We start from the raw sequence: 56,941 nt of genomic DNA, 5'->3' as shown, positions 1-56,941 counted from the left end.
CTGCACCGGCGACGGCGTGATCAAGATCGAGATGCACTTCCTGCCCGACGTCTACGTCACCTGCGACGTGTGTAAGGGCAAGCGCTACGACCGCGAGACGCTGGAGGTGAAGTACCGCGAGAAGTCCATCGCCGACGTGCTCGACATGACGGTGGAAGAGGCCCGCGAGCTGTTCAAGGCGGTGCCGTCGATCCGCGAGAAGATGCAGACATTAGCCCGCGTCGGCCTCGACTACGTGCATGTGGGCCAGCAGGCCACCACGCTGTCGGGCGGCGAGGCGCAGCGCGTCAAGCTCTCCAAGGAACTCTCCAAGCGCGCCACCGGCCGCACGCTCTACATCCTCGACGAGCCCACCACGGGCCTGCACTTCCACGACGTGGCGAAGCTTTTGGAAGTTCTCCACGAACTCGTCGACCAGGGCAACAGCGTGGTCGTGATCGAGCACAACCTCGAGGTCATCAAGACCGCCGACTGGGTGATCGACATGGGCCCCGAAGGCGGTAGCGGCGGCGGGCGCGTCGTGGCGCAAGGCACGCCGGAGGACATCGCCGAGTCCAAGGACAGCCACACCGGGCGGTTCATGAAGGAAGTGCTGGCGCGCAGGCCCTTGAAGAAGGAGCCTGCGAAGAAGGAAGCCTCGAAGAAAGAGGCGCCGAAGAAGGACAAGAAGGTGGCAGCGCGGCGAGAGGCGGCGGAGTAAGTCCGCTCCGAGCCGCCTAACTCACCCAGAACGCAAGCCGAGCCTGTCCAGAACCTCCTGCGCCAGCGTCCTTGTCAGTTCTCCCGCTGGAAGCTCGCGGGCGAGGCGTGCTGCCTGGCCCGACCAGAGGGACATGAAGTCGGCCGAACCGAGAGGCTCCGTCTTCTGGCGCAAGGGCGCGAGCGCGCCTCCGGCGAGAGGGAACTGAGGCGCGGCCTGTGAGATCGAACCGACCTCGCGCATGATCCGGTTGACGATGCCGCGTGCAGGGCGTCCGGTGAAAACGTTAGTGAGCGCCGTCTGGTTGTCCTTCGCACTCTTGAGAGCCTGCCTGTGAAGCGGTGCGATCGTCGCTTCCGGTGTGAACAGATAGGCCGTTCCGATCTGCACCGCCGATGCACCCAGGGCAAGAGCGGCGACGATGCCGCGGGCATCGGCGATGCCGCCCGCCGCTATCACGGGCACCCTCACTGCATCGACAACCTGCGGCACCAAGGCCATGGTGCCCACCTGGGTCGAGATGTCGTCGGTGAGAAAGATGCCGCGGTGACCGCCGGCCTCGAAACCTTGCGCGATGATCGCGTCACATCCCCTATCCTCCAGCCAGCGCGCCTCATCGACCGTAGTCGCGGAGGATAAGACCTTAGCGCCCGTGTCCTTCACGCGTTTCAGCAGGCCTTGCGGGGGCAGCCCGAAATGAAAGCTCACGACCTCGGGCCTGAACTCCTCCACGAGGCTCAGGTAGCTCTCGTCGAAAGGCGCGCGCGTCGAGGGCGGCGTCGGCGCATCGGGGTCCAGGCCGAATTCCAGATAATAATCTTTCAGGCGCTCTTTCCATGCCACTTCATTCCCGGCATCGGCCTCCGGCGCCCGATGGCAGAAGAAATTGACATTGATGGGCTTCTTGGTGTGCTGCCGGATCCTGACCAGCTCCTCCCTCGCCTTGTCGTGGCTCAGCAGCGCACAGGGAAGAGATCCGAGTCCGCCGGCTTCCGAGACGGCAATCACCATATCGGAAAGATTGGCTCCGGCCATGGGAGCCTGAATGATGGGAAGCTCGATGCCCAGAAGATCCAGAATGCGTCGGTCGGCCCACATGACTGCCACCTTTCCTGCGCTGAGAGAATCCGGTGCTCCAGTGCTAGGCCCGATGGGAAGCCCGCACAAGTACGCAACCTTCGCAGGCTGATGGCTAGTCTGCCATATCAGCGAAGCTTTTCATGAGGGCCTTACGCAAAGGGCATCAGCTCCCCTAGGCGTGCTCAAGCCTATCGAGTGAACTTCGGGATCCTCGACAGCGGACCGGAAGAGGCAGTGGGGCTTGCATCACCTTATCCTCAATCGTCCGCCCGCATATCGAACAAATGCGGATACTGCCGCGGCTGCGAACGCAGGTACTGGCTCGGAGCCTTCACGGCGGCGCCGAAATGGGCGGCGGCGTGCCAGGGCCACCGGGGATCGTAAAGGATGGCGCGGGCGAGAGCGATGAGGTCAGCGTCGCCGGTGCCGAGGATGGCCTCCGCCTGCACGAAATCGGTGATGAGCCCGACGGCGATCACGGGCATGGACGTCGCCTGCTTGACCGCGCGGGCGAGCGGTACCTGATAGCTCGGACCGACCGGGATACGCTGGGCCGGCGTGAGCCCGCCGCTCGACACGTGGATGGCGCTGCACCCGCGCGCTTCGAGCGCCTTGGCGAATTCCACCGTCTCCTCGATGGTCCAGCCACCGTCTGCCCAATCCGTACCCGAGACGCGCACCGTCACGGGACGCTCCGCCGGAAACGCGGCGCGGACGGCGTCGAACACCTCGAGCGGAAAGCGCATGCGGTTCTCGAACGAGCCGCCATATTCGTCGTCGCGCCGGTTGGACAGGGGCGAGAGGAACTGATGCAGCAGGTAGCCGTGCGCCGCATGAACCTGCACCGCATGGAGGCCGAGCCTCGCCGCGCGCCTCGCCGCGTCCGCGAAGGCGTCCCGCACCAGCGTAAGCCCCTCTCTGTCCAGCGCCGTCGGCGGAACCTCGTCGTCGGAATGGGGGACGGCCGAAGGTGCCTCCGTCCGCCATCCATGAGGATGATCCGGCGGGATCTGAGCGCCGCCCTTCCAGGGCACATCGGTGGAAGCCTTGCGCCCCGCATGGGCGAGCTGGATGGCGATCGGCATGTCCGACCAGCGGCGGATGGCTTCCAGGACGCGGCGCATAGCGGCCTCGCATTCATCCGAGTAGAGGCCGACATCCGCATAGGAGATGCGGCCCTCGGGAGTCACGGCCGTCGCCTCGATGGTCAGGAGCGCAGCCCCGGACAACGCGAGCTGGCCCAGATGGATCATGTGCCAGTCGGTCATGCAGCCGTTCTCGGCGGAATACTGGCACATGGGCGCAATCACGATGCGGTTCGCGAGCTCGAAGTCTCCGATCCGGAACGGCGTGAAGAGTTTGGCCTGCGTCATCGATTGTCTCCCGGATCGGGGCCCTGCCGACATCGGCGAGCCGCCCTCCCTCAAACGCACAAAGGGCCTGAAAGGTCGGAGCCGATGAGGCGTGCTCGGGCCATGAGGGAGAGGAACGCACGAGGCCCAATCGAACCTTCTTCCCTGGGCGAGGCATTATAACCATGGGATGCTTGAGAAAGGCGCACAGATGGCCAGCGAAGACGTCACCTACCCTCCCCTCGACGTGCTCAAACCCGTCGCCGAAAACCTCTGGATCGTCGACAGCGGGCCGCAGGAGGCGATGGGGTTGAGCCTGCCGGTGCGGATGACGGTGATCCGCTTGAGCAATGGCGATGTCTGGCTCCATTCTCCCACCCGGTTCAACGGGGAGCTGCGGCGGGAGATCGAGACGCTCGGCTCCATCCGCCACCTCGTCGCTCCCAACATCGCGCACTGGACGCATCTGAAGGAGTGGCAGGCGGGCTGCCCGGCCGCCAAGACGTCCGCCGCTCCGCATCTCCGGCAGCGGCCGCCGGTGCGGAAAGCTGGCGTGCGGTTCGACCGCGACCTGACGGATGTCCCTCCGGCGGATTGGGGCGGCGAGATCGAGCAGGTCGTGGTGCCCGGCGGCGCGGGCTTTCGCGAGGTCGCCTTTTTCCACCGCCCCACGCGCACGCTCATCCTGACGGACCTGATCCAGAACCTGGAGCCGGAAAAGCTGTCCCTGGGAACGCGCCTCTTCGCCAGGCTCACCGGCGTCGCCGCGCCCGACGGCAGGGCTCCGGCCTATCTGCGCCTCGTCGTCCGTCTGCGCCGCAAGGAGGCGAAGGAAGCCGTCTCGCGGATCGTCGCCTGGAATCCGGAACGGGTCATCTTCAGCCATGGCCTTTGGTTCGAGCGGGACGGCGCGGCCAACCTGAAGCGAGCCTTCGCCTGGCTGCTGGGATGACGCTGCGGCCGGTCCATCTCCCGTCTCTCATCGGTGTGCCGGATCCGCCCGGCGCGGAGGCGATCAGCGTTCCCACCCTAAGGTCCGGACACCGCCGACAGCCGGTCTGATCCATGCGGCGACGGATCTGTTGTATCGTCAACACGGAAGGGCTGATCCATACGCGCGGTCTTGAAACCCGCATGCACCACTATATCTGCCAAGCCAAGATTTTCCGAGCGCGAGCCTGGAAGGTCCATGCCGCCAATCCTCGTCCAGTGATTGCTGAAGAACACGACAAGTCTCGATAGGCAATGCAGGGAAGGTCTCCGCTTGTGGGTCGCGTAACGCCGAAGAGCCGTACCGTCCTCTGGCCCTTACAGCTTTTGCTGGTCGCAAGCCTGCTCGGGCCCGCCCTGTTCTTTGCCTATACGGCCTGGGACGATTATCAGCGCATCGTCCAGCATTCGGACGAGAGGATCGTGCGAGCCCTGGACGTGGTTCAGGAGCATAGCCTCAAAGCTTTCCAGACCATCGAGCGTACCATCGCCGAGACCAACGAGGTCATGCGCGGGCTCTCGCCGGAGCAGATCCTGGCAGACGAGGCTCGTCTCCAACGCCGGCTTCGGCGTACCCAGGACACGCTCCCGCAGATCGAGGCGATCTGGGTTTTCGACAAGGCCGGTCACCCGCTCGTGTCGAGCACCATCCTTCCCGTGCCGCGCGACCTCGACAACTCGGACCGGGATTACTTCAAGGTCCAGGTCAACCAGGATGCCGGGACCTATATCGGCAGGCCGATTACCGCGAAGATCGGCAACATCAAGTTTTTCGTAGTCAGCCAACGCCGCCCCAGTTCGGACGAGAGCTTCGATGGGATCGTGGCGGTCTCCGTCCGCCCCGAGCACTTTCGGGACTACTACACGCGCATCTCGCGAGGGCTTGCCGATTCCCTCAGCCTGATCCGCGATGATGGAGTGTTCTTGGCCCGCTACCCCTCCAACGGGAACGAGGCTCCGCAGCTCACCTCGGGAAACAGCCTTCTGCCGGCAATCCAAAGCAACCAGGAGGCGGGCTTCATTACTGCTGTGTCCCAGATCGACGGCATCGAGCGGCGCGTGGGCTATCGCAGGGTGCCGGGCTATCCCATCTACGTCACCACCGGGATCGAAACCGCCAGCATGTGGCGGGAGTTGTGGTCCCGGATGAGCGAGCTTCTCGTCTTCGGCCTGCCGGCGACCCTGGGAATGTTCGCCATCAGCCTGCTTGCCCTCCGGCGCACCCGCAGCTTCCATGCGGAGGTCGAACGCCGGGAGGTCGCCGAGGCCGCCCTCAAGCAGGCGCAAAGGCTGGAGGCTGTGGGCCATCTCACCGGAGGCGTCGCTCACGACTTCAACAACCTGCTGATGGTGGTCAAGGGCAATGTGGACCGCCTGCGGCGCTACGCCATGGAGGAGCGGCAGAAGCGGTCTCTCGACGCCATCGAGACAGCGGCCGGTCGCGGCGCGAGCCTCGTGCGACAGCTCCTGTCCTTTTCCCGCCAACAGACGCACGAGCCCGAGGTGGTCAACCTCTCCAGGTACCTCCACGAGCTGCAGGACATGCTGCGCTCATCGCTCCGCGGCGATATCGCCGTCGAGATGCGTCTCAAGGACGAGGTGTGGAACACCAAGGTCGACCTCAACGAGCTTGAACTCGCCATTCTCAACATCGCCGTCAATGCCCGGGATGCCATGCCTCAGGGCGGACGTCTGCTGATCGAAGCGCGGAACATGACCTTGCGCGATCCGGCCGTCATCGGCCTGAAGGGCGACTTCGTGGTCTTGAGTCTTGCGGATACCGGATGCGGAATACCCAAGGACGTGCTGCCCCGCGTCTTCGAGCCGTTCTACACCACCAAGGATGTGGGCAAGGGCACAGGCCTTGGCCTCAGCCAGGTTTATGGCTTTGCGCAGCAATCCGGCGGAACCGCAACGGCCAGTGCCGAGCCCGGGCAAGGAACCGTCATCACGCTCTACCTGCCACGCACGCAGGAAGCCGCAGCCGATGAAAGTGTTCGAATGCCGGAACCATTGCGCAGGAGTGGGCAAGGCCATGTCCTCCTGGTCGAGGACAACGTGGACATCGCCGAGGTCACCCGCTCGATCCTGGAGGAAATGGGCCTTCAGGTCACGCATGTTGCGGATGCCCGTGCGGCCCTGGCCGCACTTCAGCCCGGCGCCGGCTTCGATCTCGTTTTCAGCGATATCGTGATGCCGGGCGATCTCAACGGCGTCGACCTGGCCCGCATCATCCGCAGGGAACACCCGTCCCTGCCCGTCCTGTTGGCAACCGGCTACAGCTCTGTCGCGCAGGCGGCCATGGACGAGGGCTACACCATCCTGCGCAAGCCCTATGACGCAGCGGAGTTGAGCACATGCCTCGACCGCATCCTCGCCGTCGTCCCTTTGAAGGCGAGCGCTTAGAGCCTCGGACCCAAAAGTGGATTTGCACTTTTGGGATCCATCCGATGCTCCCTTTTTGGATGAGCGCATCAACGATGCGCGTAGCGCCTGCAATGCAGATGCGGCGTAGCCTTCAGCCGGCCTGGATCGGTCAGTGCAGCGTTTCCGTCAACCGGGTGGTATAAAGAACGGTCCCTAACGGGCAGACGATGTCCAACCGCCAGCCGGACCAGTCCTGAACCTCTTCACCGAGTTCCTTGCGCAATTCATCGATAGCAAGGAGAGCCTGTGCTTTGGCATTCTCGAGGTTGTCGACCTCGATCCCTGTGTCATCGACAATCTCATCATGATTGCTCACAAGGTGGAAGAAGCAACGCATGTCAGAACCATCCACCCACTCGGACAGGATGGAAACTGCTAACGGCTTTTGCCGGCAAAGTGAAGAGAGCTTCAGGCATTTACGATCATTCGACTTTCGTAGCAGCCCCCTCGCCCAAAGGATGAAGGTTGTCCAACGACACCCAGCCGATCTCCGGGCGAGGAACAGGCACCAGATAGGCCCGGCCCGAATCGATGCGCTCGATCCGACAGGTGACCGCCCTCTGATCTCCGGGAGGACGGTACACCACGATGGTACCTACCTGGAGTTGATCAGGCTGGCCGGCCGCGACTTCTGCATGGGGATGCGGCGGCTCCGCGGGTGCATCCCGTCCGGTCCTGACCCGGTCTAGTGCGGCAATCGCCAGCTTCGCCCGATCCCGGTAGCGTTCACTCACGGGCCGCAGCAGCGCCCCCCGTGTACGGCCCGGATACCACGAGACTCCTCCCGCCTTGGCCAATTCCTCTGCAACCGCTTCAATTTCCTCGTCTGTCACGATGCCCCCCGCAGTGGTTGTCCCAGCAAACCCCTCGTAGTTTGCCAGAAGAGAGCTTAACGCAGGGTAATACGCAAGTTTCATTTATTCATCGAAAGTTTTCTTCAATCACATCTTCGTTCCGGACGTGGGGCAGCTTCCGAGCTCCTCGGCTCCATGGCAGCAATCCTCATGATCGGCAAAAATGCCTTTGGGGGATAGGTCGCAGCTAGCCCTGGCACAATCTCGTTCGCCCATGTGCCGACGAGCGCTCATTCAGGATGAGCCGAGGGTTCGTGCCGTAACGCGCTGCAACAGGCCTTGTATAGTCAATGTCTTAGACGCCATCCCAGCGTATTCGGGCAAAATCATGGTTTCTTTACTGTCCCGGATGAGTACCCCTAATGCTATAAGGCTCTCAGAAATATCCGATTCACAGTCCTGCAAAGGCGGTTAAGCATGCTGGCTTGTTTTCCTGATAAGGGAATCTCCGCATGGCTACCGTTTTCAATGCCGCGAGTTTCGGTGCCTTTGCCAACGATGGCATTGACGATACCGCCGCGATCAATGCAGCCGTGGCAGCGGCGCACGCGGAATATCTCAAGAACCCATCCGCAGGTCGGGTCACGGTCGCCCTGCCGACAGGCACCCTTCTCGTCAGAGGAAGTGGTGATAAAAGCGACGGCGCCATTTCCATGCTCAGCGGCACGGCGCTCCAGGGTGCCGGCATGGGCAAGACAGTCGTCAAGGTGGCTGACGGATGGGCAGGCGACCTGACCGGCGTGGTGCGCACACCGTTCGATCAGGTCACCTCCAATGTCGGGGTCTTCGATCTCACCATCGACGGCAACCGCGCTGCAACGACCGGCAAGATCGACGGCTTCTACACGGGTGTCAGGCCCGGAAGCCCACTGCAGGACAGCGACATCCATGTCTCGCGGGTGGAGGTGATGAACTGTTCGGGCTATGGCTTCGATCCGCATGAGCAGACCCTGCGCCTGACCATCGAGAACAGCGTGTCCCATGGCAACGGGCTCGACGGCTTCGTCGCCGACTACATCGTCAACGGTATCTACCGGAACAACATCGCCTACGGCAACGATCGCCACGGCTTCAACATCACCACCACGACCACCGGGCTGCTTCTTCAGAACAACATCGCCTACAGCAATGGATCGACAGGCCTGGTGGTGCAGCGGGGGTCAGAGGCGATCCCGTGGCCGAGCAACATCCAGGTCGTCGGCGGCCAGTACTACGGCAACATCAAGGAAGGCGTCCTGCTCAACATGGCGGACCACGTCACCATCAACGGCGCCACGATTTTCGGCAATTTGAGCAGCGGCGTGCGAATCGAGGGATCAACCAACACCGTCATTCAGAACAGCAGCATCTTCAACAATGCGCAGGCTGCCGACAACCAGTTCGACGAGATCAACATCCGCGCGCGCGTCGATGCGACCACGGGACAGACCTATTATTCCGTCAATACGCAGATCCTCAGCAACACCATCTATTCCGCTGGCGCCATCGACGCCCGCTACGGGATTCGTGAGGAGGCGACGAACACGGTCGCAGGGCCCACTCACATCGTCCTCTCCGGCAACGTCATCTCCGGAATGGACGCGGGAGCCATCTCCACCTCGGTCCAGAAATGGATCGGAACAGCCGGACCCAACGCCTTCCGCGGCACCGGATTTGACGAGGATCTGAGCGGGCGTTCCGGCAACGATACGATCAGGGCCCTGGGCGGCAACGATTATGTCTCTGGCGATGGAGGCCACGACCGACTCTACGGCGGCGACGGAAAAGACTGGCTCTTCGGCGGCGCCGGCAACGACCGGCTCTATGGGGGGCTCAAGAACGATACCTTGAGTGGCGATACGGGTCGCGACGTTTTCGTCTTCGACACGAGACTCGGATCAGCCACCACGGACCGGAAGGTCAATTTCGACACCGTCACCCAATATTCCGTGAGGGATGACTCGATTTGGCTCGACAATGCCATCTTCCGAAAACTCGGTCCCGGCAGCGCCAGCAGGCCCCACAAGCTGGATGCGGATTTCTTCAATGCCGGGAACAGACCGAAGGACTCGAACGACTACATCAACTACAACAAGAAAACGGGCATATTGTCGTACGATCCGGACGGCTCGGGAGCAGCCAGACCCGTGGAATTCGCCAAGTTCAAACCAGGCCTCGCGCTGACCCACAACGAACTCTTCGTGATCTGAGCGACAGGCGCGTCACAAGCAATCAACGGAGACGAGTTTCACGCCGCCACGACCAGGTTCCGACCGCTCTCCTTGGCGCGATAAAGGGCGTGGTCCGCCCGCCGGAGCAAATCCTCGGCCGTCGTCGTGGGAGCGGTCGCACAGCCGACGCTGACGGTCACCTCCTCGTCGGATCCGAGGGCGGCCATCCCAGCTGCGGCAAAGGCATGGCGGATCTTTTCCGCCACTTCAGCAGCATCCTGCACCCCAACGGGGAGGATCGCCGCGAACTCCTCTCCGCCTAGTCTGCCAAAGGCTCCCCTCGGCAGATTCTTGGTCAGAAGATCTCCGAAGACACAGAGGATGCGGTCACCGGCGGCATGGCCATAGCGGTCGTTGATCGCCTTGAAATTGTCGAGGTCGAACAGGAGACAACTGGCAGGTCGGCCGTTCAGACGGTCAAGCAGTTTGGATGCAGCCTGAAGAAAGGCCCGTCTGTTGGGTATGCCGGTCAAATCGTCGACGAGGGCCGCCTGCTTGTACTCGAATTTCAGACGCTCCTTCGCCATGGACAGGAACATGAAGGCGAGAGTCGGCCCGAAGACCACCAGGAACAGCGCCATCTCCGAGGACCAGCGGCGGGCAAAGGTGTCGATCCAGGGCACGGAGGTGAGGGAGATGCCGAGCAGCCCGCGGAGGAGGTTGAAGACCGCGAGACTGGCCAGGAGCATGACCGTCACGCGCTGAGAGGCGAGCGCCTGTATTGCGTGCCGCCTCAGCTCCCAGGCGGACAAGGCGGCGTAGACGCCCGTCAGCAGGGAAGCCAGGATGAGCCTGTATCCTTGCGACTGATGGATGAACGGGAAGGCACACACCCATACGATCAGCCCCAGCCCACCGGGCAGAAGGATCCCGCGGCGCTTGTTGAAGACCCGGCAACCCACGTAGAGCGCGCCGTACGACAGAATCCCCAAGCTGTTCGCCAGCAGAAGAACCGCATAGCTTGGCGGTCCCTTGCCGAGATTGGCCCACCCGATCCCGATTGCGATCAGCCAGAAGGCACTCCCCCACCAGGCCATGGCGTTCAGCCTGCGGTTCAGCGTCCATGAGAAGATCAGCAAGGTGCCGAGCACGGCCGACAGCAGGATGAAGGCGACAGTGAGGGTGGCGGGATCAAGGACCATCGGAGCGGCTGTCATGCGTTCGGTCAGACGACCGCAGAGATGGATCCCACAGGCCATTCCCCTGCGGAATGCGGGCCACGCTATCCCCCATCGTTGCCTGATTGTCCAGCACCATCTTCTGAGATGAGCGTCTTGCCGCCCCGGAACGAAAGCTTAGCCGGAGCATTTTTTCTGAAACCTGGTGCTAGAGGAGCCATGTCCATGGGTCGTTATCATCGTCATGGGGTGCAGAGCACGGCGGCCATTGCCGGGCACCCGCTTCATCACATGCTGATCGTCTTTCCCGTTGCTTTCCTGATCGGAGCCTTCGGAACCGATATCGCCTTTATCGTGACCCAGGACCCGTTCTGGGCCCAAGGCTCTTACTGGCTGCTGATCGCCGGCATCGTGACGGCTCTCGTCGCTGCTGTTCCCGGCATGATCGATTTCGTGACCATCGACCGGGTGCGGAATATCTGGGTCTCCTGGGCGCACATGGTGGCCAATCTCGTGGTCGTCGCACTGGCCCTGGTCAATGTCGGAGTGCGCCTCGACGATCCGGCCGCCGGGGTGCAGGGCTGGGGTATCTGGCTGTCCGGCTTTCAGACGGCCCTGCTGTTCTTCAGCGGCTGGCTCGGCGGCGAGTTGGCCTACCGCTATGGCATCGGCGCGATCCAGGATTACAGCCCCAAGGCCGAGCAGTTCCATGTGGAGGTCGACCGGCCGGACGTTGCCGCGCAATATGGCCGCCGGAGTGGATCGGACAGACTCTGACAGACTCTGCACTCTTTCCTTGCCTGCCAGGGAACGGGGCGGCTAAGCTCCGGTTCATCATGAAGCACTCTCCGGCAATCCTTGCATTGTTCGGCTTTGCCCTGGCAGGCCAGGCGCAGGCTGCTTCCTCCTGCCCTCCCGGCTTTGCCATGCTCCAGGCCTCGGACACCTGTGTGCGGATCAGCGGTCGCGTCCGCGCCGATGCGCTTGCCGGTACGACGCGGCTGCGGGCTGCGGACTCATTCCAAACCCGGGCAGGCGGGCGCGTGCAGCTCGATATCAGAAAGCAGACCGAATATGGCCCCTTTCGAGCCGTCATCGCCGTCGGAAATCTTGATCGGTAGAGCGTAGAAAAAGGGGCGCCATAAGGCGCCCCGGTTCGGCGAGCTTAGTAGCCGTCGTCGTAATACTCTTCGCGGTAATAGGTCCGCCTCGGAGCCTCATAGGTCCTATAGGCAGGCCTTTCATAGGTGCGGTAGGCCGGGCGGGCTTGCGCGGCAAGCGCACCACCGAGGATGGCGCCCGTCACACCCGCTGCGATGGCGGCATTGTTATTGTTGCGCCGCTGCACGACGTAACGCTGCGCATTCTGGTGCTTATAATGCCCATAGGCATGGCCCTTGCCCTTTCCAGGGCGCGCGTCGGCGGCACCGGCAAAGGACGTGGCTGCCAGAAGGGCGACGCTGATCGTCACAAGGATCTTCTTCATGGATCTTCTCCAGAACAGTTTCGTAGATAAAAATTATCCGCAAGAACGGTTCCAGCAAACGGCAGAATAATCTAATCCCATCGAAATCAGGATCGACTTGAATCGCGACTTGGGTCGACCTTCCTCTCACATCTACTTTCGAATTAGACGCTGCTTTCCTGAATAAATCTTCAGATTATCAAAGATCTTGGTCTTGAACGTCGGCCGTAACACAAAGAGGGGCCGGATACCGGCCCCTCTCCTCTGCCTTGATGACTCGGTTTACTGGCTGGTGCTCGTGCTGCCGCCAGACGAGGCGCCACCCTGCTGCGGGCGGATTGTCGTGGAGCTGGCGCCCGCGTTCGACGTGTTGCCGCTCGCGCTGCCGTTGACATCGGTCCGGCTGCGGGTCGAGACGGTGCCGGTCGTTTCGGGAGCGCTCGAACGCGTCCGGCTGGTCGAAACATTCACGTCGTTGGAGCGGCGCTGCTCAACCGAGATTCCGACGCTCGGCGAGGTGTCCTGCGTCCGGCGGATCGTCGTGCGGCGATTGACGGAAACGCTCGGCTCGTTGACCTCTTCATAACGACGCACGGTCCGACGGCGAACCTCCACCGGCTCGTCGACAACCTGGTAGCGGCGCTTCTTCATGACGACCTTGTTGCTCTTCTTCGTCTTCTTCACGGCCACCTTCTTGGTGGGCTTCTTTTTGATCACCGTACGGCGCACCTCCGTATCCGGCTCTTCATAGGTGGTCACGCTGCGGCGGCGGGTGACGGACACGCTGGGCTCGTCGATCTCACGCACCGTGCGCGAGCGAACGGACACGCCGGTCCGTTCACGGGTTTCGATGCCGACACCCACGCGGGTTCCGCCTTCCTGGCGGGTGCGGACGTTGGTCTGCGTTCCCGAAACCTCACTGCGGGTCGCACCTGTCGTCTCGGTCTGGGCTCGATTGCTGCTTCCGGACTGGTTGCGCAGCACATTGTTCGAGTCGGAAGACGACTGCGACTGGGATGTCGTGTTGGTATTCGTCTGGGTCGAGGTTTGGGCGTAGGCCGCGCTGCTCAGCAAGAGAAGGGCGGCTCCAAGAGCAATCTTCTTCACGCAAACATCTCCATTACTGTAAAGGTGCGATATGAACGTCGCCCCGCGAAGACTGTTCCGGCCAACCTAAAGTAAGGTCCAAATTATAGGCGGGCACGATGGAAGATGAACATTTGTTCAAGTTTCCGCCCCCCCGCGACACGCTCCCTCAAACCGATGACGGGTTATCCGAAAACGTAAACCTACGCTCCCTCATAAGCCGCGGCCCTTCTTCAACTGAGTTCAAGCCCTGATCTCACGAGAAGCGACTTCTTCGTGCTCTGAACCGGCGGCGCCGGATCGGAAGCGAGATTGGGAGCTGGGCCATTTGCAGGGGCTGCTCCGCGAGGCTCCTCAGGCCATGGCCGAGATCCTTCGGAAGCCATGTCTGCTAAGCACCAGTGTTAACCCAGCGTTAGCCCGTTATGCTACTAAAGCATAACAGCCCTACATTATTACCACTCCTCTTCGGCACTGCACACACTTATATCCGCACTGCAAACGCAAGAACAAAGGCCGCCGGTCACAGGGGCCGGCCACTGATCAGGAGTTCCCCATGTTCGTGTCTTACATTCTCTCTAAAGTCCGCACTTACCTGCGTTATCGCGAAACCGTCCGCGAGCTTTCGCTGCTGTCCGACCGCGAACTCGACGATCTCGGCATCTCCCGCTTCCAGATCGAGAACGTCGCTCGCCAGCACGCTATCGCGTAAGTTTCTGTTGCATTGCAACAAAAGCCCTAGCCCGCCCCTCCGGCGGGCTTTCGCTTGTCTGCAGGCCTTCAGCGCCCGCCCGAGACGGGAATATTGGCGCCGGTGATGTAGGAGGCCGCCTCCGACATCAGGAAGAGCACGGCCTCGGCGATTTCCTCCGGCTCGCCGATCCGGTTGAGCGGGATATGGGGCCGGAGCCTCTCGAGGCGTCCGGCATCCTGGGTGCTGCGCTCGTGGATGTCGGTCTTCGTCATGCCGGGCGAGACCGCATTGACCCGGATCCCCTCGGCCGCCAGTTCCTTCGCCATCCCGATCGTCAGGGAATCGATGGCGCCCTTTGAGGCGGCATACCAGACATATTCATGGGGGCTGCCCAGGGACGCCGCCACCGACGAGATGTTGACGATGGTCCTCGCGGTGTCGCTCGGGCTTTTCGGCAGTCGCCGGGCGGCCTCGCGCGCCACCCACAAGGCGCCGAGGACGTTGATGTCGATGCAGGCACGGATCGCCTCCGAGGAGGCCTGCGCCAGCCTGCTGGATTTGCCCGTGATCCCCGCGTTGTTGACCACATGCGACAGCGGACCCAGGGCGGCCTCGGCCTCGTCGAAGAGGCGAACCACGTCGGCCTCAACGGCGACATCGCCCTGGCAGGCCACAGCTTTCGCACCAGCCGCACGGCATACGGCCAGCACCTCTTCGGCGGCCTCGCGCTCGGACCTGTAGGTGACGGCGACGTCATAGCCACGGGCTGCCGCAAGCTGCGCCACCGCAGCCCCTATGCCGCGGCTTCCGCCTGTAATAAGGACGACGGGGCGCCTGGATTGCATGGCGTTCAAAGCCTTTCCATAAGCGCATCGTGCGAAAAAGTGGGTACCGGTTTTTCCACAAGAACGATGCGTCAGTTTAAATGAGCATCGGACCCAACAGTGGACACCACTTTTGGGTCCGATGCTAAACCGGCTCAGCTTGACCAGGGCTCCCGAGGGAGTCAACAAAGCCGCTCGGGAGAATGACCATGAGCACCATCGAACCCATTCACGTCATCGGCGGCGGCCTCGCCGGTTCGGAAGCGGCCTGGCAGATCGCCCAAGCCGGCGTTCCCGTCGTGCTTCATGAGATGCGCCCTGTGCGCGGCACCGACGCGCACAAAACGGAAGGGCTTGCCGAGCTCGTCTGCTCCAACTCCTTCCGTTCGGACGATCCCGAGACCAATGCGGTCGGTCTGCTGCATCAGGAGATGCGCTCCTTAGGTTCGCTCATCATGGCGAAGGGCGATGCCAATCAGGTGCCCGCCGGCGGCGCCTTGGCTGTCGACCGCGACGGCTTCTCCGACGCCGTGACGGCGGCTCTTGAAGCGCACCCGCTCGTCACCATCGAGCGCGGTGAGATTGCCGGCCTGCCGCCGGAGGATTGGTCCTCCGTCATCATCGCCACCGGCCCCCTCACCTCGCCGGCGCTCGCCGAGGCCATCCTCGCGCTCACGGGCGAGACGTCACTCGCCTTCTTCGACGCCATTGCGCCCATCGTCTATCGCGATTCCATCAACATGGACGTGGCCTGGTTCCAGTCGCGATACGACAAGGTCGGCCCGGGCGGCACGGGCAAGGATTACATCAACTGCCCCATGACGAAGGAGCAGTACGAAGCCTTCGTCGACGCGCTGATCGCCGGAGACAAGACCGAGTTCAAGGAATGGGAGGCCAACACCCCCTATTTCGACGGCTGCCTTCCCATCGAGGTGATGGCCGAGCGCGGCCGCGAGACCCTGCGTCACGGCCCCATGAAGCCGGTGGGCCTGACCGACCCGCGCAACCCTGACAAGAAGCCCTATGCCATCGTGCAGCTGCGCCAGGACAATGCGCTCGGCACCCTGTTCAACATGGTGGGCTTCCAGACCAAGCTGAAATACGGCGCCCAGAGCGCGATCCTGCGCATGATCCCCGGCCTGGAGAACGCCGAGTTCGCGCGCCTCGGCGGCATCCACCGCAACACCTATCTCAACTCGCCCAAGCTCCTCGACCCGACGCTTCGCCTCAAGGCCATGCCGCGCCTGCGCTTCGCCGGCCAGATCACCGGCTGCGAGGGCTATGTAGAGAGCGCGGCGGTCGGCCTCATGACCGGACGCTTCGCCGCCGCCGAGCGGCTGGGGCATCCCATCCAGCCATTGCCGCACACCACGGCGCTGGGTGCCCTGATCAACCACATCACCGGCGGGCACATCGAGACCATCGACGAGGGCCCGCGCTCCTTCCAGCCGATGAACGTCAATTTCGGCCTCTTTCCACCCTTGGCGCAGGCTCCGAAGGCTGAAGACGGCAAGCGCCTGCGCGGACCGGCCAAGGCCGCTGCCAGGAAGAAGGCGCTGACCGACCGGGCCCGGGCTGATCTGGCGGCGTGGATGTCGGGCGGCGCGCTGGCTCAGGCTGCGGAGTAAGCGCGCTGCCATCCCGGACGCCGTAAGGCGATCCAGGATCGCTTTGAGTATTTGGTTCTCGAACCTCAACATTGTCATCCCCGCGAAGGCGGGGATCCATAACCATGACGTCTCAAGAAGAGGCGATCAGCGTTGCGCCTTTTTCTGCAGCGCCAGCGGCTATAGATCCCGGGCTCCGCTGCGCGGCCCCGGGATGACAGTGCTTTAATGGTCTTGCGATTCCGGATCTCCGCTGCGCTCCGTCCGGGATGAGGCTGAAGAGTGCTCAGGCCTCTAAAACGGCCCACGCCACAGCGCCCAGATGCGGCGCCATTGCGGGATGTCCACCACCGTGTGGAACGGATCGTAGTCGCGCCGCTCCATCGCCTTGAGATAAGGCTCCACGAGCGCAACCGGCTGGAAGGCCGGCTTGGCGGCATCGGGAATGGTCGGGCGGAGCGCGCGCGCCTGCTGCAGATGCCTGCGGGCGATGGCGCGCAGATCGGCGAGCGCGCCTTGGAGCCCCGGCCCGCCGCGCCCGGTCACGATGTCATCGCGCACGACTCCGTGTTTGTTAAGAATATCCGCCGGCACATAGACCTGCCCCTGCCGGGCATGGATCGGGAAAGCGCGCAGAAGCCCGGTGATGGCATAGGCGACGCCTGCATGACCGGCCGCGTCGGCGGTGCCGGGGTTCGAGCCGTCCGACAGCACGAGGCTCGTGAGCTGGATCAGGCTGGACGAGGTCTCGCCGCAGTAACCTTCCAGGTCGTTCAGGCTCGGCATCGGGTCCTCGTAGAGGTCGAAGATCCGGGCATCGATCATGTCGACGAACGATTGCCGGGGAAGCCGGAACTGGACGATGGTGTCGTCGAGCGCCGCAGCCACGGGGTTCGCCCGCACGTCGCCCCGCGCCTCCCCCTGCAGGGCATCGCGCCACCATTGCAGGCGGATCTCGCCGACGAGCGCCTCGCGCACCGCCTCGCGAACGCGGGCGATCTCGAAATTGAAGGCATAGAGCGCGTAAAGATGCGGCCGTTTCTCGGCCTGAGCGAAGAGGCTCGCCCAGTAGCGGTCCGGGTCCGCCTCACGCACGAGCGCTTCGCAATGCGCGAAGTTGGAGATTGCTTCCGCCATCTTAAGGGACGGCGATCAGGGCGGCGCCGACCTTGCGGTTCTCCGCGAGCAGGATGTTGTAGGTCCGTGCGGCGGCTCCCGTCTGCATCACGTCGAGGCCGATTCCTGCCTCGCGGAAGCGCGTCCTGAAAGCCGCCGGAATGGCGGCGATGTCGACGCCTGTGCCGAGGAGAAGCAGTTCGAGCGCATCGCCCTCGGCAAAAATCGGATCGAGCACGTCGTCGGTCAGGTCGGCCACGGAGGTGACCGGCCAGGCTCTGACCCCTGACGGAAGAGCCAGCAGAGAGCCGCGATGGGACATGTCCGCGAAGCGAAACCCGCCATTGCCATAGGCATCGAACTGGTAGCGGCCCGGCAGGAACCCGTCGTAGAGGCGGCCAGAGCTCATGAGCTTACTCCGCTGCGGCGGCCCTGCCCTCCGGAACCTTCACACTCTCCGAACCGCGCAGACCGATATAGATCAGCATGGGAGACGAGATGCAGATGGCCGAATACGTGCAGATCACGACGCCGTAGAGCATGACCTGCGCGAAGCCCTGGATCGCCTGTCCGCCGAAGAGCACCAGCGCCAGAAGCGAAAGCGCCGTGGTGGTCGCCGTCATGATCGTGCGGGACATGGTGGTGTTGATCGACAGGTTCAACAGCTCTTCCGCCGGCATCGTCTTGTAGCGGCGCATCAGCTCGCGGGTTCGGTCGAACACCACCACGGTTTCGTTGAGCGAATAGCCTACGATCGTCAGGATCGCCGCGATCGAGGTCATGTTGAACTCGTGCCGCGTGATCACGAAGAAGCCGATGGTCAGCACGATGTCGTGCAGCGTGCCGATGATGGACGCCACCGCCAGCTCGCGCTCGAACCGGAACCAGAGATAGAAGAGAACCGCGATCACCGAGAGCACGATTCCGATGGTCCCGGATTGGACGAGTTCGCCCGACACGCGCGGACCGACCGTCTCGACCCGGCGGAAATCGTATTCATTGCTGAAGGTGTCGCGTGCCTTCTGCACCACGGCCGTCTGTGCCGCTTCGCCGCCGGACTGAATCGGGAAGCGCAGCGAAACCTCGCCGGCCGTGCCGAATTCCTGCACCTCCACATCGCCGAAGCCGAAGCTCTCGGCCGTCTGGCGGATCTGAGCGACATTGGCCTGGCCGGACTTGGCTTGGATCTCCATGAGCGTGCCGCCCTTGAAGTCGATGCCGAAGTTGAGTCCGATCGTCAGGAGCATCAACGCGGTCAGCACCGAGACCAGGGCCGACAGCGGGAACGAGAAGCGCCGAAAGCGCATGAAGTCGAAATGGGAGTTTTCGGGCCAAAGGCGTACGAGGCGCACGAGACTAACTCCTTAAAACGGAAGAACTTTGGGGCGCATCCACTGATACCAGAGCGCAATCATCATGCGCGTCAGGGTGACGGCGGTGATCACCGTCGTCAGGATGCCAAGAATGAAAACGACCGCGAAGCCGCGCACCGGACCGGAGCCGAGGAAGAACAGGATCACCGCCGCAATGGCCATGGTGCTGTTGGAGTCGACGATGGTCGCGAAAGCCCGGTCGAAGCCTGCCTGGATGCCCGAGACGATGGACCGCCCCGCATGCACCTCTTCTCGAATGCGCTCGTAGATGAGCACGTTCGAGTCCACCGCCGTGCCGATGGTCAGCACGATCCCCGCGATGCCTGGCAGGGTGAGCGTTGCCTCCAGCACCGACATGAGGCCGAAGATCAGGCCGACGTGAACGAGCAGCGCGATATTCGCGATGAGACCGAACACGCCATAGGTCGCGAACATGAACATCACGACGAAGATCCCGGCCACATAGGTGGCCATCTTGCCGGCCTCGATGGAGTCACGTCCGAGGCCGGGGCCGACGGTGCGCTCCTCGACGATCGTGAGCTTGGCGGGAAGCGCACCGGAGCGAAGCAGCACGGCGAGGTTGTTCACCTGCTCCACCGTGAAGCTGCCGGAGATCTGGCCCGAACCGCCGGTGATGGGCGACTGGATCGTCGGCGCCGAGATCACCTGGTTGTCGAGAACGATGGCGAGCTGACGGCCGAGGTTTTCCGTGGTCGCCTGACCGAAGCGCTGCGCGCCGCGGATGTTGAAGCGGAAATTGACGATGGGCTGGCTGGTCTGGCTGTCGAAAGCAGGCTGCGCATCGGTCAGGTCGCCGCCCTCGGCGATGATCCGGCGCTCGACGGGAACACGCTGGCCGCCCGCGTCCTGCATCGGCAGCATGTCCACATCGGTCGCGCCTGCCTGGGCGAGCAGGCGGAACTCGAGGTTTCCGGTCTCGCCGAGCAGCGCCTTCAGCTGCTGCGGGTCCTGGAGGCCAGGAACCTGGACGAGCACACGGTCGGCGCCCTGACGCTGGATGCTGGGCTCAGTCGTGCCGGTGGCGTCCACGCGGCGGCGGATGACCTCGATGGACTGGTCGACCGCACGGCGGACGCGCTCGTTGATGCCCGCCTCAGTGTAGGTCAGCGTAATCACGCCGTCCGGGGTCGTGTTGATCTCGATGGCGTTGTTGCCGGTCTGGCCCAGCACCGCATTGCCGACGGGCTGCGCCAGCTCCCGCAGGCGCGGCAGCAGCCGCTCGCGATCGCCCGCATCCGGAACACGGATCTGCACGCCGCGCTGAACGGTCTGGATGCCGTTCTGGGACGTGACACGGGTATCGCGCAGAATGCGGCGGACGTCGTCGCGCAGACTCGTGATCTGCGTGCGCATCAGATCCTGGGCATCCACCTCGAGCAGAACATGGGACCCGCCCTGCAGGTCGAGGCCCAGCACGATGGCGCGGGACGGCACGATCCAGGATGGCACCCAGCTCGGGATGGCATTCAGATAAGCCTGACGCTGCTCGCGGGTCATGGTGCTCGGAACCGCCAGGAGCAGGCCGATCACGATGATCCCCACCGTGGCGATGATCTTCGATCTTGAGAAGCGCAGCATCGTCAGCTCAACCTTTCTCACGCACTCTGCCGCATTCTGCTGCGGCGGACCGGCCCATCCGTTGAGGAAGGGCCGGCTTGTCTCAATCAGGCCTTGACCGGCTCGCTCTTGGAGCGGACCTCGGAGATCATGGCGCGAGCCACCTTCACCTTCACGCCATCGGCGATCTCGACCTCGACATCGGCGGAGTCCTCGACCACCTTGGTCACCTTGCCGATGATGCCGCCGGAGGTGACGACCGTATCGCCGCGGCGCACGTTCTTGATCATCTCCTGGTGCGCCTTCACCCGGCGCTGCTGGGGCCGGATTATCAGGAACCACATGATGACGAATATGAGGATGAACGGCACGAATTGAAGGATCATCTCCATTCCGCCCCCCGCGGGGGCCCCTTGTGCGTAGGCAGGTGAAATGAACAAGCGGCTCTCCATGGATAAAGGCGCGAGGCAGGCACTTTTCAGGCCTACCCGCGCCGGACGGGATTCAAAGCGTGGCGGACTATACTCATCGACTCCACGAAATCAATGAAGTTGCAGGCACATCGTGCGGAAAAGTGGCCCCGGTTTTCCGCTCCCGACGATGTGCCTTTCCAAGAAGGGAGCATCGGATCAAGCCCAAAAGTGGTCCCCACTTTTGGGTCCGATGCTCGGATTTCCAAAGGCCGCTCGGTGGACCCTTCAGCGCTTTCTGCGCTAAGCAGTGCCCTTCCGCCCTTTTTCGCCCGAGCCCGAGATGTCCGCAGACCTCAATTCTCCCCAAACCCTGGCGCTTTTGACGCGCATTGCCGATGCCCTGGAGCGGCTGGGCCCTGTCGGTGCGGCTCACGCCGATTTGACGGCTGCCGATGCTTTCGTGTGGCAGGCGGCAGGTCGAAAGCTCTCCCCGGTGCCCAAGGTGAACCGGGTCGAGATGAGCCTTCTGCGCGGCATCGACCGGGTGCGGGACCAGCTGGCGGAGAACACCCAACGCTTCGCCAGGGGGCTGCCGGCCAACAACGCCCTCCTCTGGGGCGCCCGGGGCATGGGCAAGTCGTCCCTGGTCAAGGCGGTCCATGCGGAGATCAACCACACGAGGCCTGCCGATTCCCGCCCCCTGAAGCTCATCGAGATCCACCGGGAGGACATCGAGACCCTTCCCGATCTCATGGGCCTGCTGCGGGCCGACCCGCACCGCTTCATCGTCTTCTGCGACGACCTTTCCTTCGACGCGGACGATACCTCCTACAAGTCTCTCAAAGCCGTTCTGGAGGGCGGGATCGAAGGGCGGCCCGACAATGTGATCTTCTACGCCACGTCCAACCGCCGGCACCTTCTGCCGCGCGACATGATGGAGAACGAGCGCTCGACCGCGATCAATCCGGGCGAGGCAGTGGAGGAGAAGGTGTCCTTGTCCGACCGCTTCGGCCTCTGGCTCGGCTTTCACAAATGCAGCCAGGACGAGTATCTCGACATGGTCTTCGGCTATGTCGACCATCTCGGCCTGCAGGCGGACCGCGACACCGTCCGCGCCGAGGCCCTCGAATGGGCCACCACCCGCGGCGCCCGCTCCGGCCGCACGGCCTGGCAGTTCATCCAGGATCTGGCCGGCCGGCTCGGCAAGGCGATCTGACAAGATCACCTGAAACGTCAAAGGGACGGTGGCTGAGCTCCACCGTCCCCTCATTCGATCGGCCTCGAAAGTCGAAAGCCGACCTAAACTGTTGGCCTGATCAGCCGCCGAGATACTTCATCGGGTCGACGGGCTGCGCGCCCTTGCGGATCTCGAAGTGCAGCTGAGGCGAGGTCACGTTGCCGGTCTGGCCGGAGGTCGCGATCACCTGACCGCGCTTCACCTGCTCGCCGCGCTTCACGTTGAGGGAACCGTTATGGGCGTAGGCCGAAACATAGCCGTTCTCGTGCTTGACCAGGATGAGGTTGCCATAGCCCTTCACCTCGCTGCCGGCGTAGGTCACTGTGCCGGCTTCGGCTGCCTTGACCGGGGTGCCTTCGGGAACCGCGATGTTGATGCCCTCGTTGCCGCCGTTGGCGCCGAACCCGGCGATGACGCGGCCGCGAGCGGGCCAGCGGAAGTCGCCCGACACGCTGGCAGTCGCCTCGGGCTCCGGCGCCGGGGCCTTGGCGACCTCTGGCTGCGGAGCCGGCGCAATCGGCTGAACCGTCATCGGCTTCACGGATTCAGGCTGGGTCAGGGCTGCGACCTTGGGCTGCTCTGCGACCGGCTTCGGAGCGGACACGAGCGGCTTCGGAGCAGAGACCAGCGGCTCGTTCGTGGCGGATGCAACCTGCATCGGCGCCGGTTTGGCGGGTGCGGGGGCAGCGGGAGCCGGAGCCTGCGCCGTCGTCATTCCAGGACGGACGCGCCGTGCCGGCTCTGCTGCAGCGACCGGGGTCGTAGCGGCCGGCACCTTTGATGTGTCGACCAGGCGGAACTTGGGTTGTGCGGCAGGCTGGGCTGATGCGGTCTGAACCGCAGGAACCGGACGCGGCTGGATCGGAGCTGGAGCCGAGGCGATGCGGGAAGGCTGCGACTGCACGGGAGGCAGGGCCTGCGCCTGGACCTGAGCGGTCGGCATCGGAGCCGCAGCGTAGGACGGAGAGGCCTGAGCCTGCGACGGGGAGGAGGCGCCGCCATCCACCCGCTCGCTGGCTGCGAAGGGGTTGGAGAAGGGGTTCCCCGATAACCGCGCGCTGTCGGTACTACAGGCAGCCGCGGCACTGCCGATCAAACCCACCAGAGCGATCCGAGACACCGCCGCCCAATGCCCAGAACTCACACGCAACCGCATCACTCAACCCCAACCGAACGCAACTCGATGAAGCCATTAAAAGCCTGTTCAGGTTAAGCAACGGTTGACGGCGCGTACTTTGTCGTAACCCTGTCCGAAAATTTTCGATTCGGGCGAGCATCGGACCTAAAAGTGGATTTGCACTTTTAGACCCGTCCGATGCTCCTTATTTTAGCTGGCGCATCCGTGCGGCCCTTCGGGTCCCCTCACGATGCGCTAGAGAGTTGCCGCAATTCCGGTGACCAGAGGGGAAATCCGCAGGGGCGCACCGAGATTCTGCGTCACCTCACCCTCGACGTCGCGCTCGATCCTCACAAGGCGCGGCATGCCTTCCATGGTCAGCGCACCGACCAGACGACCGCTGGGTCCGAGAAGGGAGGTCACGGTCTCCGGGATTTCAGGACGCGCCCCATTGAGCAGAATGCGGTCGAAGCGATCCCGTACCCGCACGGCAAGTCCGTCGCCCACCTCCAGGCGGACCCTGCCCGCCTCGACGATCTTGAGGTGCTGGGCGGCCGCAGCCGCCAGGGTGTTGAAGCGCTCGACGGAGGTCACCTCCGCCCCGAGCCTCGCCAGGAGCGCCGTCACGTAGCCGCTGCCCGTGCCGACCTCCAGAACCCGCTGGCCGGACTGAACGCCGAGCGCCAGGAGCATCGCGGCCACCGTAGCAGGTCCGGTCATGGTCTGGCCGCAGGGCAAAGGCAGGGCGACATCGGTCCGCGCGAGATCGGTGAAGCGGCGCGGGGCGAAGACCTCCCGCGGCACGAGCTCCATGGCCCGCAGGAGAGCCGTGTCCCGAATGCCCTTCGCCCTTAAGGAAAGGATGAACGACGCGGCCCCGATCGCCGCCTGCTCGCCGTGGGCATCGTCCGCCTCGGGCAGGTCGGGCAGATCCTGGTTCATCACGCCCATACCCTCATCAGCCGAAGGCCTGTGCGTAGCGGGTCAGGGTCGGCTCGTCGGTCATGTCGATGCGCAGCGGCGTGACCGCGATGCGCCGGTTGGCGATGGCCCAGAGATCGGTGCCGTTGCCCGGCGTGAAGGGGCGGCGCTCGAAGGCGATCCAGAAGTAGGGATTGCCGCGTCCGTCGCGGCGCTCGTCGAGGCGCAGGAGTTCCTGCGTGCGCTGGCCCTGGTTGACGAGCGCCGTTCCCTCGACCTCCTCCGGTTCGCAATCCGGGAAGTTCACGTTGACGAGAATGCTCTTGTCGATCCCGGCCTCGAGGATCTTGCGGACCACCTTGGGACCGTGATGCTCGGCGCAGTGCCAGCGCGGCGCATTGCGCGTGCCCGGACCATAGGCCTGGGAGAGCGCGATGGAAGGAACGCCGAGGATCGTGCCTTCAATGGCTCCCGCCACCGTGCCGGAGTAGGTCACGTCCTCCGCAACATTCTGCCCCCGGTTCACGCCGGAGAGCACGAGGTCGGGCTTGGCGTTCTGCATGAGGTGTCTCACGCCCATGATCACGCAGTCGGTGGGAGTGCCCTTCAAGGCGAAGTGCCGCTCGGAAATCTCGCGCAGCCGCAATGGGTCGTTCAACGAGAGCGAGTGAGCCACGCCGCTCTGATCCGTCTCGGGCGCGACCACCCACACATCGTCCGACAGGTTGCGGGCGATGGCCTCCAGGGTCTTGAGCCCTGGAGCATGAATGCCATCGTCGTTGGTGCAGAGAATGCGCATGCTTCAGGCCTGACGCTCGATGCGGGTGAGACCGCCCATGTAGGGCTGGAGTACTGAGGGGATCGAGACGCTGCCATCCTCGTTCTGGAAGTTCTCCAGCACGGCGACAAGCGTGCGGCCGACCGCGAGACCGGAGCCGTTGAGCGTGTGCACGAAGCGCGGCTGCTTTTCGCCCGCGGCGCGATAGCGGGCATTCATGCGGCGAGCCTGGAAGTCCGAGCAGACGGAGCAGCTCGAAATCTCGCGATACATCCCCTGCCCCGGCAGCCAGACCTCGATGTCGTAGGTCTTGGTCGAGGAGAAGCCCATATCGCCGGTGCACAGCGTCATGGTGCGGAACGGCAGTTCCAGCTTCTTCAGCACGTTCTCGGCGCTCACCAGCATGCGCTCATGCTCGTCGGCCGAAGTCTCGGGTGTCGTGATCGAGACGAGTTCGCATTTCACGAACTGGTGCTGGCGGATCATGCCGCGCGTGTCGCGGCCGGCAGAACCGGCTTCGGCGCGGAAGCTCGGGGTGAGCGCGGTGAACCGCAGCGGCAGTTCCTCTTCGGAGAGAATCTGTTCGCGCACGAGGTTGGTGAGGGTCACCTCCGCGGTCGGGATCATGCCGTAGCGCATATCCTTGATCATCTTGCCGATCGCGTCGCGCGGCTGACCTTCGAGCGCAGCCGCAACGACCTGCTCAAGCGAATTTCCGGGGAAGGCCCAGAACTGATCGTCCTCGAACTTGGGCAGTTGCGCCGTGCCGAACATGGCGTCGTCGCGCACCAGCAGCGGCGGGTTCACTTCCGTGTAGCCGTGCTCGGTGGTGTGCAGGTCGATCATGAACTGACCGAGCGCCCGCTCCAAACGAGCGAGCTGACCTTTGAGCACGACGAAACGCGAGCCCGAGAGCTTCGCCGCCGTCTCGAAATCCATCAGGCCGAGGGCCTCGCCGATCTCGAAATGCTGCTTGGCGCTATTCGACATGCGAGGCGTGCCGACGCGGTGCCGTTCCACATTGCCATGCTCGTCGGCGCCGACAGGCACCCCTTCCTTAGGAATGTTGGGGATTGCAGACAGGGCTTCGAACAGGGCTCTCTCAGCCACACGTTCGGCCTCCTCCAGCTCCGGCATCGTTTCCTTGATCCGGGCGACCTCGGCCATCAGCTCCTGCGCCCGCGCCTCGTCCTTCTTCGCCTTGGCCTGGCCGATCTCCTTGGACAGGGCATTGCGGCGCTCGGTGGCGGCCTGCAGGGCGGAGATGGCGTTCTTGCGCTGATCGTCGAGGGCGATCAGCTGCGCGGACAGGGGCTCCATGCCCCGGTTCCGGAGGCCTTGGTCGAAAGCCGCGGGATTCTCGCGGATGGAACGGATGTCGTGCATGGGGTGAGGACCTGCTTCAACAAGCGGCCCTGCCCCTTCGACAAGACCGCTCCTACAACGTGTGCCGAGGATGGCGGCCGGTGTGTAGAGCTGCTGGCCCTACTCCTCTGCCGCGCGCGCGGCCTCAGCTTCCGCACGCTTCTTCTCGACCATGATGACGGAGAAGATGGATGCCTCGTAAAGAAGCAGGGTGGGGATCGCAAGGGCGAACTGGCTGATCACGTCAGGCGGGGTCAGAACCGCGGCGATCACGAAGACGATGACGACGGCATAGCGCCGCTTGTCCTTGAGGAACTGCGAATCGATGATCCCGGCGCGGGCGAGCAGGGTCAGGATCACGGGAAGCTGGAAGCAGATGCCGAAGGCGAAGATCAGGGTCATGATTAGCGACAGGTACTCGCTGACCTTCGGCAGGAACTCGATGGAGGGGCTGGTGTCGGTCGCAAGCTGCTGCATGCCGACCGAGAAACGCATCAGGAGCGGCATGGCGATGAAATACACGCAGGCCGCCCCGATGACGAAGAGGACCGGCGTCGCCACCAGATAGGGCACGAAGGCCCGGCGCTCGTTCTTGTAGAGGCCCGGCGCCACGAACTTGTAGATCTGAACGGCGATCACCGGAAAGGCCAGGAAGCCTGCGCCGAAGGCCGCGACCTGGATCTGGGTGAACAGGTATTCCAGACCATGGGTGTAGACGAGGTGAGCCCTCTCGGGCGAGCCGACGGCGAGGACGTAAGGCCAGACCAGCGCGTTGTAGATGTACTTCGCGCCGGCAAAGCAGACGAAGAACAGCACGACGAACGCAACCAGCGCTTTGATCAGACGGGAGCGCAGCTCGGTCAGATGCTCGATCAGAGGCGCGCGCGAGGCCTCGACCTCATCCTGTTCTACGGCGGTTGTCATCCGACTTTCGCGTCCGGTTTTTCTGAGAGTTGTTCAGCGAGAGCGGCCTGCTGGGCCTCGTACTCCGCCTCGCGCCGCAGGGACTCGGCGATCTCCGTCGTGGGATCAACGGTTGGAGGGAGCGGCAGGTCTACCAGCGGATCGGGGGGTGCCGGTTCGCGTCCCTCCACCACGGCCTGCACCGTAGCATCGGAAGGCGCCAGAGGCGTCGCCTCGGCAGCCTCGGAGATGCTCTCCGGCTCGGGCGCGTTCTCCTGAGCCGTCACTGGCGCCTCGATGGAGGTCTTCAACTCGTCCCGAAGGGTCTGGATGGGGTTGAAATTCGTGTTGCCCACCGAGGAGACGGAGTCGTTGACGCTCTGGAGCTGCTTCTTGACCTCGTCGAGTTCGGCTTCCCGCATGGCCTCGTTGAACTGCCCCTGGAACTCCGCCGCCATGCGGCGGAGCTTGCCGGTCACCTGACCCACGGTCCGCAGGGCCCTCGGCAGATCCTTCGGGCCGATCACGATCAGCGCAACGGCGCCGATCACCATGATCTCACCCCAGCTCATGTCCAACATGACGCGGCCTCGAACCTGCCCTTTAGGTACTCACGCATACTGCCGAGCCACGAACGTGGCTGCTCCGCAATGCTCAACCGACTTTGTGATCCGTCGTCACGGTCGTGGTGGTCGTGCCGTTCTGATGGTCGATGGTGCGAACCGGCTCGGACGGCTGAACCGGCTTTGCCGGGGTATCGTCTTCCGACATGCCCTTCTTGAAGGCCTTGATGCCCTTCGCGACGTCGCCCATCATGTCGGAGATCTTGCCGCGTCCGAACAGCAGGACGACGATCAGACCGACAACGATCCAGTGCCAAATACTCGTGCCACCCATGGCAATTCCTCCTGCGCCCTGGTAGGCGCGGCTCTTCGATATGAACTTGCCGCCAACCTATGCGTCGGACGCGGCGAAAACAAGGACATCCTTCGTATCGACCTCGATGCCCACGTCCTGTCCCTCCTTCACGCCAACGGGATCGTGAAGACGGGCCTGGAGCGGACGATCGACGCCCTGCACGTCGATATGGACCAGATCGACCTCGCCGAGGAAGCGGCGCGAGACCACCCGGCCGGGCAGGCAGAAGCCCGCGGGCTTCAGCTTCAAGCCCTGCGGCCGCACGCAGACGATGGCAGGTCCGTCCTCGAGATGCGGCGCCGGAAAGACGCCGACCGGGCAGGTCACCTGTCCGTTGCGGACCACGCCCTCAAGCTCGTTGAAGTCGCAGAAGAACCGCGCTGCGAAGAGGTTGGCCGGCTGCCGGTAGATCTCCTCGGCTTCCCCCTGCTGGATGATCCGGCCGGCCCGCATCAGCACGATCCGGTCGGCGATCCGCATGGCCTCTTCGGGATCGTGGGTCACGACGATGGTGGTGGCCCCGGTCTCCCTCAGGATGGCGACGGTCTCGTCGCGGATCGCGTCACGCATGCGCCGGTCGAGGTTGGAGAAAGGCTCGTCCATGAGCAGCACGCCGGGACGGGGCGCGATGGAACGGGCCAGCGCCACCCTCTGCTGCTCGCCGCCCGACAACGTGTGCGGATATTCCCTTGCGTAGTGCTCGAGGCCCACGCGGGACAGGGCCCGGCGAGCGGCGACGCCGGCCTCCGACGCCGAAAGATCCTTCAGGCCGAACATGATGTTCTGCAGGATCGTCATGTGCGGGAACAGGGCATAATCCTGGAACATCAGGCCGATGCCCCGCCGCTCCGGCTCCACGAAGGCCCTCGGCCCGCTCGCCTCCAAGCCGTCCATGAGCACCCGGCCGGAGGTCGGAGCTTCGACTCCGGCGGCAATGCGCAAAAGGGTGGTCTTGCCGCAGCCGGAATGGCCGAGCAGGCAGACGATCTCTCCCGGCTCGATGGTGAGCGAGACGCCGTCCAGGGCTCGCTGGCTGCCATAGACCTGGACGATGTTCTCGAAGGTGAGCTGGGCAGGGATCGACGCGCCGGCGGTGCCGCGCTGGCCCCAGCGGGGCAGTCGAAACCGGTCGCGGGCCGGGCCTCCGGCAGGCCTGTCCGTCATTCCTCGCCGGCCTCGGTCTGGTGCATGTCCAGGGGCTGCAGGAGATCGTCGTCGAGGGGATCCTCGTCCTCGCGCAGGGCATCGGCATCGGAGGGGATCGGCACCGAGAAGTCGGAGGGAACGCGGCCTTCGATGAAGCCCGCACCCTTCAGCTCCTCGAGACCCGGCAGGTCTTCGATGGCGTCGAACCCGAAATGCTCGAGGAAGGCCGGCGTCGTGCCGTAGGTGACGGGGCGCCCCGGCGCCTTCCGGCGCCCCCTCAGGCGGATCCAGCCCGTCTCCAGGAGCAGGTCGATAGTGCCCTTCGAGGTGGCGACGCCGCGGATCTCCTCGATCTCGGCCCGCGTCACCGGCTGGTGATAGGCGATGATGGCGAGGGTCTCCATGGCCGCGCGGGACAGCCGGCGCTGCTCGACCACGTCGCGTGCGAGCACGAAGGACAGGTCGCTCGCCGTCCGGAAGGTCCATTTCCCCGCAACCTTGACCAGGTTGACGCCCCGGAGCGCATAAAGCTCGCTCAGGTCCTGAAGGATCCTCTCCACATCCGCGCCTTCCGGCAGGCGCCCGCTCAGCTCCTCGGCGCTCAAGGGCGCGGCGGATGCGAACAGGAGCGCCTCGGCAATGCGCATGGCCTCGCCGTGATCGGGCACGTGATCGGATCCTTGGCTGACCTCTGAGGCCTCGCCTTCCATCATCTCGGTGGCTTCTTCCTGCATCTCGGGCAGCATCCTAAACTCCTGCCTCGGCCGAGTCGGCGACGGGCTTGACCCAGACCGGAGCGAAGGCCTCGTCCTGTCGCATCGCGAGCTTGCCCTCGCGCACCATTTCCAGGGTGGCGGACAGGGCCGAGGCCAGAACCGTCGGGCGCATGGCGGGCTCGACCATGTATTCGACGAGATAGGTGTCGAGGGTCACCCAATCGCTCAGGTGGCCGACCAGGCGCTCCAGGGCCTCCCGTGCCTCGACCAGGGACCAGACATTCCGCTTGTGCAGGGAAACCCTGGAATTGAACTGGATCTGCCGCTGCTGGGCATAGGCCTTGAGCAGGTCGTAGAGGCTCGCCTCGTAGTGGGAATCCCGGTTGACGATCACCGGCTCCGGTGCGCCGCGGGCAAAGACGTCGCGGCCGAGCCAGGCCCGCTCGCCCATCCTCTTGGCGGCTTCGCGGATCGCCTCCAGGCGGCGCAGGCGCAGGGCCAGGGCGGAGGCCAGGTCCTCGGCGCTCGGCTCCTCGCCCTTCGGCGGCTCGGGCAGCAGGAGGCGCGACTTGAGATAGGCGAGCCACGCCGCCATCACGAGATAATCGGCCGCCAGCTCCAGGCGCATGCGCCGCGCCGCCTCGATGAAGGTGATGTACTGCTCGGCCAGCGCCAGGATCGAGATGCGGTGAAGGTCCACCTTCTGGCGGCGGGCGAGTTCGAGCAGGAGGTCGAGCGGCCCTTCGAAACCGTCCACGTCGACGAGCAGAGCGGGCTCGCTCTCGGCCCGCTCGTTCAGCTCGATATCTTCGAAGGGTAAGGGCTTTGCCATGGATGGTACTCAACTACTCCGCGCGAAGCTTCATGGGCTTTAGGCGATCATCGCAAGAGCAGAATCGAGCCGCGCCCGGGCATCCACAGGATCCAGAGGCTCCGGGTCGTGGGTGATGCGCGCCAACGCGGCGTTCGCGCGGCGCAGGGCATCGCCCTGAAGGACGGGCGCGGCCTCGGCCACCGCGCTCATCTCGTCCATGCTGCCGTTGCAGTGGAGAGCCATGTCGCAGCCGGCAGCAAAGGCGGCCTCGGTGCGCTCCCGGAAGGAGCCGGACAGGGCGTGCATGGACAGGTCGTCGGTCATCACCAGCCCGTCATAGCCGATATGGCCCCGTATGATCCCCTCCATGACGATACGGGAGGTCGTCGTGGGATGCTCCGGATCGAGGGCCGTGTAGACCACGTGGGCCGTCATCGCGAGGGGCATGTCGGTGAGCATGCGGAAAGGCGCGAAATCGTGCCGTTCCAGGTCCTCGCGGGAGGCCTCGACGATGGGGAGCGCCAGATGGCTGTCCGCGCCCGCCCGGCCATGGCCGGGCATGTGCTTGACCACCGGCAGCACGCCGCCGGCCAGGAGCCCCTCGGCCGCCGCCCGGCCCAGCACCGCAACCTCGCCGGGGGTCTTGCCGTAGGCCCGGTCGCCGATGATGTCGTGAGCCCCCGGAGACGGCACGTCGAGCACCGGCAGGCAATCCACCGTGATGCCGACCGACCGCAGGTCATGGGCAATCAGCCGCGCTCCGAGGCGCGCGATCTCCCGCTGAACCAGAGGATCGTTGGCGTGAAGGCGCCCATAGGTGCTGCCGGAGGGATATTTGGGCCAGTGCGGAGGTCCCATGCGCTGGACCCGGCCGCCCTCCTGATCGATGAGGATCGGGGCGTCGGTTCGTCCGACAACATCCCGCAGAGAGGCGCAGAGCGCCCTCACCTGCTCAGGGCTATCCACGTTGCGGCGGAACAGGATGAAGCCCCAGGGCTGCGCCTCCCTGAAGAAGGCGGCCTCGTCCGGGGTGAGCTCAAAGCCGGAGCATCCAGCAATAAAGGCGCGGGTGGTCATACCCGCGCCTTACGTCCCTTGCTCGGCAGGGTCAAGGAATCTCGACCGCCAAGCTTCCTCGGTTCTTCAAGCTTCCTCAGTTCTTGGCGACGAAGCACTGGCTGCCCTGGCCCTGCAGCTTGGAGCAGAGGGAGGAGGCCTCTTCCTTGGGCAGAGGTCCGACGCGGACACGGTAGATGGTGTTGCCGTTCACCTCGGCCTTGCGGATCATCGCCGGCACGCCCTGGAGGTCAGGATGCTTGCGCTGCAACGAGGCAAGGACCGACTGGGCCGCCGTCTCGGAGTTGCCGAAGCCGAGCTGGACGGCGAAGCCGCCCGTCGGCGTCGTCTCGGCAGCCACGGGAGCCGTGGGCTGGATCGAAGCCACCTGCTGCGGTGCGGGGGTGCTCGAGGGCGTCGCTGCGGCCGGAGCAGGCTTCGGCGTAGGAGCCGGAGTCGCAGGTGCCGCAACCGGAGTGCTGGCGGCGGGCCTGGGCTGCGCAGGGGTGGCTTGAGCGGGAGCCGGCTTCGGGGCCGCCGGGGTGGATTGTGCTTGAGCCGGCAGGGTCATGGCCGCGGGAGCCGCAGCCTGGTGAGCCGGAGCCTCACCGGACACGGAGCCGTCGGGACGGATCGTGACGGTGCGGACCTTCTTGGGCTCGCCGAGATTCAGGCTCGCCGTCTGCTGAGGCTTGGCCGATGCGCCGATGGTGCCGCCAGTCGCGTCGGCGACAGTGCTGCCGTTCATGCGGACGGCCTGCTGCACGTCGACCGGCTGCTCCTCGCGGTTGACGACCTTGGTCGCGCCGCTCTGGCTGGCGCGCTCGTAGATCTGCTTGTTCTGGTTCGGGATCTCGACCCCGCCCGGATTCTGCGGCTGCACCTTCGTCGGCTCGTTGTTCGCCGTGATCAGCACCGGCTCGCCGCCGGTGATCGAAGCGGAACCCGAGGCCAGATAGGCGCCGCCGCCGCCAAGCACGAGGGCGCCGACAACGGCTGCGATCGCAATCGGACCCTTGCGGGAACGGGTCTTCGCGACCGGCGGATAATGGTGTCGATCGTCTTGGTCATAGCCCTGATCGTACCCTTGATCGGCGTACTGGGCCGCCTGATCCGCGTAATAATCCTGAGCATAGGCCTCGTTGCCGTAAGCGTCCGGCTCCTGACGGGCAGGATGAGGAGCATAAGCCGGCTCGGGGGCGCGGGCATGGCTTTGGGGATAGGCGCCATGATCGTAGGCGGGGGCGGAATGTCCGGCCTGCGGCGCCCGGACCGGCACCACGCGCGCAGCGGGCGTCATAGTGTCGCGGACGGCAAAAAGATCGTCGACCGACGCGGTCTGCTGGCGCGGACGAGCCGAGCCGTCATTGGCCAGAATCGACTGAAAAGGGTCGTCCTGCCCTACGATCCGGGCCAATTCCGCCAGCGGATCACCCCGCGTGGCAGAGGCCTGCTGGACCTGTGGGGTGCCCGCCTGGACGAGTTGCCGCTCGATCTCGTTCAGATCGATGGCAAAACGGGGCTTCACTGATTCGCTCATGCGCCGGATCTCCAGTTACGCGACAGGAGCACCCGCTGCTCCGCCGGCACGACGTGACAGGACCCGCTGCGAGAACTCCTTAAGCGGTTGATCCGCTTGAGGAAACACTATCGCATTTCATCAGGTGCCGTAACGCCCAGGATTGCGAGACCAGATGCGAGCACGCCCTTCAGGGCATGCACGAGAGCGAGCCTCGCCTGTGTTGAATCTTTACTAGTTAGATTAACAAAGCGTAATTGCGGCAAGTCTTTGCCCTTATTCCATAAGCTGTGGAAGGCGCTCGCCAGGTCATAGAGGTAAAACGCGACCCGGTGAGGCTCGTGAGCTTCCGCCGCCGCCTCGATGACTCTGGGGAACTGAGCGATCCGGTGGATGAGGTCCATTTCCGATTCGTCACTCAGGATCGAAAGATCAGCCTTCTCGAGCTGACCTGCCGAAAAGTCGGCGGCCGGGAACGCCTCCGCGGCCTGCCGGAAAACCGAGGCGCAGCGGGCATGGGCGTACTGAACGTAGAAGACGGGGTTGTCCTTGGACTGCTCGACCACCTTGGCCAGGTCGAAATCCAGGGGCGCGTCGTTCTTGCGGAAGATCATCATGAAGCGGGCGGCATCCCGGCCTACCTCTTCGACCACCTCGCGCAGGGTCACGAAGTCGCCCGAGCGCTTGGACATCTTCACCGGCTCGCCGCCGCGCAGGAGCTTCACGAGCTGGCAGAGCTTGACGTCGAGATTGCCCCTGTTGTCGGAGACCGCCTTCACGGCAGCCTGCATGCGTTTCACGTAGCCGCCATGGTCCGCACCCCACACGTCGATCATGGAGGCGAAGCCGCGCTCGAACTTGGAGCGATGATAGGCGATGTCCGAGGCGAAGTAGGTATAGGAGCCGTCCGACTTCAGCAGCGGGCGATCCACCTCGTCGCCGAAGGCGGTGGCGCGGAAGAGCAGCTGCTCGCGATCCTCCCAGTCCTCGTCCTTCTGGCCCTTGGGCGGCGGCAGGCGGCCCATATAGACGAGGTCGCGGCTGCACAGATCGTCGATCAGCTTCTTCACCTGATCCTCGGCTCCCAGCTGCAGGGAGCGCTCGGAGAAGAACACGTCGTGGTGGATGTTGAGCACCGCCAGATCGCTGCGGATCATGTCCATCATGGCGGCGATGGCCGTCTCGCGCACGAGCGGGAGCCACTCGGCCTCCGGCTTGTCGAGCAGGCTCGGGCCATGCTCCTTGGCAAGCCGCTCGCCGACCGGCTTGAGGTAGTCGCCCGGGTAGAGACCCTCCGGGATCTCGCCGATTGCCTCACCCAGTGCCTCCCTGTAGCGGAGATAGGCCGAGCGGGCGAGGACGTCGACCTGCGCGCCGGCGTCGTTGATGTAGTACTCGCGGGTGACCCTGTAGCCGGCGAAATCGAGCAGTCCGGCGAGGGCATCGCCGAACACCGCGCCACGGCAATGGCCCACATGCATCGGGCCCGTGGGGTTCGCCGAAACATATTCCACGTTGACGGGAGCGCCCGCCCCCTGCCCGCTCCGGCCGAAGCCGTTCGCGTCGATCACGGCCGCGCGCAGCACCTCATGCAGGACCTGGGGAGCAAGGCGGATGTTGATGAAACCGGGTCCGGCGATCTCGACCCTGGTGACGCGCGGGTCGTCCTGGAGGTCTGCGACGAGAAGCTCGGCCAGGGCGCGCGGGTTCATGCGCGCTTCCTTAGCCAGCACCATGGCGGCATTCGTGGCGAGATCACCGTGAGAGGGGTCGCGCGGCGGCTCGACCACCACGCGGCGGACATCCAGCCCCGAAGGAATCTTGCCCGCCTCGGCCAACCGGCCGAGCGCATCCGCAACCCGCTTCTCAAACAGCCCGAAAATATTCATGGTACTTTGTCTCTGAAGGGCCCCTTGGCCCTAGAATTCCGTGGAGCCGCCTAACGCAGGTCCGGCGTCACGTCAAACAGGCGACGGTGCTCGAGGATCGCATAGCGGTCCGTCATGCCGGCGATGTAATCCGCCACCCGTCGCGCGAGGCGCGGCTCGTCGCCTCTCGGAAGGTCCGTCTGCCACTCGTCGGGCATGAGCTCCGGCTCGGCCTTGAAGCGCCCGAACAGGTCCCGCAGCACGTCGTCGGCCTGGGCCCGAACGCGCATCACGTCGGGATGGCGGTACATGCGGGCATAGAGGAACCGCTTGATCGAGGCATCGGCCTCCTTCATCGCCTGCGAGAAGCAGACCATTGTGTCGCCCGCCTGCCGGATGTCGTCGGCCGTCTCGGGCGACAGGGCCGCGATCCTGCGGTCGCCCTCGGCCACCACGTCCTCCACGAAGCGGGTGATCACCCGCCGCGTCAGCTCATGGATCCGGCGTGACAGGTCGAGGCTGGGGTAGCGGGCATCGATCTCCTGCAGAAGTTCTGCGAGGAACGGCACCTCGCGCAGATCCTCGATCCGGAACAGGCCAGCCCGCAGGCCGTCGTCGATGTCGTGGGCGTCATAGGCGATGTCGTCGGCGATGGCCGCACCTTGAGCCTCGCCGCCTGCATAGGTCGCGAGTTCGAGATCCTGCATGACGTTGTATTCGAGAATCGCCAGCGGCACGCCGCGCGCGGCATAGCGCAGGGTCGGCTTACCCTCGGCATCGAGGAGCGGGCCGTTGTGCTTGACCAGCCCCTCCAGGGTCTCCCAGGTCAGGTTCAGCCCGTCGTAATCCGCATAGCGCCGCTCCAGGCGGGTGACCACCCGCAGAGCCTGGGCATTGTGGTCGAACCCGCCGAACGTCGCCATGCATTCGTCCAGCGTATCCTCACCCGTATGGCCGAAGGGCGTATGGCCGAGGTCGTGGGAGAGCGCCAGCGCTTCGGCCAGGTCCTCGTCGAGCCCCAGGGACCGGGCGAGCGCCCGCGCGATCTGGCTCACCTCGATGGTGTGGGTGAGCCGGGTCCGGAAATGGTCGCCCTCGTGATAGACGAAGACCTGCGTCTTGTGCTTGAGGCGGCGGAAGGCGGAGGAGTGGATGATCCGGTCCCGGTCGCGCTGGAACTCGCTGCGGGTCGGGGAGACCGCCTCGGGAAACAGCCGACCGCGGCTCCCCCAGGGGTCGCACGCGTAAGGAGCTCGCCATCTCTCGCCAAAGGGCCGCACAAACATCCCCGGGTTGAAGCCTTGTCAGAGCGCACTTACCTTGCTCTTAACACCTAGTGCAAGAATGTCGTCCTTCGATGGACTGGAAGTGCCCATGACCGGTATCACCCTGACAGACCGCGCCGCCCGCCGCATCAACGAGATCATGGCCTCGGAGCCCTCCGGCTCCCACCTGAGGATCAGCGTCAACGGAGGCGGCTGCTCGGGATTCCAGTATGCCTTCGACGTGGACCGCACCCGGCAGGACGACGACCTCGTGATCGAGAAGGACGGGGCGACCGTGGTGGTGGACGAGGTGTCCATCCAGTACATGGAGGGCTCGGTGATCGACTTCGTGGACGACCTGATTGGCCAGTCCTTCAAGATCGAGAACCCCCATGCCACCGCCTCCTGCGGCTGCGGCACCTCGTTCTCGCTGTAAAAAGCATGACGTAACTGTCTGCCTTCCCCACCAGAGTACTTTTCGGCTAAGGGAAGCTGGCACCGGATTGGGCCGGCTGGGGGGAACTCATGGGACTTCGTTACCGCGCAGGCATTTGCGCCCTCGCCTTGGCAGCGGGCTCGGCCGCTCTCTCGTTCGAGCCGGCCGTTCTCCGCGATCTCGAGATCGAAAACGGAAGCCTGCGGATCACCGTCGGCGCCGTCAGAGCCCCTCTCTGGAGCGCGGCCTTCGCGCAATCGGCCGAGAGCTTCAGCCTGGACAATGTGAGCTTCACCTTCGGATCGACGACCTATGAGGCGAAGCGCATCGACTTTGCCGGCGTCGGCTCCTCGCGGGCGGAGGTCGAGGCCATCTTCTCCTCCGGTTCGACGGAGCCGATGGAGAGCCGCCTCAGGCGCATCAACGCGAAGCAGGTGACGATCCCCGAAGCTCGGGTGAAGCAGATCTTAGGCAAAGAGACGCAGACGACCAGCTACCGGAACACCGTCCTGCAAGACGTCTCGCAGGGCCGGATCGCCTCGGCGACGATCGAGGCGACGGCGATCGATACGAGCGGGGCCAAGGACACCGTTCGGATCACCTCCGGTCGTACAAGCATGAGCGAGCTCGATCTCCCTGCGCTCGCACGGCTCTACGAGGCGAAGGCGGACGGCTCCACGGCCCCTATGGCCAAGATCTACGGAGCCTTTTCTCTCGAGAACCTCGAATTCATCGACAATGAAGCCAAGCTGACGTTCAAGATCGCCCGTCTCGGCGGGCGGGACTTCATGGGACGTCCGACCAAGGATTCCTGGAACGGCACCGTGGGCCTCTTCGCCGAGATGGGCGAGCGCAAGGATCTCTCCTCCGAGGATCAGGCGCGTCTCCTCCCGGCCATTGTCGACTTCATCGACGCGTTCCAGATCGGCTTCATGGAAGCCTCCGGGATCGAAATGACCTCCAAGGCCAAGGACTCCTCGGGCCAGGCCCGCATCAGCCGGATCGCCTACACGGGCGGCGCGGATACCCAGCCGGCGGACGTGCGCTGGGAGGGGTTCGAGTTTTCCGACAAGGACAACCGGATGAAGCTCGATTCCATGAGTTTCACGGGCTTCTCGTTCCGGCAGACGCTCGACGGCCTCAGGAAGCTTCAAGGCAAATCTTTCGACGATATCGATGCCGCGACGGCGCGCAGCCTCGTCCCGACCCTCGGCACCCTAAGCCTGTCGGGCTTCTCCATCGACGGAACGACCGAGGACGAGGGCAAGAAGGTCAAAGTACAGGCCGCCCTCAAGGGCTTCGAGCTCACGGCGGACAAGCCGGTGAACGCCATTCCGACGAATATCCGGATCGGGTTGCAGAACCTGACCATGGCCCTGCCGTCGAACAGCTCGGACGACGGCATCAAGGAGCTTGTGGCTCTGGGCTACAAGAACATCGACGTCTCGCTCCTGGCCGCTGCCACCTGGAACGAGACCGCCAAGGAGATCGCGCTGAGAGAGGTCTCCGCGCAGGGTCAGGAGATGGGCTCCATCACCCTCAAGGGCCTGATCGGCAATGCCGGCAAGGACCTGTTCGATGCTGACACGGCCATTGCCACGGTGGCTTTGGCAGGGGCAAAGGCCAAGGCCCTCGACGTTGCGGTCGAAAACAAGGGGCTGTTCGAGCGCTACATGGCCAAGGCCGCCAAAGAGCAGAAGACGACGCCGGAGGCCCTTCGGCGCACCTATGCGGCCGCGGCAGCCTTCGTCGTGCCGGCCATGATCGGGGACTCGGAGCAGGCTCAGGTTCTGAGCCAGGCCGTCGCCCGCTTCATCGCCAAGCCCGGCAGGCTCACGGTCAACGCCACGCCGAAGGATCCGTCAGGCTTCGGCATCGCGGAAGCGGTGGTGATGTCCGAGCCGAAGGATATTTTGAACAAGCTGAACATCAGCGCGAAGGCGGAGTAGTCTGGCTGTCATTCCGGGGCCGCGCAGCGGAGCCCGGAATCCATAAACACGACCTCTCAAGGAAGAGCTATCAGCGCTGCATCTCTTTCTGCGCCTTTAGCGGTTATGGATTCCGGTCTCTCGCTATGGCTCGCCCCGGAATGACAGTGGTGCGTTTTTCCATCCCTCAAATCAGCATCGGCTGATCCTGCTCCGCAGCCTGCGCCTCGACGACGGCGATGGCCGTGAGGTTGACGATGCCGCGCGCCGTGACGGATGGAGTCAGGATATGCGCGGGCTTGGCCGGGCCGATGAGGATCGGGCCGACGGGCAGCGAATCCGCCAGAACCTTGGTGAACTGGAACGCGATGTTGGCGGCGTCCAGGTTCGGCATGATCAGCACGTTCGCCTCGCCGGTCAGGCGCGAATGGGGGTTCACCCGCTCGCGCAGCATCTCGGACAGAGCCGAATCCGCCTGCATCTCGCCGTCGACCTCGAGATCCGGCGCACGCTCGTTGATGCAGGCGAGAGCCTCGCGCATCTTCAGCGCCGAGCGGCTGTCGGCGGCGCCGAAATCCGAATGCGACAGGAGCGCGATCTTGGGCTCCATGCCGAAGCGGCGCACGTGGCTCGCGCAAGCAATCGTCATGTCGGCGATCTGCTCCGCGGTCGGGTCGATCTGCACATGGGTGTCGGCGAGGAAGTAGGCCCCCTTCGAGGTGATGACCAGCGACAGGGCCGCCATCTCGTTCACGCCGGGCGCGAGGCCGATGATGTCCTTGATGTGTTTGACGCGGGACTGGAAGCGCCCCTCCAGGCCGCAGATCAGGGCGTCCGCATCCCCTCGTCTCACCGCGAGCGCGCCGATGACGGTGGAGTTGGTGCGCACCAGGGTTCTCGCCGCATCCGGCGTGATGCCCTTGCGGCCTGCCGCCTCGACGTAGGTGGCGACGTAGTCGCGGTAGCGCGGATCGTCCTCCGGGTTCACCAGCTCGAAGTGCTTACCCATCTCCATGGACAGGCCGAAGCGCTTCATGCGGGTTTCGACCACGTTCGGACGCCCGATCAGGATCGGCTTGGCAAGGCCCTCCTCGACGATGACCTGCACGGCGCGCAGCACCCGCTCGTCCTCGCCCTCGGCATAGATCACGCGCTTCGGGGCGGCCTTCGCCTGCGAGAAGAGAGGCTTCATGATGAAGCCTGAGCGGAACACGAAGCGACCGAGCGATTCCGCATAGGCCTCGAGATCCGCCAGCGGTCGCGTGGCGACGCCTGAATCCATCGCGGCCTTCGCCACGGCGGGCGCGATGCGCAGGATCAGGCGCGGATCGAACGGGCTCGGGATCAGGGACTTGCGGCCGAAGGGATGCGCCTCGCCGCCATAGGCGCGCGCCACCACCTCGGACGGCGCCTCGCGGGCAAGCCCCGCAATCGCCTTCACGGCGGCCGCCTTCATCTCCTCGTTGATGGTGGTCGCAGCCACGTCGAGGGCGCCGCGGAAGATGTAGGGAAAGCACAGGACGTTGTTGACCTGGTTCGGATAATCCGAGCGGCCGGTGCAGATCATGGCGTCGGGACGCGCGGCTTCCGCCTCCTCCGGCATGATCTCAGGGTAAGGATTGGCGAGCGCCATGATGAGCGGGCGCGGCGCCATCTGGGCCAGCAGCTCGGGCTTGAGCACGCCGCCTGCGGAGAGCCCCAGGAACACGTCCGCATCCGGGATCACATCGGCCAGCGTGCGCGCATCGGTGTCCTGCGCATAGACCGACTTCCAGCGGTCCATGAGCTCGTTGCGGCCCACATGGACCACGCCCTTGATGTCGGTGACCCAGATGTTCTCGCGCTTGGCGCCAAGCGACACGAGCAGGTTGAGGCAGGCGAGCGCCGCAGCGCCGGCGCCGGAGGTGACGATCTTCACGTCCTCGATGCGCTTGGCCGCAAGCTCCAGCGCGTTCATCACCGCGGCACCCACGATGATGGCGGTGCCGTGCTGGTCGTCGTGGAAGACCGGGATGCCCATGCGGGCCTTCAGGCGCTCCTCGACCTCGAAGCACTCGGGCGCCTTGATGTCCTCGAGGTTGATGCCCCCGAAGGTCGGCTCGAGCGCCGCGATCACCTCGACCAGCTTGTCCACATTGTTCTCGGCCACCTCGATGTCGAACACGTCGATGCCGGAGAACTTCTTGAACAGGACCGCCTTGCCCTCCATCACGGGCTTGGAGGCGAGCGGTCCAATGTCGCCGAGGCCCAGGACCGCGGTGCCGTTGGAGATCACAGCGACGAGATTCTGGCGCGAGGTGAGATTGGCGGCCTGGGCCGGATCGGCGGCAATCGCCTCGCAGGGAGCGGCCACGCCGGGCGAGTAGGCCAGCGCCAGATCGCGCTGATTGCCGAGGGGCTTGGTCGGCTGGATCTCAAGCTTTCCGGGGCGCGGATACTGATGGTAGAACATCGCACCCGATTTCAGATCCTGCGAGATGTTGTCTCCCATCCCCGACGCTCCCTGCACTGATCAAACTATCCTGGAGGCCCTTGTGCGCGTGCTGCCCCCCTGCCGTCAATGTTCTTCTCTGGCCCAGGGAGCCGGACGATGAAGCTCGGGCATCGCTTGAAGAACTGGCGCAATCCGCACAACCAGACGCGTATCCACCTCGCCAGGATCGCTGCCCGCCGCGGCTACGAGATCGGCGAGTTCACCTATGGCAAGCCCAAGGTGCGTTTTCCCGAGTCGGGAAGAAAGCTCACCATCGGCCGCTACGGCTCCATCGCCGATAAGGTGGAGATCCTGCTCGGCGGCAATCACCGCACCGACTGGGGCACCACCTATCCGTTCTCCGCCTTCCGGGAACTCTGGCCCACGGCGCCTCGGAGCGAGGAGTATCACACCTCTCGCGGCGATGTGGTCATCGGCCATGACGTCTGGCTCGGCTCCGGCGCGATCATCATGTCGGGCGTGACGGTGGGTCACGGAGCGGTGATCGCGGCCCATGCAATCGTCACCAAGGGTGTGCCGCCCTATGCCATCGTCGGCGGCAACCCGGCCAAGGTCATCCGCTACCGCTTCGACGAGAGCATCATCGCGGACCTGCTCGATGCGCGATGGTGGGACCTGCCGCGGGAGAAGATCGCAACGCTGGTCCCTCTGCTGCAGAGCGACCGGATCCGCGAACTGATAGCAGCGGTCAAGGTGCTGCGGGCTCAATCGTTTTGAGGGTTCGACGGCCGAGGGCCCTGCTCTTCAGGCCCAGCGCCGGCTTCTCGATCAGGGTCCAGGACAAGCCTGCGACCAGCAGCGTGATCGCAAGCGACGGCACGAGCAGCAATCCGGCCGCGGCACCGGGCCAAAGCGCGTGGAGGGCCTGCTGGATCGGCCAGCCGTAGAGATAGGTGCCGTAGGAGAGATCCGCCTTAGGCTCATAGGAAAAGCGCGTGAGCATCGGCGAAAGGGCGAGCCAGAGGATACCGTAGGCCGAGGCGGTGAAGAGCAGCGCCTTGTAGAGGAAGGTCCCACAGCACAGCCAAGTGGCGAGGATCAGCGCCAGCACGAGGAGACCTGAGAGGCGGGCACGCTCGCGCCAGACATAGAGCGCACCGCCAAAGGCGAAGATCAGCGGCAGCCGCAATGCGGTCTCCATCCCCTTCGGCGCATCGGGCCGCAGCAGGTCGAGCCCGGCCAAGCCCATCGCCAGTCCCGCCACGAGCGCGAGCGCGGCCATGCGGGAGCGCAGCAGCCCGACGAGGCCGAGCAGGAAGACGCCCGTGTAGCACATGACCTCGTATTTCAGGGTCCAGACCGTTCCCATGGGAAACGAGAAAGGATTGTCGGCGAACACGCCCGGCAGCGCGATGTTGGTCTTGAAGCTCAGGAGCGTCGATTGAATGAAGCGCCGCAGGGCGGGGCTTTGCAGGTATTCCGCGAGTGGCAGCGTGGTCATGGCCGCGCCGAGGAGGAGAGAGACCGCAAGCACCGCCACGATCAGCCCCGGCGCGATGCGCAAGGTTCGGGCGATGGCATAGTCGCGCCAGCCGCGCCGGTCGAAGCTCATGGTGACGAGGAAGCCGGAAATGGCGAAGAAGCCGTTCACCGCATGCTCGCCCAGGGTGAAGCCCGTGGAGGCGACGAGCGGTTCGTCGGCGATGATTCCCGTGGTGACGCTGAACGCGTGCGACACGACGACGGCAAGGGCCAGCGCCAGACGGATCAGGCCGAAATTGTTCTTCTCCTGCTCCAGGGCCGTCGAGACGGTGGGCGCAGGATTCCGGAACAGGGGCACTCTCATGACAGTCCCTCGCGCGCCAAGGCCGTTTCGCCCTTCAGGAAAGCCAGGGACCCTGCCGCCGAGCCGGCGTAACGCTCGATCAGCCTGCGCCGGAAGGTCAGCCGCGCCCCGATGGCTTTCACGGCGTTGAGCGCGAATATGCGCGGCGCCGGATTGGGCAGGCCGTACTTGCGGCTCACATAGGCCCGCGACCAGGCCTGATGCCAGCGGGAGGTGAAGACGCGTCCCGGCTTCTCGCCGCTCGATCGGCCGCGTCCGTGCCGCACGACGGCCTGCGGCACGTAGATCAGCGCCGAGCCCGCATCCGCCACCCGGCGGCACAGGTCATCGTCCTCGTAGAACAGGAAGATGTTGTCGTCGAAGCCGCCGAGTTCGAGGAAGACGTCGCGGCGGATGAGGAAGCAGGCCCCCGAGAAGAACGGCGCGCAGGCCTCACCCTCGGGCAGCACGAGCTTGCCCTGAATGTTGTGCAGGTACGGCGAGAGCAGCGACCGGGGCTGAAAGAAGACGCGTCCGTCGGGCTCGACGATCTGCGGCGCGAACAGCGCCGCATCGGGATAGCGCCGCGCCGCATCGACCAGCGCTGCGACTGCGCCCTTGTCGACGGTGCAATCCGGATTGACGATCAGCACGAACGCGGTTTCAGCCGCCCGCGCGCCGCTGTTGTTGGCGCGGCCATAGCCCTCGTTGCGGGCGTTGCGGACGACCCTCGCGCCCTGCCCTTCGGCAATGGCGACAGTGTCGTCCGTCGATGCGTTGTCGACCACGATGACCGGCACGCCGTCCGCCCGCAATGCGCCGAGACACTCCGGCAGCGCATGGGCGCTGTCGAAGGTCACGACGATGGCGGTAACGTCGTCGGTTCTCATTTCTCCGGCAGGTTCAGCCGGATGTGCAGCTCGCGCAGCTGCTTGGGCGTTACGTCGGAGGGCGCGCCGAGCAGCAGGTCTTCCGCCTTCTGGTTCATCGGGAACAGCGTGATCTCGCGCAGGTTCTGCGCGCCGCAGAGCAGCATCACGATGCGGTCGACGCCCGCCGCCATGCCGCCGTGGGGCGGCGCGCCGTACTGGAAGGCGCGGTACATGCCGCCAAACCGCTCCATGACCTCCTTCTCGCCGTAGCCGGCGATCTCGAAGGCCTTCACCATCCGGTCGGGACGATGGTTGCGGATGCTCCCTGAGGCCATCTCGTAGCCGTTGCAGACCATGTCGTACTGGAAGGCCGTGATCTTGAGGATCGTGTCCTTGTCAGACGGGTCGAGGGCCATGAAGGCGTCGTGGTCGAAGTCCGCCATGGAGAAGGGGTTGTGCGAGAAGTCGATCTTCTTCTCGTCCTCGTTCCATTCGTATTGCGGGAAGTCGACGATCCAGCAGAATTCGAAGCGGTCCTTGTCGATGAGGCCGAGCTCGTCGCCGATGCGGGTGCGCGCCTTGCCGGCGAGAGACGCCGCCTTGTCCTCGGCGCCTGCCGAGAAGAACACCGCGTCGCCGGCCTTGATGCCGGCCTTCTCGCGGATGGCGGCCTGCGCTGCTTCGGGAATGAACTTGGCGATGGGACCTTTGCCGGTGATCTGGCCGCCCTCCTCCTCGAACACGATGTAGCCGAGGCCGGGCGCGCCTTCGGTGCGGGCCCAGTCGTTGAGCTTGTCGAAGAAGGAGCGCGGCTGCGCGGCTGCGCCCGTCGCGGGAATGGCGCGCACGACGCCGCCCGACTTGATGACGTTCTTGAACGCGTTGAAGGTCACGTCCTCGCGGGTGAACACCTCCGACACGTCGGCAATGACGAGCGGGTTGCGCAGGTCAGGCTTGTCGTTGCCGTATTTCAGCATGGATTCGAAATACGGGATGCGCGGGAACGTCTCGGTGACGGGCTTGCCGTCCGCGAATTCCTTGAAGGTGTCGCGGATCACCGGCTCCATGGTCTGGAACACGTCCTCCTGGGTGACGAAGCTCATCTCCACGTCGAGCTGGTAGAACTCGCCCGGCAGGCGGTCGGCGCGCGGATCCTCGTCGCGGAAGCAGGGAGCCATCTGGAAGTACCGGTCGAAGCCGGAGATCATGATCAGCTGCTTGAACTGCTGCGGCGCCTGCGGCAGCGCGTAGAACTTGCCGGGATGGATGCGGGACGGCACCAGGAAGTCGCGCGCGCCCTCCGGCGAGGAGGCAGTGAGGATCGGCGTCGTGAACTCGAAGAAGCCGCTCTGCTGCATGCGGGTGCGCAAGGAGTTGATGATCGCGCCGCGCTTCATGATGTTGTTGTGCAGCTTCTCCCGGCGCAGGTCGAGGTAGCGGTAGGTGAGACGGGTCTCCTCCGGGTAGTCCTGGTCGCCGAAGACCGGCATCGGCAGCTCGGCCGCCGGGCCCAGCACTTCCATCTCGGTGATGTAGACCTCGACCGTGCCGGTGGGCAGCTCCGGGTTCTCGGTGCCGGCCGGGCGCTTGCGCACCTTGCCGTCCACGCGGATCACCCATTCCGAGCGCGCCGTCTCGGCCATCTTGAAGGCCGGCGAATCCGGATCGATCACGCACTGCGTCATGCCGTAATGGTCGCGCAGGTCGATGAACAGCACGCCGCCATGGTCGCGGATGCGGTGGCACCAGCCGGAGAGGCGGGCGACCCCGCCGACATCGGATTCGCGGAGCGCGCCGCAGGTGTGGGAACGGTAACGGTGCATGGAGGCGGACATGGAAAAAGCCTGCTGGTTCGGTTTGAAGCGCAACATCCATGGGAGGCGGGGGAAGTCAAGGCGGAAGGCTGAAATCGAGCCTGTGCGGGGGCGCTCCCTCCCCTGGTCGGGGTGGCGGCTGCAGGCTGGCGCTGACTTGTCTCGGCTCCTAAGGGAAGCGCGGGAGGCAAGGCTGCTTCGCTTCACTCCGGTGGAGCGGGCGAAGATCGGGTCGGGACGGGGATCCGCCCGGACGGGAAGCACCCTGCCTCCCGCGCACGGCTTTTCGACCCTGAGCCTCGCGCTCCGGCGGGATCAGGGACGGCACCCTCAGACCCGCTTCACGGCGCTTCTCGAACGCAGCCCTTGATGAAGATCCTCGGGCTGGCGAGGCTTGGAAAGCCGGCGCCTGGCTCTGCCCGAACAGAAGCCTGAAGCACCTCGTCCTCCACTCAGAGCCCTGGCATGCGGAACCAGCGTCTTGTCCCGCAGCGGCCAGAACCGCATCCCGTCTCCACAACCGACGCCTCGGGCGCGTCCCTCGTGAGACCGGACATACCACCCATAGCCAAGGTTAGGAGAATTGTCAAGAACAAAAAGTGAACATAACACCTGCTTCCCCCTACCCGTCATGGCTGGCCCCGGCCTTGATCCGGGGATCGGTCCCGGCCATTCCCGTCGTCCCCGCCTCCTCAGGATGAGGGTAATGGAAGACAAAGACGGGGATCCCCGGATCAAGTCCGGGGATGACGAACAGGGTTCGTTAGGACTGGGAGAGGTGCCATTCCCGGCCGGAGCGCTCGCGCACGGGAAGGGACCCACGACCAAGCGCGACGTTATGGATCCCCTTCCCGGCCTCACGGCCGCCGGGGATGACAAACCCGCCGCCTACGCCTCGCGTCATGTCCAAGGAGCCTAGGCAAGATGATTACCCCCTCCGGCATGTCGCCAAAGCCGGGGGCGATGGCTAACGTTCGCCAGCGTCAGGAGGTGGAATGTGGCAAGGGCGGCTTCGACAACCCGAGGCATGAAACGAGACGTCCTGAGACTTTTGGTGGTGCTTTCAGGCTGTGCCGCTTCCGCTCTGGCGACAGCCCCGGCAAGGGCGAACTTCCTGGACGGCAACGACCTGTATGAACATTGCCAGACCAGAAGCGCCAGTGCGCTGAACTACATTCTCGGGGTCCACGACGCCCAGCAAGCGGTCGCAGGGCTTGGAAAGCAGGAGAAGCTGGTCTGTCCCTGGGGCAGGGTCAGCGCCGGCCACGTCATCGGTGTCGTCTGCAAATACCTCGAGAAAAACCCTTCCCAGCGCAATCTTTCGGGAGCCAGCATCGTCCTGAAAGCGCTCGGAGATGCATTTCCCTGCAAACCGCCGGTCCTCTCGGCCCCAGCGTCTCCGTAACTCACCCCCATCGCTTGGCCATCCAGATCCGGTCGTAACCGGGCGGACGGTCTTTCAGGCGGCCGATCTCGGCATAGCCGTGCTTGCGGTAGAACCCCTCAGCCTGGAACGTCGACGTGGTCAGCTGCGCGCCGATCGCGCCGCGCATCCGGGCGGCCTCCTCCGCCTTGTCGAGCAGGCGGGAGCCATGGCCTTGCCCGCGCAGGGCCTCGTCTACCCAGAAATGATCGACCTGAAGCCAGTACAGGGCGATGTTTCCCCGGATGCCGCCGCGAACCGAGGTGTCATCATCCCGCAGGAGCAGGGTCAACGGGATCCGGGGCAAGGGGCCGGTCTTCTCGATCAGGTGCGCGCGCAAGCCCGCCGTCACGTCGTCGGCCCCGGGCGGATTGGCGTCTTCGAGAACCTCGATCTGCATGGAATGGTCTTATAACGTCGATGGCTCCGTGGTGGAGCCGTTGTTTCATTATGATTGTATAGATCTGTGCTTCGCTCAAATGCTCAGGACGTTGTCTGCAATGGCCTTTCATGGATACAGATCCGCCGACTGCAGGAGAACTGTCTAGCTCCATCCAGCGACCTCCAGCAGGAGGGAGCCGTAGCCCTGCCTGTGGAGGGCTACCAAATTGGACGGACACCGTGCTCGGCTACAACCTCGATGAAATCCTGCTCTGGGAGCTTCCCAGTGAGTATATCAACGATGATCGCACCGAACTTCTCGGTATCCGGGGCAATCAGATGATAGCCGTTGACCGCTAGAAACAGGAAGGCCGCGCCTAGTGCCGTACGCTTATTGCCTTGCTCAAACGGATGGTTGCGGGCAATCCCGAAAAGGAGCGACGAGGCGAGTACAACCATGTTGTCTTCGTGGTCATAGTGCCACAGATTTTGCGGCTTCAGTAATGCCGCCTCAAGCGCCCCGACATCGCGCAAGAAATAGGGTTCGCCGGTTTCAGCGACTTCCTGCCTGTTTAGATCCATAACGACATCAATAGGGAGCCAGCGCGGCTCGACCTCACTTGGCAAGATATGCCCGAGCCTTGGGATATTGCTTCATGAACTCTTTAATGAGCCCGTCATAGTCCACTTGGCCTTTGGCTGGACGCGGCGGACGCGCGACCACTTCACCGCTCCGCTTCTCCGCCGGGGCAGTATGGGTCTGCGTTTCTTTCCGCTTCACAATAGCCATTGTGGCTCCTCGGCAAAGCTAAAGTGCCAAGCCTTTTCGGGGTTCCAAGTTTTTCACGATTGATATTGGTATAGTCTCGCTGAATTTCGAGCAAGTGTCGACATTTTTCCGCCCTCCGACACCCCAAAATTCCTTGCAGAACAAAGGGTGAAACTCCATATTCTGCCTATGGTTACCACCCTTGCAACATCCCTTTTGAGGCCGGCCCGGAACGCTCCCGTCGAGGAGCGGATCGAGGGCGCTTGGCACGTCTATCCGCTGGAGGGCGCGCTGGAGCTCGATTATGTGGACCAGGCCGGCAATGCGACCCGGCGCTGGGTGCTGGCGCGCGAGCTGAAGGTAGGTCCCGGCAAGATGCTGCTGGGCGGCATCGACATCCTGTCCGACGAGGACGGCTATCGCGGCTTCCGGGTCGACCGGATTCAGCGCCTGGAGGATGCGGAGACCGGCTTCGTGGTCGAGCACAACATCCTCGACTGGCTCATGAAGCTCGCCGAGCGGCAGGCCAGGGCGCGGAAGAAGCATCTCGCCCGCATGCAGGCCCGCGCTTAAAGCTCAGCGGTTTACCCTCTTCTGCGACAGAACCGCCTCCGCGGCTCTGTCGCCCTCGCTTTCCCTTGTGCCACCCCGCTCTTTCTGCAACATAGTCTCATAATAATGTTGCGTCGGGGGTTGGGGTGGCCCAGCGATCCTTGTTCAGGCCACAGGCCGTGACGGCGGCCACGGGCGATCACTCGTCCGTGTCGCTGCCCGTTGCGCCGCTGTCCTGGCAGCTGCTGGGCGGCTTCATCCTCGCCTGTGTCGCCTCAATCGTCCTCTTCCTCGGCACGGCCGAATATGCCCGCAAGGAGACCGCAGGCGGATCTCTCATGGCGGCGGGCGGCGCGGTGCGCGTCGGCGCCCTGCGCGGCGGCGTGGTGACGGAGCTGACCGTCAGGGAAGGCGATCGGGTCGCCGCGGGGCAGCCGCTCTTCACGGTGGCCTCGCGCCAGGGGCTCGAGGTCGGCGGCACCCTCGATGCCGCGATCCTCGCCTCCCTTGACACCCAGACCCAGGTTCTGAAAGACCAGATCGCCGCCGATCCGGCGCGCACGGACAACGAGATCCTGCGGCTGGATGCGGCCATCGCGTCCGTGAAGGCCGAGCGCGATGCCCTCACGGTCCAGCGCCGACTTATGGCCGAGCGGGTCCAGGTGAACGAGGAGCGGCGCAACACCATCGCGCGGCTGGCCGAGCAGGGCCACACCACCCGCGCCGCCCTGCAGGAGCAGGACGAGGCCCTGCTGTCCCGCCGGCAGATTCTCGCCGAGATCGACCGGGATCTGGCCCAGGCCGAGAAGGAGCTCGGCCAGACCCAGCTTCAGCGCGAGCAGCTGCCCGTGCAGCAGGCCGAGCGCCTGGCGCAGCTGCGCCTCAGTCTCGCCGACCGGGAGCGCCAGCGGGCCGAGGTCCAGGCCCAGCGGGCGCAGGTGATCACCGCGCCGCTCGCCGGGCGCGTCACGGCCCTTCAAGCCACGTCGGGTCAGATCGTCGATCCCAACAAGCCCCTGCTCACTCTCCTGCCCGACGGCGCGAATCTGCTGGCGGAGCTTTTCGTGCCGAGCCGCGCCATCGGCTTCGTCGAGCCCGGCCAGCGGGTGAGGCTCATGATCGATGCCTTTCCCTACCAGCGCTTCGGCACGATCAGTGGTTCCGTCGAGACCGTCTCGCAGGCGGTGCTCTCGCCGAGCGAAGTGATCGGCAGGACATTGCTCTCCGAGCCCGCCTACCGGGTGACCGTGCGCCTCGACCGCCAGGCCATCGACGCCTTCGGGCGCGAGGTGCCGCTGCAGCCCGACATGACCCTGAAGGCCGACATCGTGCTGGAGGGCCGCTCCCTCGTCGCCTGGCTGTTCGAGCCGCTGATCAGCGTCAGGGGGCGGATGTGAAGCTCTCGGCCGGCCTCGACTATTTCGGCGCCCCTCGCCTGCCCGCGATCATCCAGTCGGAAGCCGCCGAATGCGGGCTGGCATGCCTTGCCATGATCGCGACCTATCACGGGCGCGAGGTCGACCTCATGGCCCTGCGCCGCCTGTTCTCGATCTCGCTGAAGGGCGTCACCCTCAAGGACGTGCTGGCGATGGGCCAGCGCCTCGGCATGACGGGCCGGGGCCTGAGGCTCGAGCCCGAGCAGCTCGGGCAGGTCAAGCTCCCCTGCATCCTGCACTGGGACATGAACCACTTCGTGGTGCTGAAAGAGGTCGGCGCCCGCAAGGTGACGATCCACGATCCGGCGCTCGGCGTGCGCACCCTGACCTTCGACGAGATCGGCCACCATTTCACCGGCATCGCCCTGGAGCTGACGCCGACGGATTCCTTCGAGCGCAAGAAGGAGACCTCCCGTCTCAGCCTCACTGCCCTCTGGGGCCGGATGCGCGGGGTGAAGCGGGCGCTCGCCCAAGCGCTGGTGCTCTCGGCCGTGCTGCAGCTCGTGGTGCTGGCTGCGCCCTTCTACATGCAGCTGGCCGTGGACGAGGCGGTGATGAAGGGCGACGGGGGCCTGCTCACGGCGCTGGCGCTCGGCTTCGGACTGCTCACCCTCATCCATATCGGCGCCGAGTGGCTGCGTTCCCACGTGCTGCTTTTTCTAAGCGGCGCACTCAATTTCCAGATGGGCGCCAATCTCTTCCACCATCTCGTGCGGCTTCCCCTGAGCTGGTTCGAGAAGCGGCATATCGGCGATCTCGTCTCGCGCTTCCGCTCGGCCGAGCCGATCCAGCGGCTGATCTCGGAAGGTCTGGTGGCCGCCCTCGTCGATGGGGTGATGGCAACGCTGACGCTGGCGATGATCCTGATCTACAGCCCCAAGCTGTCGGGCATCGTGTTCGCGGCGCTGGCTCTCTACGCCGTCTTACGCTTTGCCCTCTACCGCTCCTTGCGCCAGCGGCAGGAGGAGATGATCGAGGCGGCCGCCAAGGAGCAGACCACCTTCATCGAGACGGCGCGGGCCATCCAGAGCATCAAGATCTTCGGCCGCGAATCCGACCGCGAGGCCGTGTGGCAGAACCGCTATGCCGCCTCGATCAGCCGCGGGATCCGCCAGGGCCGCTTCACCATCGGCTTCAAGACGGCGAACGATCTGATCTACGGCATCGAGAACGTGCTCGTGGTCTGGCTCGGCGCCAGGGCCATCATGGCGAACGACATGACCATCGGCATGCTCTACGCATTCATGGCCTACAAGGAGCAGTTCCTCTCCAAAGCCACCAACCTGATCGAGACCGGCATCCAGTACTGCATGCTCGACCTCCACCTCGACCGCCTCTCCGACATTGCGCTCGCCGAGCGCGAGCAGGACCGGCACGGGGACAGCCTCGTGGCACGGCCGATCGAGGGAGCGGTGGAACTGAAAGGCGTGAGCTTCCGCTATGCGGACACGGAGCCGGAGGTTCTCTCGGGCACGGATCTCAAGGTCGAGGCCGGCGAGTTCGTGGCCGTCACGGGTCCATCGGGCGGGGGCAAGACCACCCTCCTCAAGATCATGCTGGGCCTGTTCAAGCCTATGGAAGGCACGGTGCTGATCGACGGCACGCCCATCGCGCATTTCGGCACCCAGGCCTTCCGTTCGCAGATCGGTGTGGTGATGCAGGACGACCAGCTCCTGTCGGGGAGCATCGCCGAAAACATCTGCTTCTTCGATGCCAGGATCGATATCGACTGGATGCGCTCATGCGCGAAGGTGGCGGGCATCGACGACGAGATCATGGCCATGCCGATGAACTACAACACCCTGATCGGCGACATGGGCACCACCCTCTCGGGCGGCCAGCGCCAGCGGGTGCTGCTGGCGCGCGCCCTCTACCGCAAGCCCCGCATGCTGTTCATGGACGAGGGCACGTCGAGCCTCGACCTCGACAAGGAGCGCGAGGTGAACCGGGCGCTCGCGGAGCTGAAGATCACCCGCATCGTCATCGCCCACCGGCCCGAGACGATCCGCGCCGCCGACCGGATCGTGGTGCTGCGCGAGGGTCGGGTGTCGACGCCGATCGACTCCGATACTTTCGCCTTCGCGGATGCGGCGCGCTCGCGTCTGGCGACCGGGCCAGCCCGGGCGTGAGCAGGTGCCTGGAATTTTTTGGGGAAGCGGATTCGTTCTCCGCCGGAACTTGCGGAATAACACAGAAGAGCGCCGCTCCACGCAAGCGGAAACGGCGGTGGCAGGAAAAGCGCGGCTCTGGTCGAGTCGCCCCTGACCTCAGATCATTTTGACATGCATTTTATACAGCAGGGATCATGCATAATGATACGCCGTCCACCGGCGACACAAGCAAGCTCGCTCACGCTGAGCTCGACAACCTTCACATCCTTCCAGCTCTTAGCTTTGGATTGCTTCTTCATCTTCGTTTTCATATCAACCTGCCCGCCCTTTTGGATGTTTTTGGCTGTCTCCTGACCGGTCGATCAGCTGATCGAAAAAGGCGCGGCTCACGAGGGGCCGCGCCCTGTCCTTAAGCCGGCAAGGCCGGAATGGACTTAGTAGAGGATGATCCGGCGTCCGCCGCCAACCTCGGCGAGTTCCTGCTCGCTGAGCTCGACCGGAGCCTCGTCCTTATTCATTTCGATTGTGGTCTTCATGAAGACCTCCCCCTGATAGCTGAAATGCCGCTACGGCATTCCGCTGGCCAACGAGCCAGTGATACATGATAACAATCATTTAAGAAGCCGAGTCAACCTGCATGACTATGGAGGGTCTGGAGCAGCCGATGGATTACGCGCATCGAACCCGGAGGTGGGGTGCACTTCCGGCCCGATGCTCAATCCGGGACCTGCGCCGCCGCGTGAACTACGAAACGGGGTTCATTTTCCGCACAATGCACCGGAGGACGGACTCGCGGCGTGTTGCGGGATGGGCTATGAACGCCTCATGGACCTGATCACCTCCACCGATGCCTTGGCCGCCGCCTGCGACCGCCTCAGCCAGCACCCGTTCGTCACTGTCGACACGGAATTCCTGCGCGAGACCACCTATTACCCGAAGCTCTGCCTGATCCAGATGGCAGGCCCCGATCCGGCCGATGCCGTGCTGATCGACCCGCTCGCCGAGGGTATGAGCCTGGAGCCCTTCATGGCGCTCATGGCGAACAGGAACGTGGTGAAGGTCTTCCACTCGGCCCGGCAGGACCTGGAGATCATCTGGAATCTCGGGCGCATCGTGCCCGAGCCCCTGTTCGACACCCAGGTCGCCGCCATGGTCTGCGGCTACGGGGATTCGGTGTCCTACGAGCAGCTGTCGAACGATCTCGCCAAGGCGAAGATCGACAAGTCCTCCCGCTTCACCGACTGGTCGCGTCGTCCTCTCTCCGATGCCCAGCTCACCTACGCCCTCTCCGACGTTACCCATCTGGTGAAGGTCTACGAGGCGCTGCTGGCCCAGCTGGAGACCAACGGCCGGCTCGAATGGCTCGCCGAGGAGATGGCGATCCTCAGCTCCCCGGAAACCTACCAGGCCGATCCCGACAATGCCTGGCGCCGCCTCGCCGGCCGTCTGCGCAAGTCGCGCGAGATCGCGGTGCTCATGGAGATCGCGGCCTGGCGGGAGCGCGAGGCTCAAGTGCGGGACGTTCCCCGCGGGCGCATCCTCAAGGACGACGCGGTCATCGACATCGCCACCTCCGCGCCCCGCAGCGTGGAAGCCCTCGGTCGCCTGCGGACCATCCCCAACGGGTTCGAGCGCTCCCGCACGGGCGGCGAAATCCTGGAGGCCGTCGAGCGGGCGCTCGCCCGCGATCCCGCCACGATCCCCATGCCGGAACGCAGCCGCGGCCGCAACAACACCGGCTCCGTGGTCGACCTCCTGAAAGTCCTGCTCAAGGCGGTGGCCGAGCAGGAGGGCGTGGCGCCCAAGATCATCGCTACCGTCGAGGAGCTCGAGGCCATCGCCGACAGCGACGATGCCGACGTGCCATCCCTGCACGGCTGGCGCCGGAAGCTCTTCGGCGAGAAGGCGCTGGCGCTCAAGAACGGCCAGCTCGGGCTGGTGCTGGAGCGCGGGCGGGTAAGGCTCAGGGAGATTGTGGGGGCTTAGACCCACCAGACAGTCGTCGTGCCGCAACTCATGCGTGATCCACTGAAGGCTGAGGTGCAGGATCGGGGCAGGCAGTTCCTGGCCTTCTTGGGATTGGGCAAGCGCCTCGATCACCGCCCCGGCGAACTCTCTGGCGGCGAACAGCAGCGCGTCGCCATTGCCCGCGCGGTGGCCAATGCCCCGCGCCTGCTGCTGGCCGACGAACCCACCGGCAACCTCGATCCGCACACCGCCGACCGGGTCTTCCAGACCCTCGTTGCTATCGTTCGCGCGTCAAAGCTCGCGGCGCTCATCGCGACGCACAACATGGAGTTGGCTGCGCGCATGGATCGCGGGTGACGATACGGGATGGGCTGGTGGTGCAGTTGCCGTAGTTGATTTTACACGAAATTTTTCGCCAGTGACTTGATAGTAACGGCATTATCGCAGTGGCTATCGCGTAACCCAAAAAATTGAGACTTCGGTTTCGCTGAGCGGCTGCAACTTACGGCATATTTAACGTTACGGTATCTTTGCCTTGTAGTAATAAGCCCACGTAGAAAAGTTAAATAACAGCAACAAACCTCTCTGAATCAAGAGTTCCAGTCTCCTCTACCTCGTTTCATCAATAGAGCAACGGCGGCCCAGCTTGATCGGGGTGTGCCGGATGTCTGAACCGGAGGCGCGCTATGTTCCTAACCCCACTCGAAGAAGCTATATTGGCATTAATGGGAGCGAGCGGCGGCAAGGCCGGAGGCGAGGCGGCCAAGAAGGGGATCTATTGGGGTGCCCAAGCCGGCACCGGCGTTGGCGGCGTTGACGGTGTAGGCGGCGGCTCCAGCGTTAGCAATGATATTAGAATACTACCCAATGGCGGCGTCAATACGAATGGAAGTAACATCGAAAAAAAAACAATAACCGTAAATAACGATCGTAGCATCACTACGGTGGTAACCACCAAAGATGGAATTAAAACAACAACCACGATGCCAGCGACCGTTGTACTTGAAAGAAAAGGTGAGGCCGTGGCTTTGCCAAAGAGTGGGTTTGTTTTCATCCCTACTCAAGAGAAGGTAAGTACCGTAGCGAAATACATTGGAACATATAGTAGTACAAATGACGATGCAGAAGACGGTGAGACAGCTAATATTGAGTACCGGGTCATTTCGGTGACTACGACCATTCAATTCTCGGATGGATCGATCATGGAAATACAAGCCCCCGCTACTGTTTACACTGGTCCAAGGAGTCATCAATCTCTACAAGCATTTGGAGTTGAGGACGAATATATCGAACACCTTAGGCTCCAAGACACCATTCGCGTCGAGAGAGAGCGAGTTGAGCTAATTGATGCGATCAAAGACGGTCGCATCAAGGTTTTCTCCGTCGGGGATGCCACGTTCTATGTCAACAATAAGGATGGGACGGAGTTCGCCGATCAACTCACGGGCGATGGCTTCCTGAACGGGCTGGGCGGCAACGATACCCTGACCGGCTCCAATGATCCTAGCAAGCTCGACGTGCTGGATGGGGGCGAGGGGAACGACACCCTTTATGGCCTTGACGGGCGCGATGTCCTCATTGGAGGTCTCGGTGCCGACCTGCTCTCCGGTGGGCTTGGATACGACACCGCGAGCTATGCCGCGGCCACCAGCAGGGTTGTCGCGAATCTGTCGGATGCTTCCCAGAACACTGGCGAGGCGGCGGGCGACGTCTACATCTCCGTTGAGGATCTGTACGGGACCGGGTTCGCTGACGTGCTGACCGGTAACGCTGGCGACAACATGCTCGCGGGCGATGCGGGTTCCGACACCCTCGAGGGCGGACGCGGCGCGGACGATTTGGCCGGCGGCGAGGGCTACGACTATGCGAGCTACCTGAATGCCGGCACGGGCGTCGTGGCGAACCTGTCCGATGCGTTGCAGAACCTGGGCCAGGCCCACGGCGACCGCTATGACAGCATCGAGGGCCTGCACGGGTCTGCTTTCGGCGACACGCTGACGGGGGGCGAGGGCTACAACGAGCTCTTCGGCCAAGAGGGCGACGACGTTCTGCGCGGTCTGGCCGGCGGGGACTGGCTCGTGGGCGGCGGCGGCCATGACGTGCTCGAGGGGGGCGAGGGCGACGACTATGCCAGCTACGCCTCGGCATCGTCCGGCGTGGCGGCGCGCCTCATGAGCTCTGCGTCCAACAGCGGCGAGGCGGCGGGCGACGTTTACAGCAGCATCGAGGGCCTGCACGGCTCGTCCTACCAGGACACGCTCGGCGGCAATGTTCTGGACAACTACCTGTTCGGGCGCGCGGGCGCCGACACCCTCTCGGGCTATGGCGGCAACGACAATCTGTATGGCGAGGACGGCTATGACGTGCTCGCCGGCGGGGCGGGCGCGGACTGGCTCGACGGCGGCAGCGGCTACGACTACGCCAGCTATGAGGACGCTGCCTCGGGGGTGATCGTGGACCGGGTCAATATGGGCCGCAACAC

General features: G+C 64.3%; 53 protein-coding genes and 1 pseudogene (1 of these 54 cut by a window edge). 20 read left to right on the top strand and 34 right to left on the bottom strand.

The window, feature by feature from the left end:
- Nucleotides 1–700, top strand: partial view of an excinuclease ABC subunit UvrA gene (uvrA, locus tag ILT44_RS15750; RefSeq protein WP_204240555.1) — the end only. It extends 2,288 nt beyond the left edge of the window; 700 of the gene's 2,988 nt are visible here — the last part of the coding sequence; its start codon lies off the left edge, out of view; its stop codon occupies nt 698–700.
- A gap of 21 nt (nt 701–721) precedes the next feature.
- On the opposite strand, the gene ILT44_RS15745 is transcribed toward uvrA, so the two are convergent.
- A complete protein-coding gene (locus ILT44_RS15745; protein WP_204240554.1) occupies nt 722–1,798 on the bottom strand; it encodes an NAD(P)H-dependent flavin oxidoreductase in 1,077 nt (358 codons plus the stop codon).
- A 239-nt stretch (nt 1,799–2,037) separates the two neighbouring features.
- A complete protein-coding gene (locus ILT44_RS15740) occupies nt 2,038–3,153 on the bottom strand; it encodes an NADH:flavin oxidoreductase/NADH oxidase (protein ID WP_204240553.1) in 1,116 nt (371 codons plus the stop codon).
- Nucleotides 3,154–3,343: 190 nt separating this feature from the next.
- On the opposite strand from ILT44_RS15740, the gene ILT44_RS15735 reads away from it, so the two are divergent.
- Nucleotides 3,344–4,084 (top strand): DUF4336 domain-containing protein, encoded by a 741-nt coding sequence (locus tag ILT44_RS15735; RefSeq protein ID WP_204240552.1) that lies wholly within the window; start codon nt 3,344–3,346, stop codon nt 4,082–4,084.
- A 314-nt stretch (nt 4,085–4,398) separates the two neighbouring features.
- Nucleotides 4,399–6,528, top strand: coding sequence for a hybrid sensor histidine kinase/response regulator family protein (locus tag ILT44_RS31725; RefSeq protein ID WP_204240551.1), 2,130 nt, complete (start codon nt 4,399–4,401; stop codon nt 6,526–6,528).
- A 130-nt stretch (nt 6,529–6,658) separates the two neighbouring features.
- Here the strand turns inward: ILT44_RS31725 and ILT44_RS15725 are convergent, their stop codons facing one another.
- Both ILT44_RS15725 and ILT44_RS15720 read right to left on the bottom strand, forming a co-directional pair.
- Entirely contained in the window at nt 6,659–6,886 is a 228-nt protein-coding gene (locus tag ILT44_RS15725) for a DUF6894 family protein (protein ID WP_204240550.1), read from the bottom strand.
- Between the two features lie 85 nt (nt 6,887–6,971).
- Nucleotides 6,972–7,382, bottom strand: coding sequence for a YlcI/YnfO family protein (locus ILT44_RS15720; RefSeq protein WP_204240549.1), 411 nt, complete (start codon nt 7,380–7,382; stop codon nt 6,972–6,974).
- Nucleotides 7,383–7,855: 473 nt separating this feature from the next.
- Between ILT44_RS15720 and ILT44_RS31650 the strand changes: the two genes are divergently transcribed.
- Complete coding sequence (locus ILT44_RS31650; RefSeq protein WP_204240548.1) at nt 7,856–9,592, top strand: right-handed parallel beta-helix repeat-containing protein; 1,737 nt, start codon at nt 7,856–7,858, stop codon at nt 9,590–9,592.
- Nucleotides 9,593–9,630: 38 nt separating this feature from the next.
- Here ILT44_RS31650 and ILT44_RS15710 read toward each other — a convergent pair whose 3' ends face one another.
- On the bottom strand, nt 9,631–10,770 hold the full coding sequence (locus ILT44_RS15710) for a GGDEF domain-containing protein (protein WP_204240547.1): 1,140 nt from the start codon (nt 10,768–10,770) through the stop codon (nt 9,631–9,633).
- 186 nt (nt 10,771–10,956) lie between these two features.
- Between ILT44_RS15710 and ILT44_RS15705 the strand changes: the two genes are divergently transcribed.
- Both ILT44_RS15705 and ILT44_RS15700 read left to right on the top strand, forming a co-directional pair.
- On the top strand, nt 10,957–11,508 hold the full coding sequence (locus tag ILT44_RS15705; RefSeq protein ID WP_204240546.1) for a DUF2231 domain-containing protein: 552 nt from the start codon (nt 10,957–10,959) through the stop codon (nt 11,506–11,508).
- 59 nt (nt 11,509–11,567) lie between these two features.
- On the top strand, nt 11,568–11,852 hold the full coding sequence (locus ILT44_RS15700; protein ID WP_204240545.1) for a porin: 285 nt from the start codon (nt 11,568–11,570) through the stop codon (nt 11,850–11,852).
- Nucleotides 11,853–11,896: 44 nt separating this feature from the next.
- On the opposite strand, the gene ILT44_RS15695 is transcribed toward ILT44_RS15700, so the two are convergent.
- Nucleotides 11,897–12,217: a hypothetical protein gene (locus ILT44_RS15695; protein WP_204240544.1), complete on the bottom strand. Its 321-nt coding sequence runs from the start codon at nt 12,215–12,217 to the stop codon at nt 11,897–11,899.
- Nucleotides 12,218–12,478: 261 nt separating this feature from the next.
- A complete protein-coding gene (locus tag ILT44_RS15690) occupies nt 12,479–13,303 on the bottom strand; it encodes a hypothetical protein (protein ID WP_204240543.1) in 825 nt (274 codons plus the stop codon).
- A gap of 535 nt (nt 13,304–13,838) precedes the next feature.
- On the opposite strand from ILT44_RS15690, the gene ILT44_RS15685 reads away from it, so the two are divergent.
- Entirely contained in the window at nt 13,839–13,994 is a 156-nt protein-coding gene (locus ILT44_RS15685) for a DUF1127 domain-containing protein (protein WP_204240542.1), read from the top strand.
- 68 nt (nt 13,995–14,062) lie between these two features.
- On the opposite strand, the gene ILT44_RS15680 is transcribed toward ILT44_RS15685, so the two are convergent.
- A complete protein-coding gene (locus ILT44_RS15680) occupies nt 14,063–14,821 on the bottom strand; it encodes an SDR family oxidoreductase (RefSeq protein WP_204240541.1) in 759 nt (252 codons plus the stop codon).
- Nucleotides 14,822–15,009: 188 nt separating this feature from the next.
- Here ILT44_RS15680 and trmFO point away from each other — a divergent pair, with 188 nt between their 5' ends.
- Nucleotides 15,010–16,428 (top strand): methylenetetrahydrofolate--tRNA-(uracil(54)-C(5))-methyltransferase (FADH(2)-oxidizing) TrmFO, encoded by a 1,419-nt coding sequence (gene trmFO, locus ILT44_RS15675; RefSeq protein ID WP_204240540.1) that lies wholly within the window; start codon nt 15,010–15,012, stop codon nt 16,426–16,428.
- Between the two features lie 273 nt (nt 16,429–16,701).
- Here trmFO and ILT44_RS15670 read toward each other — a convergent pair whose 3' ends face one another.
- From ILT44_RS15670 to yajC, 5 genes are all read right to left on the bottom strand, one after another.
- Complete coding sequence (locus tag ILT44_RS15670; RefSeq protein WP_204240539.1) at nt 16,702–17,544, bottom strand: phytoene/squalene synthase family protein; 843 nt, start codon at nt 17,542–17,544, stop codon at nt 16,702–16,704.
- 1 nt (nt 17,545) lies between these two features.
- Nucleotides 17,546–17,932, bottom strand: coding sequence for an Mth938-like domain-containing protein (locus ILT44_RS15665; protein WP_204240538.1), 387 nt, complete (start codon nt 17,930–17,932; stop codon nt 17,546–17,548).
- A gap of 4 nt (nt 17,933–17,936) precedes the next feature.
- Complete coding sequence (secF, locus tag ILT44_RS15660) at nt 17,937–18,875, bottom strand: protein translocase subunit SecF (protein WP_204240537.1); 939 nt, start codon at nt 18,873–18,875, stop codon at nt 17,937–17,939.
- 12 nt (nt 18,876–18,887) lie between these two features.
- Nucleotides 18,888–20,495, bottom strand: coding sequence for a protein translocase subunit SecD (gene secD, locus ILT44_RS15655; protein ID WP_239468291.1), 1,608 nt, complete (start codon nt 20,493–20,495; stop codon nt 18,888–18,890).
- 86 nt (nt 20,496–20,581) lie between these two features.
- On the bottom strand, nt 20,582–20,866 hold the full coding sequence (gene yajC / locus ILT44_RS15650) for a preprotein translocase subunit YajC (RefSeq protein ID WP_255549732.1): 285 nt from the start codon (nt 20,864–20,866) through the stop codon (nt 20,582–20,584).
- A 361-nt stretch (nt 20,867–21,227) separates the two neighbouring features.
- Between yajC and ILT44_RS15645 the strand changes: the two genes are divergently transcribed.
- A complete protein-coding gene (locus tag ILT44_RS15645; RefSeq protein ID WP_204240534.1) occupies nt 21,228–22,103 on the top strand; it encodes an ATP-binding protein in 876 nt (291 codons plus the stop codon).
- A 100-nt stretch (nt 22,104–22,203) separates the two neighbouring features.
- Here the strand turns inward: ILT44_RS15645 and ILT44_RS15640 are convergent, their stop codons facing one another.
- From ILT44_RS15640 to ILT44_RS15575, 14 genes are all read right to left on the bottom strand, one after another.
- Nucleotides 22,204–23,226: a peptidoglycan DD-metalloendopeptidase family protein gene (locus ILT44_RS15640; protein WP_204240533.1), complete on the bottom strand. Its 1,023-nt coding sequence runs from the start codon at nt 23,224–23,226 to the stop codon at nt 22,204–22,206.
- 270 nt (nt 23,227–23,496) lie between these two features.
- Nucleotides 23,497–24,183: a protein-L-isoaspartate O-methyltransferase family protein gene (locus ILT44_RS15635; protein WP_239468288.1), complete on the bottom strand. Its 687-nt coding sequence runs from the start codon at nt 24,181–24,183 to the stop codon at nt 23,497–23,499.
- 16 nt (nt 24,184–24,199) lie between these two features.
- Nucleotides 24,200–24,961, bottom strand: coding sequence for a 5'/3'-nucleotidase SurE (surE, locus tag ILT44_RS15630; RefSeq protein WP_204240531.1), 762 nt, complete (start codon nt 24,959–24,961; stop codon nt 24,200–24,202).
- Between the two features lie 3 nt (nt 24,962–24,964).
- Nucleotides 24,965–26,326, bottom strand: a complete 1,362-nt coding sequence (gene serS, locus ILT44_RS15625; protein ID WP_204240530.1) for a serine--tRNA ligase — start codon at nt 26,324–26,326, stop codon at nt 24,965–24,967.
- Between the two features lie 99 nt (nt 26,327–26,425).
- On the bottom strand, nt 26,426–27,229 hold the full coding sequence (gene tatC, locus ILT44_RS15620; protein WP_204240529.1) for a twin-arginine translocase subunit TatC: 804 nt from the start codon (nt 27,227–27,229) through the stop codon (nt 26,426–26,428).
- Nucleotides 27,226–27,789 carry a Sec-independent protein translocase protein TatB gene (gene tatB / locus ILT44_RS15615; RefSeq protein ID WP_204240528.1) on the bottom strand — a complete coding sequence of 188 codons (564 nt, stop codon included), beginning with the start codon at nt 27,787–27,789 and terminating at the stop codon, nt 27,226–27,228. Before tatB ends, tatC begins: the two co-directional genes overlap by 4 nt.
- A gap of 73 nt (nt 27,790–27,862) precedes the next feature.
- Nucleotides 27,863–28,105: a twin-arginine translocase TatA/TatE family subunit gene (locus tag ILT44_RS15610; RefSeq protein ID WP_181052297.1), complete on the bottom strand. Its 243-nt coding sequence runs from the start codon at nt 28,103–28,105 to the stop codon at nt 27,863–27,865.
- A 57-nt stretch (nt 28,106–28,162) separates the two neighbouring features.
- A complete protein-coding gene (locus ILT44_RS15605) occupies nt 28,163–29,290 on the bottom strand; it encodes an ABC transporter ATP-binding protein (protein WP_204240527.1) in 1,128 nt (375 codons plus the stop codon).
- Nucleotides 29,287–29,982, bottom strand: coding sequence for an SMC-Scp complex subunit ScpB (gene scpB / locus ILT44_RS15600; RefSeq protein ID WP_239468287.1), 696 nt, complete (start codon nt 29,980–29,982; stop codon nt 29,287–29,289). Before scpB ends, ILT44_RS15605 begins: the two co-directional genes overlap by 4 nt.
- Nucleotides 29,983–30,019: 37 nt before the next feature.
- Nucleotides 30,020–30,820, bottom strand: coding sequence for a segregation and condensation protein A (locus ILT44_RS15595; protein WP_204240525.1), 801 nt, complete (start codon nt 30,818–30,820; stop codon nt 30,020–30,022).
- 39 nt (nt 30,821–30,859) lie between these two features.
- Nucleotides 30,860–31,879 carry a beta-N-acetylhexosaminidase gene (gene nagZ / locus ILT44_RS15590; RefSeq protein WP_204240524.1) on the bottom strand — a complete coding sequence of 340 codons (1,020 nt, stop codon included), beginning with the start codon at nt 31,877–31,879 and terminating at the stop codon, nt 30,860–30,862.
- Between the two features lie 76 nt (nt 31,880–31,955).
- Nucleotides 31,956–33,398: an SPOR domain-containing protein gene (locus tag ILT44_RS15585; protein WP_204240523.1), complete on the bottom strand. Its 1,443-nt coding sequence runs from the start codon at nt 33,396–33,398 to the stop codon at nt 31,956–31,958.
- Nucleotides 33,399–33,505: 107 nt separating this feature from the next.
- Nucleotides 33,506–35,266, bottom strand: coding sequence for an arginine--tRNA ligase (gene argS / locus ILT44_RS15580; protein WP_204240522.1), 1,761 nt, complete (start codon nt 35,264–35,266; stop codon nt 33,506–33,508).
- 50 nt (nt 35,267–35,316) lie between these two features.
- On the bottom strand, nt 35,317–36,531 hold the full coding sequence (locus ILT44_RS15575) for a deoxyguanosinetriphosphate triphosphohydrolase (protein ID WP_204240521.1): 1,215 nt from the start codon (nt 36,529–36,531) through the stop codon (nt 35,317–35,319).
- Nucleotides 36,532–36,619: 88 nt separating this feature from the next.
- Here ILT44_RS15575 and erpA point away from each other — a divergent pair, with 88 nt between their 5' ends.
- Together erpA and ILT44_RS15565 are read left to right on the top strand one after the other, a co-directional pair.
- Nucleotides 36,620–36,946: an iron-sulfur cluster insertion protein ErpA gene (gene erpA / locus ILT44_RS15570; protein WP_204240520.1), complete on the top strand. Its 327-nt coding sequence runs from the start codon at nt 36,620–36,622 to the stop codon at nt 36,944–36,946.
- A gap of 89 nt (nt 36,947–37,035) precedes the next feature.
- Nucleotides 37,036–38,895: an aq_1923 C-terminal domain gene (locus ILT44_RS15565; RefSeq protein WP_204240519.1), complete on the top strand. Its 1,860-nt coding sequence runs from the start codon at nt 37,036–37,038 to the stop codon at nt 38,893–38,895.
- A 166-nt stretch (nt 38,896–39,061) separates the two neighbouring features.
- On the opposite strand, the gene ILT44_RS15560 is transcribed toward ILT44_RS15565, so the two are convergent.
- Nucleotides 39,062–41,365: an NADP-dependent malic enzyme gene (locus ILT44_RS15560; protein WP_239468283.1), complete on the bottom strand. Its 2,304-nt coding sequence runs from the start codon at nt 41,363–41,365 to the stop codon at nt 39,062–39,064.
- 99 nt (nt 41,366–41,464) lie between these two features.
- On the opposite strand from ILT44_RS15560, the gene ILT44_RS15555 reads away from it, so the two are divergent.
- Nucleotides 41,465–42,085, top strand: a complete 621-nt coding sequence (locus ILT44_RS15555) for a CatB-related O-acetyltransferase (protein WP_239468282.1) — start codon at nt 41,465–41,467, stop codon at nt 42,083–42,085.
- Here ILT44_RS15555 and ILT44_RS15550 read toward each other — a convergent pair.
- From ILT44_RS15550 to aspS, 3 genes are read right to left on the bottom strand one after another with little or no spacing between them, the layout of a single operon-like run.
- Nucleotides 42,057–43,154, bottom strand: a complete 1,098-nt coding sequence (locus tag ILT44_RS15550; RefSeq protein WP_204240517.1) for an acyltransferase family protein — start codon at nt 43,152–43,154, stop codon at nt 42,057–42,059. The two genes, ILT44_RS15555 and ILT44_RS15550, sit on opposite strands and share 29 nt — an antisense overlap.
- Entirely contained in the window at nt 43,151–44,023 is an 873-nt protein-coding gene (locus ILT44_RS15545) for a glycosyltransferase family 2 protein (protein WP_204240516.1), read from the bottom strand. The genes ILT44_RS15550 and ILT44_RS15545 overlap by 4 nt, the downstream gene beginning before the upstream one ends.
- Nucleotides 44,020–45,828, bottom strand: a complete 1,809-nt coding sequence (aspS, locus tag ILT44_RS15540) for an aspartate--tRNA ligase (protein WP_204240583.1) — start codon at nt 45,826–45,828, stop codon at nt 44,020–44,022. Before aspS ends, ILT44_RS15545 begins: the two co-directional genes overlap by 4 nt.
- A 697-nt stretch (nt 45,829–46,525) precedes the next feature.
- Between aspS and ILT44_RS15535 the strand changes: the two genes are divergently transcribed.
- Nucleotides 46,526–46,738 carry a hypothetical protein gene (locus ILT44_RS15535; RefSeq protein ID WP_204240515.1) on the top strand — a complete coding sequence of 71 codons (213 nt, stop codon included), beginning with the start codon at nt 46,526–46,528 and terminating at the stop codon, nt 46,736–46,738.
- 108 nt (nt 46,739–46,846) lie between these two features.
- Nucleotides 46,847–47,224 (top strand): Rap1a/Tai family immunity protein, encoded by a 378-nt coding sequence (locus ILT44_RS15530; RefSeq protein WP_204240514.1) that lies wholly within the window; start codon nt 46,847–46,849, stop codon nt 47,222–47,224.
- Between the two features lies 1 nt (nt 47,225).
- Here ILT44_RS15530 and ILT44_RS15525 read toward each other — a convergent pair whose 3' ends face one another.
- From ILT44_RS15525 to ILT44_RS15515, 3 genes are all read right to left on the bottom strand, one after another.
- Nucleotides 47,226–47,642, bottom strand: a complete 417-nt coding sequence (locus ILT44_RS15525) for a GNAT family N-acetyltransferase (RefSeq protein ID WP_204240513.1) — start codon at nt 47,640–47,642, stop codon at nt 47,226–47,228.
- A gap of 200 nt (nt 47,643–47,842) precedes the next feature.
- Nucleotides 47,843–48,250 (bottom strand): type II toxin-antitoxin system death-on-curing family toxin, encoded by a 408-nt coding sequence (locus ILT44_RS15520; RefSeq protein WP_204240512.1) that lies wholly within the window; start codon nt 48,248–48,250, stop codon nt 47,843–47,845.
- The gene (locus tag ILT44_RS15515; protein WP_204240511.1) at nt 48,240–48,413 is read right to left on the bottom strand and encodes a hypothetical protein; all 174 of its coding nucleotides are present in this window, start codon (nt 48,411–48,413) and stop codon (nt 48,240–48,242) included. The genes ILT44_RS15520 and ILT44_RS15515 overlap by 11 nt, the downstream gene beginning before the upstream one ends.
- Nucleotides 48,414–48,560: 147 nt before the next feature.
- On the opposite strand from ILT44_RS15515, the gene ILT44_RS15510 reads away from it, so the two are divergent.
- The 6 genes and pseudogenes from ILT44_RS15510 to ILT44_RS15485 form a co-directional block, all read left to right on the top strand.
- Nucleotides 48,561–48,965, top strand: a complete 405-nt coding sequence (locus ILT44_RS15510; RefSeq protein ID WP_204240510.1) for a hypothetical protein — start codon at nt 48,561–48,563, stop codon at nt 48,963–48,965.
- Between the two features lie 125 nt (nt 48,966–49,090).
- Nucleotides 49,091–50,341: a beta-barrel domain-containing protein gene (locus ILT44_RS15505; protein WP_204240509.1), complete on the top strand. Its 1,251-nt coding sequence runs from the start codon at nt 49,091–49,093 to the stop codon at nt 50,339–50,341.
- Entirely contained in the window at nt 50,338–52,509 is a 2,172-nt protein-coding gene (locus ILT44_RS15500; RefSeq protein WP_204240508.1) for a peptidase domain-containing ABC transporter, read from the top strand. Before ILT44_RS15505 ends, ILT44_RS15500 begins: the two co-directional genes overlap by 4 nt.
- Nucleotides 52,510–53,316: 807 nt before the next feature.
- Nucleotides 53,317–54,477, top strand: a complete 1,161-nt coding sequence (gene rnd, locus ILT44_RS15495; RefSeq protein ID WP_204240507.1) for a ribonuclease D — start codon at nt 53,317–53,319, stop codon at nt 54,475–54,477.
- Nucleotides 54,478–54,483: 6 nt separating this feature from the next.
- Nucleotides 54,484–54,851, top strand: a pseudogene (locus tag ILT44_RS31645) (ATP-binding cassette domain-containing protein); the annotation flags it as partial.
- An 810-nt stretch (nt 54,852–55,661) separates the two neighbouring features.
- Nucleotides 55,662–56,941, top strand: a 1,280-nt coding sequence (locus ILT44_RS15485) for a calcium-binding protein (protein WP_204240505.1), incomplete at its 3' end; no start/stop codon positions are given.

The organism is Microvirga arvi, from assembly GCF_016892765.1.
In the GTDB taxonomy this organism is placed as follows: domain Bacteria; phylum Pseudomonadota; class Alphaproteobacteria; order Rhizobiales; family Beijerinckiaceae; genus Microvirga; species Microvirga arvi.
Note: the sequence above shows the minus strand (reverse complement) of the source record. Positions and strands in the feature narration are given on the sequence as shown.

Bases quoted from the DNA above. Each gene is read 5' to 3' on its own strand.
- ILT44_RS15745 (WP_204240554.1), bottom strand. From the start codon at position 1,798: ATGTGGGCCGACCGACGCATTCTGGATCTTCTGGGCATCGAGCTTCCC.
- ILT44_RS15740 (WP_204240553.1), bottom strand. From the start codon at position 3,153: ATGACGCAGGCCAAACTCTTCACGCCGTTCCGGATCGGAGACTTCGAG.
- ILT44_RS15735 (WP_204240552.1), top strand. From the start codon at position 3,344: ATGGCCAGCGAAGACGTCACCTACCCTCCCCTCGACGTGCTCAAACCC.
- ILT44_RS15725 (WP_204240550.1), bottom strand. From the start codon at position 6,886: ATGCGTTGCTTCTTCCACCTTGTGAGCAATCATGATGAGATTGTCGAT.
- ILT44_RS31650 (WP_204240548.1), top strand. From the start codon at position 7,856: ATGGCTACCGTTTTCAATGCCGCGAGTTTCGGTGCCTTTGCCAACGAT.
- ILT44_RS15710 (WP_204240547.1), bottom strand. From the start codon at position 10,770: ATGACAGCCGCTCCGATGGTCCTTGATCCCGCCACCCTCACTGTCGCC.
- ILT44_RS15705 (WP_204240546.1), top strand. From the start codon at position 10,957: ATGGGTCGTTATCATCGTCATGGGGTGCAGAGCACGGCGGCCATTGCC.
- ILT44_RS15700 (WP_204240545.1), top strand. From the start codon at position 11,568: ATGAAGCACTCTCCGGCAATCCTTGCATTGTTCGGCTTTGCCCTGGCA.
- ILT44_RS15695 (WP_204240544.1), bottom strand. From the start codon at position 12,217: ATGAAGAAGATCCTTGTGACGATCAGCGTCGCCCTTCTGGCAGCCACG.
- ILT44_RS15685 (WP_204240542.1), top strand. From the start codon at position 13,839: ATGTTCGTGTCTTACATTCTCTCTAAAGTCCGCACTTACCTGCGTTAT.
- ILT44_RS15680 (WP_204240541.1), bottom strand. From the start codon at position 14,821: ATGCAATCCAGGCGCCCCGTCGTCCTTATTACAGGCGGAAGCCGCGGC.
- trmFO (WP_204240540.1), top strand. From the start codon at position 15,010: ATGAGCACCATCGAACCCATTCACGTCATCGGCGGCGGCCTCGCCGGT.
- ILT44_RS15670 (WP_204240539.1), bottom strand. From the start codon at position 17,544: ATGGCGGAAGCAATCTCCAACTTCGCGCATTGCGAAGCGCTCGTGCGT.
- ILT44_RS15665 (WP_204240538.1), bottom strand. From the start codon at position 17,932: ATGAGCTCTGGCCGCCTCTACGACGGGTTCCTGCCGGGCCGCTACCAG.
- secD (WP_239468291.1), bottom strand. From the start codon at position 20,495: ATGCTGCGCTTCTCAAGATCGAAGATCATCGCCACGGTGGGGATCATC.
- yajC (WP_255549732.1), bottom strand. From the start codon at position 20,866: ATGGAGATGATCCTTCAATTCGTGCCGTTCATCCTCATATTCGTCATC.
- ILT44_RS15645 (WP_204240534.1), top strand. From the start codon at position 21,228: ATGTCCGCAGACCTCAATTCTCCCCAAACCCTGGCGCTTTTGACGCGC.
- ILT44_RS15635 (WP_239468288.1), bottom strand. From the start codon at position 24,183: ATGAACCAGGATCTGCCCGACCTGCCCGAGGCGGACGATGCCCACGGC.
- surE (WP_204240531.1), bottom strand. From the start codon at position 24,961: ATGCGCATTCTCTGCACCAACGACGATGGCATTCATGCTCCAGGGCTC.
- serS (WP_204240530.1), bottom strand. From the start codon at position 26,326: ATGCACGACATCCGTTCCATCCGCGAGAATCCCGCGGCTTTCGACCAA.
- tatC (WP_204240529.1), bottom strand. From the start codon at position 27,229: ATGACAACCGCCGTAGAACAGGATGAGGTCGAGGCCTCGCGCGCGCCT.
- tatB (WP_204240528.1), bottom strand. From the start codon at position 27,789: ATGTTGGACATGAGCTGGGGTGAGATCATGGTGATCGGCGCCGTTGCG.
- ILT44_RS15610 (WP_181052297.1), bottom strand. From the start codon at position 28,105: ATGGGTGGCACGAGTATTTGGCACTGGATCGTTGTCGGTCTGATCGTC.
- ILT44_RS15605 (WP_204240527.1), bottom strand. From the start codon at position 29,290: ATGACGGACAGGCCTGCCGGAGGCCCGGCCCGCGACCGGTTTCGACTG.
- scpB (WP_239468287.1), bottom strand. From the start codon at position 29,982: ATGGAAGGCGAGGCCTCAGAGGTCAGCCAAGGATCCGATCACGTGCCC.
- ILT44_RS15595 (WP_204240525.1), bottom strand. From the start codon at position 30,820: ATGGCAAAGCCCTTACCCTTCGAAGATATCGAGCTGAACGAGCGGGCC.
- nagZ (WP_204240524.1), bottom strand. From the start codon at position 31,879: ATGACCACCCGCGCCTTTATTGCTGGATGCTCCGGCTTTGAGCTCACC.
- ILT44_RS15585 (WP_204240523.1), bottom strand. From the start codon at position 33,398: ATGAGCGAATCAGTGAAGCCCCGTTTTGCCATCGATCTGAACGAGATC.
- argS (WP_204240522.1), bottom strand. From the start codon at position 35,266: ATGAATATTTTCGGGCTGTTTGAGAAGCGGGTTGCGGATGCGCTCGGC.
- ILT44_RS15575 (WP_204240521.1), bottom strand. From the start codon at position 36,531: ATGTTTGTGCGGCCCTTTGGCGAGAGATGGCGAGCTCCTTACGCGTGC.
- erpA (WP_204240520.1), top strand. From the start codon at position 36,620: ATGACCGGTATCACCCTGACAGACCGCGCCGCCCGCCGCATCAACGAG.
- ILT44_RS15565 (WP_204240519.1), top strand. From the start codon at position 37,036: ATGGGACTTCGTTACCGCGCAGGCATTTGCGCCCTCGCCTTGGCAGCG.
- ILT44_RS15560 (WP_239468283.1), bottom strand. From the start codon at position 41,365: ATGGGAGACAACATCTCGCAGGATCTGAAATCGGGTGCGATGTTCTAC.
- ILT44_RS15555 (WP_239468282.1), top strand. From the start codon at position 41,465: ATGAAGCTCGGGCATCGCTTGAAGAACTGGCGCAATCCGCACAACCAG.
- ILT44_RS15550 (WP_204240517.1), bottom strand. From the start codon at position 43,154: ATGAGAGTGCCCCTGTTCCGGAATCCTGCGCCCACCGTCTCGACGGCC.
- ILT44_RS15545 (WP_204240516.1), bottom strand. From the start codon at position 44,023: ATGAGAACCGACGACGTTACCGCCATCGTCGTGACCTTCGACAGCGCC.
- aspS (WP_204240583.1), bottom strand. From the start codon at position 45,828: ATGCACCGTTACCGTTCCCACACCTGCGGCGCGCTCCGCGAATCCGAT.
- ILT44_RS15535 (WP_204240515.1), top strand. From the start codon at position 46,526: ATGGAAGACAAAGACGGGGATCCCCGGATCAAGTCCGGGGATGACGAA.
- ILT44_RS15530 (WP_204240514.1), top strand. From the start codon at position 46,847: ATGAAACGAGACGTCCTGAGACTTTTGGTGGTGCTTTCAGGCTGTGCC.
- ILT44_RS15525 (WP_204240513.1), bottom strand. From the start codon at position 47,642: ATGCAGATCGAGGTTCTCGAAGACGCCAATCCGCCCGGGGCCGACGAC.
- ILT44_RS15515 (WP_204240511.1), bottom strand. From the start codon at position 48,413: ATGGCTATTGTGAAGCGGAAAGAAACGCAGACCCATACTGCCCCGGCG.
- rnd (WP_204240507.1), top strand. From the start codon at position 53,317: ATGGACCTGATCACCTCCACCGATGCCTTGGCCGCCGCCTGCGACCGC.